General features: G+C 65.1%; 55 protein-coding genes (1 of these 55 only partly in view). 24 read left to right on the forward strand and 31 right to left on the reverse strand.

Going from position 1 to position 54,863, the window contains the following annotated elements; translation table 11 throughout:
- The 4 genes from ACN0V4_RS05470 to ACN0V4_RS05485 form a co-directional block, all read left to right on the forward strand.
- Positions 1–885, forward strand: the 3' portion of a protein-coding gene (locus ACN0V4_RS05470; RefSeq protein WP_417673799.1) for an acyl-CoA dehydrogenase family protein. It extends 279 nt beyond the left edge of the window; 885 of the gene's 1,164 nt are visible here — the last part of the coding sequence; the start codon falls outside the window, past its left edge; its stop codon occupies positions 883–885.
- A 109-nt stretch (positions 886–994) separates the two neighbouring features.
- Positions 995–2,614, forward strand: a complete 1,620-nt coding sequence (locus ACN0V4_RS05475; RefSeq protein WP_417673800.1) for an AMP-binding protein — start codon at positions 995–997, stop codon at positions 2,612–2,614.
- On the forward strand, positions 2,611–3,450 hold the full coding sequence (locus ACN0V4_RS05480; RefSeq protein ID WP_417673802.1) for a tryptophan 2,3-dioxygenase: 840 nt from the start codon (positions 2,611–2,613) through the stop codon (positions 3,448–3,450). Before ACN0V4_RS05475 ends, ACN0V4_RS05480 begins: the two co-directional genes overlap by 4 nt.
- Positions 3,451–3,522: 72 nt before the next feature.
- On the forward strand, positions 3,523–3,924 hold the full coding sequence (locus tag ACN0V4_RS05485; protein WP_417673804.1) for a RidA family protein: 402 nt from the start codon (positions 3,523–3,525) through the stop codon (positions 3,922–3,924).
- 139 nt (positions 3,925–4,063) lie between these two features.
- Here ACN0V4_RS05485 and ACN0V4_RS05490 read toward each other — a convergent pair whose 3' ends face one another.
- The 6 genes from ACN0V4_RS05490 to ilvD form a co-directional block, all read right to left on the reverse strand.
- Positions 4,064–5,074: a hypothetical protein gene (locus tag ACN0V4_RS05490; protein ID WP_417673806.1), complete on the reverse strand. Its 1,011-nt coding sequence runs from the start codon at positions 5,072–5,074 to the stop codon at positions 4,064–4,066.
- Between the two features lie 144 nt (positions 5,075–5,218).
- On the reverse strand, positions 5,219–5,806 hold the full coding sequence (locus tag ACN0V4_RS05495; protein WP_417673808.1) for a zeta toxin family protein: 588 nt from the start codon (positions 5,804–5,806) through the stop codon (positions 5,219–5,221).
- A gap of 3 nt (positions 5,807–5,809) precedes the next feature.
- Positions 5,810–6,157, reverse strand: coding sequence for a ParD-like family protein (locus ACN0V4_RS05500; RefSeq protein ID WP_417673810.1), 348 nt, complete (start codon positions 6,155–6,157; stop codon positions 5,810–5,812).
- A 137-nt stretch (positions 6,158–6,294) separates the two neighbouring features.
- The gene (locus tag ACN0V4_RS05505) at positions 6,295–6,996 is read right to left on the reverse strand and encodes an aspartate/glutamate racemase family protein (RefSeq protein WP_417673812.1); all 702 of its coding nucleotides are present in this window, start codon (positions 6,994–6,996) and stop codon (positions 6,295–6,297) included.
- Complete coding sequence (locus ACN0V4_RS05510) at positions 6,993–7,868, reverse strand: NAD(P)-dependent oxidoreductase (RefSeq protein WP_417673814.1); 876 nt, start codon at positions 7,866–7,868, stop codon at positions 6,993–6,995. The genes ACN0V4_RS05505 and ACN0V4_RS05510 overlap by 4 nt, the downstream gene beginning before the upstream one ends.
- The gene (ilvD, locus tag ACN0V4_RS05515) at positions 7,865–9,592 is read right to left on the reverse strand and encodes a dihydroxy-acid dehydratase (protein ID WP_417673816.1); all 1,728 of its coding nucleotides are present in this window, start codon (positions 9,590–9,592) and stop codon (positions 7,865–7,867) included. Before ilvD ends, ACN0V4_RS05510 begins: the two co-directional genes overlap by 4 nt.
- A 191-nt stretch (positions 9,593–9,783) precedes the next feature.
- Here ilvD and ACN0V4_RS05520 point away from each other — a divergent pair, with 191 nt between their 5' ends.
- Positions 9,784–10,563 carry a 2-keto-4-pentenoate hydratase gene (locus tag ACN0V4_RS05520; protein WP_417673818.1) on the forward strand — a complete coding sequence of 260 codons (780 nt, stop codon included), beginning with the start codon at positions 9,784–9,786 and terminating at the stop codon, positions 10,561–10,563.
- A gap of 36 nt (positions 10,564–10,599) precedes the next feature.
- Here ACN0V4_RS05520 and ACN0V4_RS05525 read toward each other — a convergent pair whose 3' ends face one another.
- The 7 genes from ACN0V4_RS05525 to ACN0V4_RS05555 all read right to left on the reverse strand — a co-directional run bounded on the left by ACN0V4_RS05525 (position 10,600) and on the right by ACN0V4_RS05555 (position 17,161).
- Positions 10,600–11,892, reverse strand: a complete 1,293-nt coding sequence (locus tag ACN0V4_RS05525; RefSeq protein ID WP_417673820.1) for a TRAP transporter large permease — start codon at positions 11,890–11,892, stop codon at positions 10,600–10,602.
- A gap of 1 nt (position 11,893) precedes the next feature.
- A complete protein-coding gene (locus tag ACN0V4_RS05530; protein WP_417673822.1) occupies positions 11,894–12,415 on the reverse strand; it encodes a TRAP transporter small permease in 522 nt (173 codons plus the stop codon).
- Positions 12,416–12,436: 21 nt separating this feature from the next.
- On the reverse strand, positions 12,437–13,471 hold the full coding sequence (locus ACN0V4_RS05535) for a TRAP transporter substrate-binding protein (RefSeq protein ID WP_417673824.1): 1,035 nt from the start codon (positions 13,469–13,471) through the stop codon (positions 12,437–12,439).
- Positions 13,472–13,581: 110 nt separating this feature from the next.
- Positions 13,582–14,307, reverse strand: a complete 726-nt coding sequence (locus ACN0V4_RS05540) for an SDR family NAD(P)-dependent oxidoreductase (RefSeq protein WP_417673826.1) — start codon at positions 14,305–14,307, stop codon at positions 13,582–13,584.
- A 66-nt stretch (positions 14,308–14,373) separates the two neighbouring features.
- Positions 14,374–14,856 (reverse strand): aromatic-ring-hydroxylating dioxygenase subunit beta, encoded by a 483-nt coding sequence (locus ACN0V4_RS05545; protein ID WP_417673828.1) that lies wholly within the window; start codon positions 14,854–14,856, stop codon positions 14,374–14,376.
- On the reverse strand, positions 14,853–16,205 hold the full coding sequence (locus ACN0V4_RS05550) for an aromatic ring-hydroxylating dioxygenase subunit alpha (RefSeq protein ID WP_417673830.1): 1,353 nt from the start codon (positions 16,203–16,205) through the stop codon (positions 14,853–14,855). The genes ACN0V4_RS05545 and ACN0V4_RS05550 overlap by 4 nt, the downstream gene beginning before the upstream one ends.
- A gap of 14 nt (positions 16,206–16,219) precedes the next feature.
- Positions 16,220–17,161, reverse strand: coding sequence for a PDR/VanB family oxidoreductase (locus ACN0V4_RS05555; protein ID WP_417673832.1), 942 nt, complete (start codon positions 17,159–17,161; stop codon positions 16,220–16,222).
- A gap of 116 nt (positions 17,162–17,277) precedes the next feature.
- Here ACN0V4_RS05555 and ACN0V4_RS05560 point away from each other — a divergent pair, with 116 nt between their 5' ends.
- Positions 17,278–17,796: a MarR family winged helix-turn-helix transcriptional regulator gene (locus tag ACN0V4_RS05560; protein WP_417673834.1), complete on the forward strand. Its 519-nt coding sequence runs from the start codon at positions 17,278–17,280 to the stop codon at positions 17,794–17,796.
- Here the strand turns inward: ACN0V4_RS05560 and ACN0V4_RS05565 are convergent.
- Genes ACN0V4_RS05565 through dctP form a run of 4 tightly spaced genes read right to left on the reverse strand, consistent with a single transcriptional unit; the run spans position 17,739 to position 21,534 of the window.
- Positions 17,739–18,704 carry a 2-hydroxyacid dehydrogenase gene (locus ACN0V4_RS05565; protein ID WP_417673836.1) on the reverse strand — a complete coding sequence of 322 codons (966 nt, stop codon included), beginning with the start codon at positions 18,702–18,704 and terminating at the stop codon, positions 17,739–17,741. The two genes, ACN0V4_RS05560 and ACN0V4_RS05565, sit on opposite strands and share 58 nt — an antisense overlap.
- Positions 18,705–18,720: 16 nt before the next feature.
- Complete coding sequence (locus ACN0V4_RS05570) at positions 18,721–20,040, reverse strand: TRAP transporter large permease (RefSeq protein WP_417673838.1); 1,320 nt, start codon at positions 20,038–20,040, stop codon at positions 18,721–18,723.
- Positions 20,041–20,043: 3 nt separating this feature from the next.
- Complete coding sequence (locus tag ACN0V4_RS05575) at positions 20,044–20,550, reverse strand: TRAP transporter small permease (RefSeq protein ID WP_417673840.1); 507 nt, start codon at positions 20,548–20,550, stop codon at positions 20,044–20,046.
- A 27-nt stretch (positions 20,551–20,577) separates the two neighbouring features.
- Positions 20,578–21,534: a TRAP transporter substrate-binding protein DctP gene (gene dctP, locus ACN0V4_RS05580; RefSeq protein ID WP_417673842.1), complete on the reverse strand. Its 957-nt coding sequence runs from the start codon at positions 21,532–21,534 to the stop codon at positions 20,578–20,580.
- A 373-nt stretch (positions 21,535–21,907) separates the two neighbouring features.
- On the opposite strand from dctP, the gene ACN0V4_RS05585 reads away from it, so the two are divergent.
- The gene (locus ACN0V4_RS05585; RefSeq protein ID WP_417673844.1) at positions 21,908–22,435 is read left to right on the forward strand and encodes a MarR family winged helix-turn-helix transcriptional regulator; all 528 of its coding nucleotides are present in this window, start codon (positions 21,908–21,910) and stop codon (positions 22,433–22,435) included.
- 9 nt (positions 22,436–22,444) lie between these two features.
- Here ACN0V4_RS05585 and ACN0V4_RS05590 read toward each other — a convergent pair whose 3' ends face one another.
- Both ACN0V4_RS05590 and ACN0V4_RS05595 read right to left on the reverse strand, forming a co-directional pair.
- Positions 22,445–23,314: a CobW family GTP-binding protein gene (locus tag ACN0V4_RS05590; protein ID WP_417673846.1), complete on the reverse strand. Its 870-nt coding sequence runs from the start codon at positions 23,312–23,314 to the stop codon at positions 22,445–22,447.
- Positions 23,311–24,939, reverse strand: coding sequence for an amidohydrolase (locus ACN0V4_RS05595; RefSeq protein ID WP_417673848.1), 1,629 nt, complete (start codon positions 24,937–24,939; stop codon positions 23,311–23,313). The genes ACN0V4_RS05590 and ACN0V4_RS05595 overlap by 4 nt, the downstream gene beginning before the upstream one ends.
- Before the next feature lie 108 nt (positions 24,940–25,047).
- Between ACN0V4_RS05595 and ACN0V4_RS05600 the strand changes: the two genes are divergently transcribed.
- From ACN0V4_RS05600 to ACN0V4_RS05630, 7 genes are all read left to right on the forward strand, one after another.
- Entirely contained in the window at positions 25,048–26,022 is a 975-nt protein-coding gene (locus tag ACN0V4_RS05600; RefSeq protein ID WP_417673850.1) for a LysR family transcriptional regulator, read from the forward strand.
- A gap of 63 nt (positions 26,023–26,085) precedes the next feature.
- Positions 26,086–27,639, forward strand: coding sequence for an ABC transporter substrate-binding protein (locus ACN0V4_RS05605; RefSeq protein ID WP_417673852.1), 1,554 nt, complete (start codon positions 26,086–26,088; stop codon positions 27,637–27,639).
- A gap of 110 nt (positions 27,640–27,749) precedes the next feature.
- The gene (locus ACN0V4_RS05610) at positions 27,750–28,727 is read left to right on the forward strand and encodes an ABC transporter permease (RefSeq protein WP_417673854.1); all 978 of its coding nucleotides are present in this window, start codon (positions 27,750–27,752) and stop codon (positions 28,725–28,727) included.
- A 113-nt stretch (positions 28,728–28,840) separates the two neighbouring features.
- Entirely contained in the window at positions 28,841–29,716 is an 876-nt protein-coding gene (locus ACN0V4_RS05615; RefSeq protein ID WP_417673856.1) for an ABC transporter permease, read from the forward strand.
- Positions 29,713–30,687, forward strand: a complete 975-nt coding sequence (locus tag ACN0V4_RS05620; RefSeq protein WP_417673858.1) for an ABC transporter ATP-binding protein — start codon at positions 29,713–29,715, stop codon at positions 30,685–30,687. Before ACN0V4_RS05615 ends, ACN0V4_RS05620 begins: the two co-directional genes overlap by 4 nt.
- Positions 30,684–31,676 (forward strand): ABC transporter ATP-binding protein, encoded by a 993-nt coding sequence (locus ACN0V4_RS05625; protein ID WP_417673860.1) that lies wholly within the window; start codon positions 30,684–30,686, stop codon positions 31,674–31,676. Before ACN0V4_RS05620 ends, ACN0V4_RS05625 begins: the two co-directional genes overlap by 4 nt.
- 725 nt (positions 31,677–32,401) lie before the next feature.
- The gene (locus tag ACN0V4_RS05630) at positions 32,402–34,843 is read left to right on the forward strand and encodes a Hint domain-containing protein (RefSeq protein WP_417673862.1); all 2,442 of its coding nucleotides are present in this window, start codon (positions 32,402–32,404) and stop codon (positions 34,841–34,843) included.
- Positions 34,844–34,968: 125 nt separating this feature from the next.
- On the opposite strand, the gene ACN0V4_RS05635 is transcribed toward ACN0V4_RS05630, so the two are convergent.
- On the reverse strand, positions 34,969–35,577 hold the full coding sequence (locus ACN0V4_RS05635; protein WP_417673864.1) for a nucleotidyltransferase family protein: 609 nt from the start codon (positions 35,575–35,577) through the stop codon (positions 34,969–34,971).
- Between the two features lie 5 nt (positions 35,578–35,582).
- On the reverse strand, positions 35,583–35,963 hold the full coding sequence (locus tag ACN0V4_RS05640) for a winged helix-turn-helix transcriptional regulator (RefSeq protein ID WP_417673866.1): 381 nt from the start codon (positions 35,961–35,963) through the stop codon (positions 35,583–35,585).
- Positions 35,964–36,148: 185 nt separating this feature from the next.
- On the opposite strand from ACN0V4_RS05640, the gene ACN0V4_RS05645 reads away from it, so the two are divergent.
- Positions 36,149–36,712, forward strand: coding sequence for an NADPH-dependent FMN reductase (locus ACN0V4_RS05645; protein ID WP_417673868.1), 564 nt, complete (start codon positions 36,149–36,151; stop codon positions 36,710–36,712).
- A gap of 111 nt (positions 36,713–36,823) precedes the next feature.
- Positions 36,824–38,104: a DUF2254 domain-containing protein gene (locus ACN0V4_RS05650; protein WP_417673870.1), complete on the forward strand. Its 1,281-nt coding sequence runs from the start codon at positions 36,824–36,826 to the stop codon at positions 38,102–38,104.
- Here ACN0V4_RS05650 and ACN0V4_RS05655 read toward each other — a convergent pair.
- The 5 genes from ACN0V4_RS05655 to ACN0V4_RS05675 all read right to left on the reverse strand — a co-directional run bounded on the left by ACN0V4_RS05655 (position 38,101) and on the right by ACN0V4_RS05675 (position 44,104).
- The gene (locus ACN0V4_RS05655; protein WP_417673872.1) at positions 38,101–39,735 is read right to left on the reverse strand and encodes a hypothetical protein; all 1,635 of its coding nucleotides are present in this window, start codon (positions 39,733–39,735) and stop codon (positions 38,101–38,103) included. The genes ACN0V4_RS05650 and ACN0V4_RS05655 overlap by 4 nt on opposite strands.
- Positions 39,732–41,039 (reverse strand): HlyC/CorC family transporter, encoded by a 1,308-nt coding sequence (locus tag ACN0V4_RS05660; protein WP_417673874.1) that lies wholly within the window; start codon positions 41,037–41,039, stop codon positions 39,732–39,734. The genes ACN0V4_RS05655 and ACN0V4_RS05660 overlap by 4 nt, the downstream gene beginning before the upstream one ends.
- A gap of 426 nt (positions 41,040–41,465) precedes the next feature.
- Complete coding sequence (locus ACN0V4_RS05665) at positions 41,466–42,413, reverse strand: site-specific tyrosine recombinase XerD (RefSeq protein WP_417673876.1); 948 nt, start codon at positions 42,411–42,413, stop codon at positions 41,466–41,468.
- Position 42,414: 1 nt separating this feature from the next.
- On the reverse strand, positions 42,415–43,965 hold the full coding sequence (locus ACN0V4_RS05670) for a hypothetical protein (RefSeq protein WP_417673878.1): 1,551 nt from the start codon (positions 43,963–43,965) through the stop codon (positions 42,415–42,417).
- On the reverse strand, positions 43,955–44,104 hold the full coding sequence (locus ACN0V4_RS05675) for a hypothetical protein (protein WP_417673880.1): 150 nt from the start codon (positions 44,102–44,104) through the stop codon (positions 43,955–43,957). The genes ACN0V4_RS05670 and ACN0V4_RS05675 overlap by 11 nt, the downstream gene beginning before the upstream one ends.
- Before the next feature lie 82 nt (positions 44,105–44,186).
- On the opposite strand from ACN0V4_RS05675, the gene ACN0V4_RS05680 reads away from it, so the two are divergent.
- Together ACN0V4_RS05680 and aroB are read left to right on the forward strand one after the other, a co-directional pair.
- Positions 44,187–44,795 carry a shikimate kinase gene (locus ACN0V4_RS05680; protein WP_417673882.1) on the forward strand — a complete coding sequence of 203 codons (609 nt, stop codon included), beginning with the start codon at positions 44,187–44,189 and terminating at the stop codon, positions 44,793–44,795.
- Positions 44,796–44,798: 3 nt separating this feature from the next.
- Positions 44,799–45,911 carry a 3-dehydroquinate synthase gene (gene aroB, locus ACN0V4_RS05685; RefSeq protein WP_417673884.1) on the forward strand — a complete coding sequence of 371 codons (1,113 nt, stop codon included), beginning with the start codon at positions 44,799–44,801 and terminating at the stop codon, positions 45,909–45,911.
- Positions 45,912–45,990: 79 nt separating this feature from the next.
- Here the strand turns inward: aroB and ACN0V4_RS05690 are convergent, their stop codons facing one another.
- Positions 45,991–47,061, reverse strand: a complete 1,071-nt coding sequence (locus tag ACN0V4_RS05690) for a site-2 protease family protein (RefSeq protein WP_417673886.1) — start codon at positions 47,059–47,061, stop codon at positions 45,991–45,993.
- Between the two features lie 72 nt (positions 47,062–47,133).
- Complete coding sequence (gene ssb, locus ACN0V4_RS05695) at positions 47,134–47,676, reverse strand: single-stranded DNA-binding protein (protein WP_417673888.1); 543 nt, start codon at positions 47,674–47,676, stop codon at positions 47,134–47,136.
- 239 nt (positions 47,677–47,915) lie between these two features.
- Between ssb and ACN0V4_RS05700 the strand changes: the two genes are divergently transcribed.
- Positions 47,916–48,506 (forward strand): lytic transglycosylase domain-containing protein, encoded by a 591-nt coding sequence (locus tag ACN0V4_RS05700; protein WP_417673890.1) that lies wholly within the window; start codon positions 47,916–47,918, stop codon positions 48,504–48,506.
- A 16-nt stretch (positions 48,507–48,522) separates the two neighbouring features.
- Here ACN0V4_RS05700 and ACN0V4_RS05705 read toward each other — a convergent pair whose 3' ends face one another.
- A complete protein-coding gene (locus ACN0V4_RS05705) occupies positions 48,523–49,071 on the reverse strand; it encodes a helix-turn-helix domain-containing protein (protein WP_417673892.1) in 549 nt (182 codons plus the stop codon).
- A gap of 95 nt (positions 49,072–49,166) precedes the next feature.
- Between ACN0V4_RS05705 and ACN0V4_RS05710 the strand changes: the two genes are divergently transcribed.
- The 3 genes from ACN0V4_RS05710 to ACN0V4_RS05720 all read left to right on the forward strand — a co-directional run bounded on the left by ACN0V4_RS05710 (position 49,167) and on the right by ACN0V4_RS05720 (position 51,410).
- Entirely contained in the window at positions 49,167–49,874 is a 708-nt protein-coding gene (locus tag ACN0V4_RS05710; protein ID WP_417673894.1) for an AzlC family ABC transporter permease, read from the forward strand.
- Positions 49,867–50,160 carry an AzlD family protein gene (locus ACN0V4_RS05715; RefSeq protein ID WP_417673896.1) on the forward strand — a complete coding sequence of 98 codons (294 nt, stop codon included), beginning with the start codon at positions 49,867–49,869 and terminating at the stop codon, positions 50,158–50,160. Before ACN0V4_RS05710 ends, ACN0V4_RS05715 begins: the two co-directional genes overlap by 8 nt.
- 104 nt (positions 50,161–50,264) lie before the next feature.
- Positions 50,265–51,410, forward strand: a complete 1,146-nt coding sequence (locus ACN0V4_RS05720; RefSeq protein ID WP_417673898.1) for a cytochrome-c peroxidase — start codon at positions 50,265–50,267, stop codon at positions 51,408–51,410.
- Between the two features lie 25 nt (positions 51,411–51,435).
- Here the strand turns inward: ACN0V4_RS05720 and ACN0V4_RS05725 are convergent, their stop codons facing one another.
- Positions 51,436–52,053: a trimeric intracellular cation channel family protein gene (locus tag ACN0V4_RS05725; RefSeq protein WP_417673900.1), complete on the reverse strand. Its 618-nt coding sequence runs from the start codon at positions 52,051–52,053 to the stop codon at positions 51,436–51,438.
- A gap of 336 nt (positions 52,054–52,389) precedes the next feature.
- On the opposite strand from ACN0V4_RS05725, the gene ACN0V4_RS05730 reads away from it, so the two are divergent.
- Both ACN0V4_RS05730 and map read left to right on the forward strand, forming a co-directional pair.
- Entirely contained in the window at positions 52,390–53,334 is a 945-nt protein-coding gene (locus tag ACN0V4_RS05730; RefSeq protein ID WP_417673902.1) for a bifunctional helix-turn-helix transcriptional regulator/GNAT family N-acetyltransferase, read from the forward strand.
- A 204-nt stretch (positions 53,335–53,538) separates the two neighbouring features.
- Positions 53,539–54,288 carry a type I methionyl aminopeptidase gene (gene map, locus ACN0V4_RS05735; protein ID WP_417673904.1) on the forward strand — a complete coding sequence of 250 codons (750 nt, stop codon included), beginning with the start codon at positions 53,539–53,541 and terminating at the stop codon, positions 54,286–54,288.
- A 204-nt stretch (positions 54,289–54,492) separates the two neighbouring features.
- Here the strand turns inward: map and ACN0V4_RS05740 are convergent.
- The coding region (locus ACN0V4_RS05740; RefSeq protein WP_417673906.1) for a hypothetical protein at positions 54,493–54,863 on the reverse strand (371 nt) is incomplete at its 5' end.

The raw sequence follows: 54,863 nt of genomic DNA on the forward strand, positions 1-54,863 counted from the left end.
ATGCAGGGTCTCGGCACCGGGGCGATTTCGCTGTTCGGCACGCCGGAGCAGCGCAAGGAATGGCTGACCAAAACGCGGGCGGGCGAGGCGATTTCCGCCTTCGCGCTGACCGAGCCCGCCTCGGGCTCGGATGTGGCGAATTCCACCATGACCGCCACCCGCGACGGCGATTTCTTCGTGCTGAACGGCGAGAAGACCTGGATTTCCAATGGCGGCATCGCCGATGTCTATTGCGTCTTCGCCCGCACCGGCGAGGCGCCCGGCGCCAAGGGGCTGTCGTGCTTCATCGTGCCGGCCGACACGCCGGGCTTCGAGATCGCCGAGCGGCTGGAGGTGATCGCGCCGCATCCGCTGGCGACGCTCCGCTTCACCGATTGCCGCATTCCGGCCTCGGCCCTGCTGGGGCAGCCGGGCGGCGGCTTCAAGATCGCCATGTCGGTGCTCGATGTCTTCCGCTCGACCGTGGCGGCTGCCGCTCTGGGCTTTGCCCGCCGCGCTCTGGACGAGGCGCTGCATCGGGTCACCACGCGGCAGGTGCAGGGCGCGCCGCTCTTTGATCTGCAGATGGTGCAGGGCCATATCGCCGATATGGCGCTGGATGTGGATGCCGCCGCGCTGCTGGTCTATCGCGCTGCCTGGACCAAGGACAGCGGCGCGCCGCGGGTCACCCGCGAGGCGGCGATGGCCAAGCTTTTCGCCACCGATCAGGCGCAGCAGGTGATCGACAAGGCGGTGCAACTGCATGGCGGCGACGGGGTGCGGTCTGGGGAGACGGTCGAGAAGCTCTATCGCGAAATTCGGGCGCTCCGGATCTACGAGGGTGCCTCGGACGTGCAGCGGGTGGTGATCGCGCGCCAGGCGCTCGGGGCTTTTCAGCAGGGCTGAGCCAGACGAGAATGGCGTTCCGGCCTCAGGGCCGGAGCATCATCCGATCCCGAGGGGGCATCCGCCAAAAAATAAGCCCCCCGGGTCCAACAGGGAGACTTCAGGAACCATGTTCAGACCATCTGCCCATGTGGATACATTCGCCCGCGACAACCTGCCTCCGCCGGAGAGTTGGCCCGATCTGCTGCTGGAGGGGTTCGATTATCCCGACCGGCTGAACGCGGCGGTCGAACTGACCGATGCGATGGTTGCCAAGGGGTTTGGCGATCACGTCGCGTTGATCGGGAACGGTCGGCGGCGCACCTATAAGGAACTGGCCGACTGGACCAACCGGCTGGCCAATGCGCTGGTCGAGGATCTGGGGCTGAAGCCCGGCAACCGGGTGCTGATCCGGTCGGCGAACAATCCGGCGATGGTGGCCTGCTGGCTGGCGGCGACCAAGGCCGGGGCGGTGGTGATCAACTCCATGCCGATGCTGCGCGCGGGCGAATTGCGCAAGTACATCGAGAAGGCCGAGATCAGCCATGCCTTGTGCGATACCCGGTTGATGGACGAGATGGCCGAGGCGGCGGTCGACAGCCCGTTCCTGCAGACGCTGGTGGGGTTCGACGGCACCTGGAACCATGATGCCGAGCTTGACCGGCTGGCCTTGCAGAAATCGGTCCGGTTCGACGCCGTCGAGACCGCGCAGGACGATGTCGCGCTGATCGGCTTCACCTCTGGCTCGACCGGAGAGCCGAAGGGCACGATGCATTTCCACCGCGATCTGCTGATCATCGCCGATGGCTATGCCAAAGAGGTTCTGAACGTGCGCCCGGACGACGTTTTCGTCGGCTCGCCGCCCTTGGCCTTCACCTTCGGGCTGGGCGGGCTCGCGATCTTTCCGCTGCGCTTCGGGGCCGCGGCGACCCTGCTTGAGAACGCCTCTCCGCAGCATATGATCGAGATCATCGAGACCTATGGGGCGACCGTCTGCTTCACCGCGCCGACCGCCTATCGCGCCATGCTGCGGGCGATGGAGCAGGGGGCCGATCTGTCTTCGTTGCGCGCCGCGGTCTCGGCGGGCGAGACGCTGCCGGCGCCGGTCTATGAGGAATGGATCGCCAAGACCGGCAAGCCGATGCTGGATGGTATCGGTGCGACCGAGATGCTGCATATCTTCATTACCAACCGCTTCGACGATCACCGACCGGCCTGCACCGGCAGGCCGGTGACCGGATATGAGGCGAAAGTGATCGGCCCCGACGGTGAAGAGGTGGCGCGCGGAGAGGTCGGGCGCCTGGCCGTGCGTGGGCCGATCGGTTGCCGCTATCTGCGGGGGGAACGGCAGGCGGAATATGTCCAGAACGGCTGGAACGTCACCGGGGACACCTTTGTTCAGGATGCCGACGGGTATTTCCATTTTGCCGCGCGCAATGACGACATCATCCTGTCGGCCGGCTATAACATCGCCGGCCCCGAGGTCGAGGCGGCGCTGCTGGCGCATGAGGCGGTGGTGGAATGCGCGGTGATCGGCATCCCCGACGAGGCGCGCGGCCAGATCGTTCAGGCGCATGTGGTTTTGTCGGCCGCTCAGGTTCCGGGCGATCTTATGGTTCGGATCCTTCAAGATCACGTCAAGGCAACCATCGCGCCCTACAAATACCCTCGCTCGGTTGTGTTCGTTCGGGAATTGCCGAAAACAGAATCCGGCAAGATTCAACGCTTCCGACTGAAGGATATCCAATGATCGACAAGGCCTATGACCCCGGCGCCGAAGGTGCCCGGATGAGTTTTGCGGACGCCATGTCCTATGGCGATTACCTCTGTCTCGACGGGCTGCTGACGCAGCAGAGGCCGCAGAGCAGCGCGCATGACGAGATGCTGTTCATCATCCAGCATCAGACCAGCGAGCTGTGGATGAAGCTGGCGATCCACGAGATGGCGGCGGCGCGCGAGGCGATGAACGCGGGGCAGATGACCCATGTGTTCAAGATGCTGGCGCGGGTCAGCCGGATCTTCGAACAGCTCAACAACGCCTGGGATGTGCTGCGCACGATGACGCCGGCGGATTATTCGCGCTTCCGCGAGGCGCTGGGGCCGTCCTCTGGGTTCCAGTCCTATCAGTACCGGATGATCGAATATATCCTGGGCAACCGGAACCCGAACATGTTGAAGCCGCATGAGCATGTGCCCGAGGTGCATGCCATGCTGCAGGCGGAGCTGGCGCGGCCCAGCTTCTATGACGACGTGATCCGACTGCTGTTCATCACCATCGACGGACCGGACGCGGTGATCCCGGCGCCGCAGCTCGATCAGCCGCACAAGCCGGTCGAGGCGGTGCAGGAGAAATGGACCGAGGTCTATCGGGACGTCGACCGCTGGTGGACGCTTTACGAACTGGGCGAGAAGCTGGTCGATCTCGAGGACTACTTCCGCCGTTGGCGGTTCAATCACGTGACCACGGTGGAGCGGGTGATCGGCTTCAAGCGCGGCACCGGGGGCACTTCGGGCGTGCAATATCTGCGCCGCATGCTCGAGGTCGAGCTTTTCCCCGAACTTTGGCATATGCGCGGCGGTCTGTGACGGGCGGCCGGGGCAAGCAACTTGAGGGCCCCGGCGGGGCCGAAACGGACGATAGCGAACGAAAGGCAAGACATGACGAATACGGTTATCCAACCCGAGGGCTGGGCGCCCGCCAAGGGCTATGCCAATGGTATCCTGGCCGGCGACGGCACGCTCTATGTCGGCGGCCAGATCGGCTGGACTGCGGAGCAGAAGTTCGAAGCGCATGATTTCATCGGCCAGATGGAACAGGCGCTGAAAAACATCCTGGCGGTGGTCGAGGCCGCCGGCGGCACCGCCGCCGATATCACCCGGCTGACCTGGTTCGTCAAATCCAAGGCGGAATACATGGCGCATCAGGCCGAGATCGGGCGCACTTATCGCGCCGTGCTGGGGCGCAATTTCCCGGCGATGTCGCTGCTGGTGGTGGCTGATCTGCTGGAGGACGAGGCGCTGTTGGAGATCGAGGCGACCGCCTTCATCGGCAAGAACTAACCGCCCCTCCCTCGCGCGTTCAGGGGCCGTCCCGATGGGGCGGCCCTTTTGCGTGTCGGAGGACGGAAGTTGGACTGTCGCGCACATCGGGGGCGTCGCCTTGCAGTGCCCCTCCGCTGCGATGTCCCGGCCTTGGGCCTCAGCCAGGCAGGCCCGGTTTGATATGCCAAACCAGTGCAACCGAATGCCCTATGGTTTCTAGAAACCTCTTTTTTGACGCCCAGCCGGCCGGGCAGATCACCAGGGTTGCAGTACGGCCGCGTTTTGCCAAGGCGGTTTCGGCGGCGGAGATCAGGCGCGACGCGGCGCCATAGTCGTGAGCGGGATCGGCGATATCCTTGAAATCGCGGTGATAGAAATCGTCGATGATCCCGATGCCGCCGATGTCATGCGCCGACGGGAAGTGCAAAGGCGTCGCCGGTTGCGAGATCGCATAGCCGTCGATCCGCCCCGAGGTCTCGGACACGAACATGTCGCGATCCGTCAGGGTCAGGCTGCGCCGCATCCATCGCTCAAACCTCTCGTCCGCCTCGGGGTGCGGTTTCCAAAAGACGCTCTTGATATCGCAAAGGGTTTGCCGATGCGCGGCGCTCAGCTCAACGATGGCCGACATATCATCGGCGGTCGCCTGGCGCACATCCTCGGGTCTTGCGGCTCCGGTCAGCCCGGTCTTGGCCAGATAGAGTGTCAGCGGATGGTATTCGCGCGCGGCGAGGGGCGCCTCCCATGATCCGCCGGGCACGGAAGAGGCCAGCAGGATCCTGGCGCCGGCGGCGATCAGATCGGCCTCGGCGGCCTGCAACAGCGCGGTCGCCGTGCCGGAGGGGGCGTTCGGGGCGAGGGTGCTGTCCTCCATGATCAGCCCCGGCGGGCCGAACTCTCCGGCATAGGTCGGCGGCACCGGCAGCAGCAGGCTGTGGGTCAGGCCGAGGAGAGCTCCATTTTCTTCCGCGACCAGCCAGCTTTGGCGCGGGGCGGCGGGGTCGGCTCCGAACGTTGATGCGAGGCTGGCGGCGATGGCGGCGCCGGCCTCGGGTTTCAACCGCCAGAGCGAGGGATTGATCTCCCGGCGCTGGTTCGCGTCCTGCAGCAGCAGCGCGGTCATGGCGTCGAGATCGGCGGGCGTGGCGGGGCGTATGGTGACGGCCATTTGGTCTCCTCCAGGTCAGCGCCGCTTGATCTTCAGATAGGCCGTTTCCGCAGGGCGCACAGGGCGAGCGATCTCCTTTGCAGGACGATCACGGTGAGCGGCTGCCCAGGTCTCTCCCGGGGTCGCTGGGCCGGGCGCAACCGCTCAGCGGATCAGGTCTTCGGCATAGATGTCCCTGACCCAGCCGGGCAGCAACGGCAGGGCCGAGGTCAGGCGGCCTTTGGCAAAGCCCAGGCAGTGCCGGGGCGGTGTGTTCAGGCCGGAGTTGTCGAAGACCATGCCACGATCGGCCATCAGCACCGCCTGGCGGATCAGCGCGCCATTGCGGGCGAAGCGGTCGCGGATTTTCTGATCGGGCACCGGATGGCCGCCCTCGGTGACGCGGGCCTGCACGCGGGCGACCGACAGATCGGGGGTCTCGACCCCCACATGCATCACGATGACGGTAAAGCCCCGGTCGCGCGCGGCCTCGATCAGCGCCAGTTTCGAGGGATGGGAAAACACCGTCTCGGTCACGAAATCCCGGCGCCGGGCCAGGAAATCGTCGCGCCGCAGGGCGGCCAGACGCGCGGCCTCGTAGGAGGCGGCGGGAGAGGGATCGCGCAGCTCGTCGCGCTGCAGGATGTCGGCGTTGATGAAGGGGCCGGCGAAATGCGGCGCCACCCGGGTTGCGTAAAGCGTCGACTTGCCGGCGCCGTTCGGCCCGGCCAGCAGGATCATGGTGGGCGTCATGCCTTAGTCGGCGTCGGCGTGGATCAGATTGCCGCCGGCATCCAGCCCGACCCCCAGGCCAAGCCGCTGGCGTTTGGCATAGAATGCCTTTTCCTCGGCCGAGGGTTGGCGCATCAGTTCGGTGAAACTGTCGAGCCAGACATCCTTTTCCTCGCCGCTCAGCGCGGTGGTCTCCAGCTCTCCGGCCAGGGCGGCCGAGATATGGGCGTGGTCGAAATTGCCGGATTTCTCGACCGCGCGGCCGATCTTGACCCAATGGGCGATCTGCCCGGCGACCGATCGGCTTTGCAGTTCGGATTCGCGGCGAATGACACCCATCAGGTCGTCATTGAGCTTTACGGATTGCGCCATGTCGGGGCCTCCTTTGGGTCTATAGGTGGCATTTTGCCACCTTTTTGTCAAGGCGACCGCCGGGCGGTGACCCGCGCTCATGGTGAAGCGCGGCTGCGATGAACCGCCCGGTCCGCGCAGGCGCCCGGGCGGATGTCTCAGACCTCGAACAACCGGCCATGGCCGGGCGCGCGGCCGGAATGGCCCGCCAGCCGGACCGCCCCCCAGGCGCCCGCCGTGGCGCTGGAGATCACCGGCAGCCCGTGACGCGCCTCCAACACCGGGATGACGCCCAGCGTGTGCAGCCCGCCGCAGGAGATGAACAGGCAATCGGCATCCGGTGCGGCGGCCAGCGCCCGTTCCCCCAGTGCGATCAGATCGTCGTCGGTGACGGCAAAGACCTGCTCCACCGTCTTCAGATGCATCGCCTCCAGCGCCGCGACCTCATAGCCGCTCTGGGTGAGATAACGGGTCAGCGCCTGATTGACCGGATCAGTATAGGCGGTGGCGACGGCGACCCGTTTCGCGCCCATCACCGCCAGCGCCTCAAGCACCGAATCCGTCATCGTGGTGACCGGCAGGCCGGAGCCGTCGTGCAGGGCCGCGAGGATCTCGGTGTTCCCCTCCGGTCCGCGATAGAAGCTGAGCGAGGTCCCCATGAGAGAGACCGCCTCGGCCCCCATCTCCTTCAGCTCCGCCGCGAGGGCGCCCAAGCGGTGGATCACCTGGTTGAACCCCTCCGGCGTCACCTCGGGGATGCCGAGGCCGACCGAGATGAAATCGAGATCGGGATAGAGCTGCAGCGGTTCCGGCGGCACGTCGCCGGCCGCCGGGGGGACGATCATGCCGATGCGGGTCATGACTGGCCTTTCAGGGTGAGGATGAGGGTGGAGATATCGTCCTCGGCATGGCCGAGATCGCAGGTGGCGCGCATCAGGGCGCGGGCGCTGTCGGTCATTGGCAGCGCGGCGCGCTCGCCGCCCACCGCCGCGATGGTGTCGAGATCCTTCAGCATCATCGCCACCGTGCCGAGCGGGTTTTCAAAGCTTTCGGTCGCCATCCGCGGCGCCAGAAGCTGGAAGGGTTTGGAATCCGCAAAGCCGCCCGCCAGCGCCTCGGTCAGCCGGGTGGCATCGACGCCCATGGTTTTGGCGAAATTCACCGCCTCGGCCACCACCGCCATGGTGCAGCCGGCGATGATCTGGTTGACCAGCTTGGTCATCTGCCCGGCGCCGAGATCGCCCATATGGGTGACCTTCTGCGCCAGGGGCGCCATCAGCGGTGCGGCGCGGGCGAAATCCGCCGCCCCGCCGCCGGCCATGATGGTCAGCGTTCCCGCCGTCGCCGCCGGAGTGCCGCCGGAGACCGGGGCATCGACCCAGCCCATGCCATTGGCCGCCCGCAGACGCGCGCCGAACTCTCGCGTGAGCCCCGGGTCCATCGAGGAGAAGTCGATGAACAACTCCGGCCTCGTCACCCCGGCCACGCCATGATCGCCGAAGAGCACCGCCTCGACGGCGGCGGCATTGGTCAGGCAGGCCATCACCACATCGCTCTGGCACGCCAGATCGGCGGGGCTTTCGGCGCGGCGGGCGCCGGCGGCCACCACCGCGTCGCATTTCGACGGTGTCCGGTTCCAGACGGTGACCTCATAGCCCGCCTTCAGCAGGTTCATCACCATCGGCTCGCCCATCAGCCCGGTGCCGAGGTATCCCAGACGCGGCAAGGTCATTCCTGCACCTCGTCGACCGGCCAGTCGACCGCGCCGGAATGGGTGATCGCGCCGTAATAGGCGCTTTTCACCTGGGCCGCGTATTTCTCATGCGCGCCGGCCAGACGGCGGGGCGGGCGGGCGGCCAGCGCCTTGCGACGCGCCGCCAGAACCTCTTCGTCCACCAAGAGGTCGATGGCGCGCGCCTCGCGGGTGTCGATGCGGATGATGTCGCCATTCTCGACCAGCCCCAGCGGGCCGCCGTTATAGGCCTCGGGCGAGAGATAGCCGATGCACATCCCCCGCGTCGCGCCGGAGAAGCGGCCATCGGTGACCAGCGCCACCTTTTCGCCCATGCCCTGGCCATAGATCACCGCGGTCGGCCCCAACATCTCGCGCATGCCGGGGCCGCCGGCGGGGCCCTCGTTGCGGATGATGATCACATCGCCCTCCTGGTAATCGCGCTTGCGGACGGCGGCCATGCAATCCTCCTCGCTCTCGAATACCCGCGCCGGGCCCTCGTGCACCCGGACCTTGAGGCCGGCGACCTTGATGAAGGCGCCCTCGGGGGCGAGGTTGCCCTTCAGCACGATCACCCCGCCCGAGGTGTCGCGCGGATTGTCGACCGAGCGGATCACCTCGCCATCCGGCGCGGGGGCATCGGCCACCGCCTCGGCCAGGGTCTGACCCGACAGCGTCAACGTGTCGCCATGCATGTGACCCGAGCGGATCAGTTCCTTGATAATCACCGGCACGCCGCCCAGACGGTGCACGTCCAGCGCGTAATATTGCCCGCCGGGGCGCAGGTTGCCGATCAGCGGCGTGCGTTCGAAGACGGCGCCGACATCGTCCATGGTGAAGAGGATGCCGGCCTCATGCGCGATGGCCGAGATATGCATGCCGGCGTTGGTCGACCCGCCGGTGGCGGCGACGATGGCGCAGGCGTTTTCCAGCGACTTGCGGGTGATCAGATCGCGCGGCAGCGGGCCGCCACGGTCGAGGATCTCCATCACCATCTGGCCGGCACGGCGCCCCAGCGCCACCCGTTCGGAATAGACCGCCGGCATGGTGGCGCTGCCGAGCGGAGCGATGCCCAGCACCTCGGAGACCATGCCCATGGTATTGGCGGTGAACTGGCCGGGGCAGGCGCCGATGGTGGGCATGGCGACCCGCTCCATCGCGTCCAGATCCGCCTGGCTCATCTCTCCGGTCATCACCGCGCCGGCGCCCTCGTAGGTATCGAGGATCGAGACGGTCTTGCCCTTGTAGGTCCCCGGCAGGGTGGAGCCGCCGAAGACGAAGACCGAGGGCACGTTCAGCCGCACCATCGCCATGATCAGCGCCGGCAGGTTCTTGTCGCAGCCGCCATAGCCGACCAGCCCGTCATAGGCATGGCCGCGCATCACCAGTTCGACCGAATCCGCGATCAGGTCGCGCGACATCAGTGAATTCTTCATCCCCTGGTGGTTCATCGAAAACCCGTCGGAGACCGAGATGGTGGTGAATTCGCGCGGCGTGCCGCCGGCCTCCTGCACGCCGCGATAGGCATAGCGCGCCTGATCGCCCAGATTGGCGTTGCAGGGCGAGGTTTCGCCGGCGGTCGAGACCACGCCGATCATCGGCCGCGCCATCGCGTTGTCGTCGAGGCCCTGACCACGATAGAAGGCGCGGTGCGGCACCCGGTCGAGCCCGTCGGTGGTAATGCGCGAGCGGAGCTTGCGGTTGCTCGCCTTGGGATCTGTCATCTTGGTGTTCCTTCTGTCTTCTGTGCCGCCCGCGCTGGCGGGCGCTGGCGGCTCACGTTGGGGCGATCTTAGCGGCAGGATCGGTGTTGTGGAGAGAAAACGGCGTGGTGCGGGGGCGGGCTCTGGTCATTGGCGGGGGCGCAGGCCAACATGCGCGGCGACACCTCAGGACCGGAACGGGAGAGTGAAACGTGATCCTTGATATCGAAACCGCCGCCACCGCCATGGCCGCAGCCCGACGCGATCTGGCGCCCTACGATCTGCCCCAGGGGCTGGGCGGCGCGCCCTTTGCTGATGCCTATGCCTTTCAGGACGCCTACGTGGCGGCGATCGGCGCGCCGGTTGCAGGCTTTAAGCTGGCGGTGAACGGCAAGCCGCAGCAGGCGCATTTCGGCGTCAGCGAACCGGCCTGGGCGCGGGTTCTGGCGCCGGAAGTGTACCCGAGCGGCGTGGCCCTGCCCAAGGCGGCCTTTGGCGAGCTTTGCATCGAGGCGGAGATCACCGCGATTCTGGGTCAGGGCGTGACGGCACTGAAAGGCGCTGTGACGCCCGGGCAGGCGAAGGGCGCGATCGAGAGCCTGCGCGCCTCGATCGAGCTGATCGACCAGCGCGGCATTTCCATTGCCGGGGTCGAACTGGGCCAGGCCATCGCCGCCAATGTCTTCAACGCCGGCTGCGTGCTGGGCGAGGGCGGCATCGCCCCGGAAGCGCTCGATCTGGAAAACCTTCATGTCACCCTGACACTCGACGGTGAATTGGCGGGCGAGGCCACCGGGGCGGCCCCGCAGGATCCCTTCGAGGCGGTGGCCTGGTTGCTCAGCGCGCTGAACGCGCGGGGCACCGAGATCGCGCCGGGGATGTTGATCATGTGCGGCACCCATCTGCCGCTGAAGGTGCTGGCGCCTTCGGTCAGCCGCGTCGAGGTCGGCATGGGGCCGCTCGGCAGCGTTGCCTTCTCGCGCACGGAGTGAGAGGCGTCGGGGCCGGCGTCAAACCGGCCCCGACCGTCAGGCCACGTAAGAGGCCAGCCAGGTCGACAGCACCGGCACCACCACGATCAGCGTCAGCCGGAAGATATCGGCCACCCAGAAGGGGGTCACCCCGCGGAAGATCGTGCCGGTGGTCACATCCGGCAGCACACCGCGCAGCACGAAGACGTTCATCCCCACCGGCGGGGTGATCAGGCTGATCTCGGTCACCACCACGACGACGATGCCGAACCAGATGGCGTCATAGCCGAGCTGCATCACCAGCGGATAGAAGATCGGCACCGTCAGCAGGATCATCGACATGCTCTCGAACACGCAGCCCAACAGCAGATAGATCACCAGGATCGCCAGGATCACCAGCCAGGGGGTATCGGCGAACTGCATCGCGAAGGTCACCAGCCCCTGCGGGAAATCGGTGATGTTGATGAAATTCGCGAACAGCAGCGCACCGATCAGCACGGTGAACAGCATGGCGGTGGTCTCGACGCTTTCGACCAGGATTTCCTTCAGCACCTTCCAGGTCAGCGCGCCGCGGAGCAGCGCGAAGAGGAAGGAGCCGAGCGCGCCGATGCCGGCGGCCTCGGTCGGGCTGAAGACGCCGCCATAGATGCCGCCCATCACCACGAGGAAGAGCACCAGCACCCCCCAGACGTTCCTGAGCGCGCGCAGCCGCTCGGGCCAGCTTTGACGTTCGGCGGCGGGGCCTTCCTCGGGGCGGCGCCAGGCGACCCAGCGCACGGCGAGCAGATAGAACAGCATGCCGATGGCGCCCGGGATGATCCCCGCGGCGAAGAGCTTGCCGATGCTCTGCTGGGTGAGGATGCCGTACATCACCAGCATGACCGAGGGCGGGATCAGGATGCCCAGCGTGCCGCCCGCCGCGATCGAGCCGGTGGCCAGCGAATCCGAATAGCCGAACCGCCGCATCGACGGCATGGCGACCTTGGACATGGTGGCGGCGGTGGCCAGAGACGATCCGCAGATGGCCGAGAACCCGCCGCAGGCGACCACGGTCGCCATCGCCAGCCCGCCTTTCCTGTGTCCCAGGAAAGCGTTCGAGGCGTTGTAAAGTTCGGCCGCGAGCCGGGCGCGGGCGACGAAGTTGCCCATCAGGACGAAAAGCGGCACCACCGAAAGCTCGTAATTGATGGCGGCGTCGAAGGCGGTCTGGCCGACGTTGTAGAGCGCGGCCGAGGGGTTCATCACCCAGGCCATGCCGGCGAAGCCCACCAGCGCCATGACAAAGGCGATGGGGATGCGCAGGAAGGCCAGAACGAGAAGGGCGGCAAGGCCGATGAGGGCTTCGGTCATGTCACTTGCTCCCCGGGATTTTGCGGCCCTTGAGGACCAGGACGACATTGCCCAGAGCCGCGAGCGTCGCCACCGCGCAGAGCACGGCCATCAGCGTGCTGAACGGCCACATCGGCAGGAACAGCTCGTCGGTGACCTCTTCGTATTCGTATTGGGTCATCGACTTGACGGCCAGCCGCCAGGCGATCAGCCCCAGCGACACGGTGCAGAAGAGATGCACGAAGACCGCCTGGATCTTGGCCATCGGCAACGGGATGATGTCATCCAGCAAGTCGACGGTGATGTGGTTTTCGTTCAGCACCGTCAGCGGCAGCGCACAGAAGATGATGGCGGGCATCATCAGCGACACGACCTCGTAAGTCGCGGGCAGGGGGGCGGAAAAGAGATACCGCCCCATCACATCGGCGAAGGTCAGGAACATCATCGCGAACAGCAGGATGCAGGCGATATAGGTCAAAAACCACGCCAATGGGGAGAAACCGCGGATATGATCCGCGGCCCCATGGGTTTTCTGAATATCCACTATCGGAGTCCTTTCGAGACCTTACTTGGCCTCAGCCTCGAGCTCTTTCACCTGCTCCTGGAAGTAGGCGTACATCGCCTTGCCATCGAGCCCTTCGGCCTCGGCGGTGGCATAATATTCGTCGAGGAACTGATCGCGCAGCTTGGTGATCGCTTCCATCAGCTCGGGCGTGGCATCGGCGATGGTATTGCCGTTGGCCTTCAGATCCGCGAGCCCCTTGGCGTTGACCACATCCCAGCCATGACCGGCGATCTTGGCGAAGGCTTCGCCGGAATATTGGTCGATGATCGCCTTCTCGTCCGCCGGCAGGCTGTCATAGGTCTTCTTGTTCATGAACAGGAAGTGGCTGGAGGAATACCAGCCGCCCGGCACGTTGGTCGAGAACTTGGTGACATCGGTCAGGTTGAAGCTGGTCACGCTCTCATAGGGGAACATGATGCCGTCGGCGATGCCGCTGGAGAGGATCTCATAGGATTTCGACGAGGGCTGGCTGATCGACACGCCACCCCAGGCCTCGGTGATCGCCTTGGGGATCGGGCCGCCGGTGCGCATCTTCTGGCCTTCCATGTCGGCCGGGCTTTCGATCAGCTTCTTGGTGTGGTGCACCTGACCCGGGCCATGCGACATCATGCCGACCAGATAGAGCCCCTTGTAGAGATCCTTGTCGGCGAGGAACTTGTCGTGGGTGCGCTGCAGCGCGATCGAGGTGATCTCGGCGCTGTCGCCCAGAAGCGGCAGTTCGGCGAAGAGATAGGCGGCGAACTGCTTGCGCGCATAGCCATGCACCGAGAAGGAGACATCGGCCTGACCGGTGCGCACCGCGTCGAGCGAGCCTTGCGGCGAGGCGACGGCCTTGGGCAGCCGCTTGAAGGTGATCTTGCCGTTCGAGGCTTTTTCGACCGCTTCGATCCAGGGGATATAGACGTTCACGTTGACCGGATGGGTCCAGGGGATCCAGGACGAATAGGTCAATTCGGTGGCGAGCGCCGCGCTGGCCGACAGGGCGGCCGCGGCGATGCCGGCCGAAACGGTGGCGATCAGGCGTTTCATCATCATTGTCGTACTCCTGTTGGTATCGGCCCGTTGGCGGGCCTGTTTGATGCCTGGGTCAGGCACTAGTTTCGTTGACTGGTAAACAAAGGCAAACCCCCAATCGGAGGATGAGATCACAATTGCAGCGTTCCGACGCTGGCGCCGCCGCAGACGTAAAGCGTTTGCCCGGTGACGAAGCTGTTTTCGGGCGCGCAGAAGAACAATAGCGCGTTCGAGATATCGCTTACCTCGCCGAGCCTGCCAACCGGGATTCGGGCGGCCAGGGCGGTTTCCTGATCGCTGTCCTTCTTGATGATATCCCAGAAGTTGTCGGTGCGGACCGGGCCGGGGGCCACGACGTTCACCGTGATGCCGTGACGGGCCAGCTCCAGCGCCCATGTGCGGGCCATGCCGATGATTCCGGCCTTGGTGGCGGAATAGGCGGTGCGCGTTGGCACCCCCAGCGCGGCGCGCGAACTGGTAAAGACCACGCGACCGAACTGCCGCGCCTTCATCGCCGGCAGCGCCGATTGCAGCAGCGTCAGCGCGGCGCCCAGATGCAGCTGGGTCAGCGCCAGCAGATCCTCGGGGCGCGCATCCTCGACCAGGTTGGGACGGATCATCCCGGCGTTGTGGATCAGATGGGTCACCTCGAACCGGCTGGCGATCTCGGCCGCGGTCTGCGCCGTGGCGGCCGGGTCCATCAGATCGGTCGGCAGGCTGACCAGATTGTCATGGGTGAACTCGGGATCGTCCAGCGCTACCGAGACCACGCGATAGCCGCGCTCCAGCAGCCGCCGGGCCAGATCGGCGCCGATCCCGTGGCTGCCCCCGGTGATGACGGCGGTATAATCGGTCATGTGGTGTTCCTTGTGGCGGTCGTCCGAACGAAAACGGACGCCCTGGCGGGGGCGTCCGGAGAAGGGTCAGGGCAGCAACTGGATATTGCCGAAGGCGGCATCGCAGTTCAGCAGATCAACACGCTTGTTCGCGATCCTGATCTGGCCCTCCACCACCGTCAGCTCATGCGTGGCGGTGATCGCCAGCAGGAACTGATCGTCCAGCCGGGTTTCCACGTAATGCATGTTGGTATTGGTGACATAGCGGTTCGCCTCGGCGTCGATCACATCGACGAAGGGGCGCTGGATCACATGGTGACAGCGGCTTTTCGGCTTTTGGCTGAAGGTGCGCGCGCCGTTCAGCCGTTCGACCCTGAGCCGCAGCATGAACTGATCCTCGTACAAGAGCGAGGTAACCAGGTCGGGGTCGGTCTGCTTGTAGTCGAGCGGCATCCAATAGATCCCCTCGGGCATCCAGAGATCGAGCCAGTCGTTGTAACGACCCTCGTCCAGCATGCGGGTCTCGTTATAGATGAAGTCGATCAGATCGTCGCGGGAAGGAAAGCTCATTCTGCGGCCTCCGCCTTGGCTGCCTGCGGCGCGGGATGCATGAACTTCACCCAGGCGTCGAACTGGTTGCGCATTTGCCGTTCGGTGGTGCCGTTCTCCACCGCCTCCTGGGTGAAATCCTCGTCCTCGTGATAGAGGCGCTGGATGTTGACCCATTCGATGCCATCGGCGGCCAGCCCTTCCTGGGCGCGTTCGTACATCTCGAGGTCGTCATGGCCCACCATCGAGGTCGGCGCGTTGATCAGCCTGTTGTACATCGCGGTGCGCGCCAGCAACTGGTCGGGGGCGCCGACCAGCCGGTAGATATAGCTTTCCACCAGCGTCTTGTCCGGGCCGAGGGGAATGAAGTTCCGCAGCTGCTGGATCGGCCCCTTGATCATGATATTGGGGAAATAGACGGTGTTGTGCCGGCTCTCGCCCAGGATCTGTTTCGCCTTTTCCTCGCCATAGGTCGCGACCATCTGGTCGAAATATCCCGGGATGGCTGAATAATCCGAATGGATCGAATGATGCACGCCGGTATGGCCATGGCCGTTGGGCCAGGTGCGGATGCCCATGTTCTCGAAGAACTCGTAAGGGCTCATGAAGGGCGCGATGATCTCCATCGCCATCGGCTTCGGCTTGTCCGCCGGCCAGTCCATGCTTTCGAAGATCTTCACCGCCGTGCCGGCGCTGGATTCATGCGCGACCATCGGGTGGCAGGTGTCGGTCTGGTTCTCGACCAGCATCTTCCAGTTGCACTTGTGCATGTAACGAAGCGGCGGCCCCGCCACCTCGAGCCGGCCCTCGGGCGAGCGGTCGACCATATTGTCGAGCGACGACAGGCTGTCGCCGAAGAACTCCTCGAACCCGATGCCTTCTTCGGCAAGACGGGCGAAGATGAAGCCGCGATAGTTCTTCACCGCGCCCACCGACTTCATGCCGTGGCCGCTGACGGTTTCTTCCAGGCCGGTGCCCTCGTATCCCTTCTTCAGCGGGATCGCCAATTGGCAGCCGTCGGTCTTGAACGACCAGGCGTGATAGGGGCAGCGGAAGAACTTGCCGGTATTGCCCTCGCGGTCGATGGCGATCTTGGTGCCCTTGTGCGGGCAGCGGTTATAGAGAACGTAGATCTCGTTATCGCTATGGCGGACCTGGATGACAGGCTGATCGCCGATCTGGGTGGTATAGTAATCCCCCTTGTTCGGCGTCTGGCTGTCGTGGCCGACGAAGACCCAGGTATTGGCGAAGAGATGCTTCATCTCCAGCCTATAGACATCTGGGTCGGTATAGACATCGCGATGAACCTGGAAGGGCTGCACCAGGTCGGTGACGGTGTCGATCGTATAGGCGGGCGTTTCGGCTGGCATGAGACGTTCCTTTCCTACAGGTCCAGGACGAGCCGGGGCGATTTCGCGCGGCTGACGCAGATTTGCATGAGTTTGCCTTCGGCCTTTTCGGCCTCAGACAGCACCACGTCGCGGTGATCGGGGATGCCAGAGATCACGGTGGTCTGGCAGATGCCGCAATCGCCGCGCTGGCAATCATAGATCAGGTCCATGCCGCCGGCTTCCAGCACCTCGACGATGGTCTTGTCGGGCGGGATCACGAAGACCTCTCCGGTCGAGGCGATCTCGACCTCGAAGGCGGTATCGCCCGCCTCGTGCTGGGCGGCGGTGAACAATTCGAAATGGATGTGCGCATCGGGCAGACCGGCGGTAGTGGCGGCGGCGCGGGCGGCCTCGATCATCGGCTTCGGGCCGCAGACATAAAGATGCGTGGCCGGATCGACATGGGCGAAGAGGTGGTCGAGGTTCAGCGGCGCCACGTCGTCATGGTGAAAGGTGACGGCGGCACCGAAGGCGGCGGCCAGCTCGACCTCATAGGCCATGACCCCGCGGCTGCGGGTGGCGTAATGCAGCGCGAAGGGGCGGTTGGCCGCGGTCAGCGCGGTGGCCATCGACAGGATCGGGGTGATGCCGATGCCCCCCGCCAGCAGCAGCGCCGGCCCGGCGTGATCCGCCAGCGGAAAATCGTTCTTCGGCCCGGTGACGGACAGCGTATCGCCGACCGTCAATTCGTGCATCCGCATGGACCCGCCGTCGCCCTCGGCTTCGCGCTGAACCGCGATGCGGCAGGTCTCGGGCGCGTCGCCGGCCCAGTCGACCAGTGAATAGGACCGGGTGCCGAGCGTCCCGAGATCGAAGGTCAGATGGGCGCCGGCGCTATGCGGCGGCAGCGGCGCGTCATCGGCGGTGCGCAGTGTGAATTCCCGAATGCGGTCGGTCAGATCGCGCAGGCTGTCTATGACCAGTTCTTGTGTCACGTTATTATTACTCCCTGTGCAAATAATATGAAATTTCATATATTACCGGTCAAGCTATTTCTTGACTTGGGGGCTGGTCGGGGCAGGGTGACCGCACAAGCAGTAGGCAGGAGCAGATGACGACAGAAAAACCGCAGGCGGATCAATCTTTTGTCCCGCACTATCTGCTCTATCTTCTGGCCAAAGTCAGCGATCTGGCGAGCGCCGAGTTCCACGCCCATGCGCGCAAGTCGGGGCTGCGGGTGCCGGAATGGCGGGTTCTGGCAAGCCTGACGGATGAGGATGGCGCCATGGTCACCCGGCTGGCGGCGCTGTCGATGATGGAGCAGTCGCGGCTGACCCGAATCATCGACCAGATGGTTGATCGCGGCCTGGTCACCCGCCGATCGGATCCCGAGGATGGCCGGCGGGTGCGGGTGTTCCTGACCGATCAGGGCCGCGATCTGGCGCTGTCACTGCGCGAGGATGCCCGGGTTCACGAGGCACGGATCCTGGCGATGCTGCCGGCAGAGGATACCGCGCGCCTCAAGCCCTTGCTGCTGAACATGCTGGAGCAGCTCGAGGCGCCCGATCGCGATCACAGCATGTCGCGGCATTCCGGCACCGGGGTCAGCGGTGCGCCGTCGTCGAAATAGGCGATCAGATTGTCGGCGGTCAGGTCGAACATCGCCTGCCGCGTCTGCACCGTGGCGCTGGCGGCATGCGGGCTGAGGATCACCCGGTCGCTGTCACAGAGCGCCTGGGGAATGTTCGGCTCGTCCTCGAAGACGTCGAGCGCGGCGCGCCCCAGCTGGCCGCTTTGCAGCGCCTGGATCAGCGCCGCCTCGTCCACCACCGAACCGCGGGCGACATTGACCAGAATGCCCTGGGGACCAAGCGCCGCCATCACCTCGGCATTGACGATATGGTCGGTGGCGGCGCCGCCGGGCAAGAGCAGGATCAGCGCGTCGCAGCGCCGGGCCATGTCGACCAGATCGGCACAGAATTCATAGGGCACGCCCGGTTGCGCGTGGCGCCCGTGATAGAGGATGCGCCCCCCGAAAACCTCGAGCTTCTTGGCCAGGTTGCGGCCGATGCGGCCCAGGCCCACGATCCCCAGCGTCGCGCCCTCAATCGTGGTGGTGAGCTGGGCGCGGCCTTCGCGCGCCCAGCGGCCGGAGCGGGCATAGGCATCCTGTCCCAGCAGATCGCGGCTGGCCGCCAGCAGCAGCAGCAGCGCGTAATTCGCCACATCGGCATTCAGCACATCGGGCGTATGGGTGACGAGGATGCCGCGCGCCTTGGCGGCGGCAACGTCGATCGTGTCATAGCCGACCCCGAGCGAGGAGATGATCCTGAGGTTGGGCAACCGATCCATCAGCTCGGCCTCGAGCGGGGTGAAGCTCGCATTCGCGAGGCCGGTGATGCGGGTGCCGAATTCCTCGAGCCAGGCCTCTGACGGCATCTGTCCGGGATCGCGGTGCAGGGTGAAATGGTCGGCCAGGCGATTGTCCAGGCGCGGCGGCAGCACGCCACGCCCATAGATTTCAATGTCTTTGCGCATGGGCATTCCTTGTCGTTCAGTGCCCGATCAGCGAGGGCAGCCAGGTTCCGAGCAGAGGCTGCCAGACGATCAGCCCCAGCACCAGCAGCTTGATGATCACGAAGGGGGTGATCGCCGCGTAAATCGTCGACATCCGGATCGACGGCGGCGCCACCCCGCGCATCACGAACAGGATCAGCCCGAAGGGCGGGGTCAGCAGCCCGATCTCCATCGTCAGCAGATAGACCAGCCCAAGCAGCAGCGGCTCCACCCCGGCGGCCTTGGCCAGCGGCACGAAGATCGGCACCGTCACCATCAGCATCGACACCTGGTCGATGAAACAGCCCATGATCAGCAGGATCACGATCATCCCGACCAACACCCCGGTGGGGTCGAGCCCGAAGCTCTGCACCGCGCGGATCACCCCGTTGGTCGCCCCGGAGAACGACAGCACCTGGGAAAAGGTCTGCGACACCAGCATGATGAAGAGGATCATCACCGAAAGCTTCACGGTCTCAAGCCCTGCACGCTTCAGCTTTTCCCAGCTGATGGCGCGATAGCAGGCGCCGAGCGCCAGCGCCGCGACCGACCCCAGCGCGGCGCTTTCGGTCGGGGTGGCGATGCCGCTCAGCAGGCTGCCGATCACCACGATGAAGACCAGCGACAGCGGCGCCACATAGATCAGGAAGGGCCGCCAACGCTCCTTCAGGCTCATATCGGCGTTGCCGGGGTCGGGCGGGGCCAGGTCGGGCCTGGTGGTGACGCGGAAGACGATCCAGGCGATGAACAGCGCCGAGAGCAGCAGCGCCGGCAACACCCCGGCGATCAGCAGCCCGGTGATCGAGATGCCGGCAAGGCTGCCCACCAGCACGGCGAGCGAGGAGGGCGGGATCAGCATGGCGATGGCGCCCGAGGCCATGATCGGCCCCATGGCGAGCGTGGGCGCATAGCCTTTCTTCAGCATGCCGGGCAGCAGGGTAGAGCCGAGCATGGCGGTATTGGCGATGGTCGATCCCGACAGCGCCGCGAACAGCGTGCCGCCGAAGACGCTGACCACCGACAGCCGGCCGGGGATGCGCGTCACTACCCGGTCAACCGCGTCGATGGCGCGATGCGCCACTCCGGTCTGAAACAGGATCTCTCCCATCAGGATGAACAGCGGCACCGGGGCCATCTGGAAATTGGCGATGGATTGCACCGAGTTGCGGGCAAGCTGCAGCAGTCCGCGCTCGCCGCCCAGCACCTCATAGGCGCCGATCACCGTGACGGTCAGGAAGGCGAAGGCCACCGGCAGCCCCATCAGCAGCAACAGCGCCAGCCCACCCAGCATGAGGGTCAGAACAAGGGTCCAGTCCATGGCTTACAATCCTGACAGCGCGTCTTCGGACCCTTCGGGCGGTCGCTGGCCCAGGGTCTGACGCAGGAATTCGAGGGCGAGCAGGGCAAAGCCCGCCGGTGCCACGCTCAGCACCCACCATTCGGGAATGGTGAAGGCGGTGCGGATCATCGAGCCGCGTGCGATCGAGATCTGCACTGCCTCGATGGCATAGCGCAGCACGATCAGGCAGGTGACCAACCCGATCAGCGCGGTGAACTGGCCCAGCCGATGGGCGATGGCATCGGGCAGGGCGCTGGTGATCAGGTCGACCATCACATGGCCGCGCTGCCACAGCACCCAGGGCGCGCCGGCGAAGGTCGCCACCAGGAGCCCGTATTCCACCGCGTCGAGCAGTCCGTAGACCGGGCTGCCGAGGTTTCTGAGGATCACATTGACGGTGATCGCGGCGGCGATCAGCGCGAACACGCTGGCCGACAGCGCGGCACAGAAGTTCAGCACGCCGTCGAACAGCGTGTTCAGCCTGGACATATGGTCGTCTCCCGCCCCTGTCCTGGCTTATTTCGAGGTCAGGCAGGGTTGCAGATCGGCGGCGGCCGGATCGGCGGTGATGGCGGCGGCCCAGCCGGTGCGCTGCGCGACCTCAAGCCACTTCGCCTCGTCCTCGGGCGAGAAGGTGATCGTCTTGATCCCGGCTTCGGCCATCTTCTTGGCCTCGTTCGCGTTCAGCGCGATATTCTCGACGTTCTTCGCCTCGATCCAGGCGGCGGAGTCTTCCAGAACCTTCTTGGCCTCGTCCGACAGACCGTTCCAGGTGTCGAGGTTGACCAGGAAGTTCTCGTCGGACTGATAGAAACCGGGGTCGACGCGATATTTCGTCTGCTCTTCCCAGCCGAGGTCCAGGATGCCCTGCGACGGCCAGCCATAGCCGTCGATCGAGCCGCGCTCGAGCGCGGTATAGACCTCGCCCGGGGCGGTGCGAACCAGGGTGGCGCCCAGTTCGGTGAACATGGCGCGATAGACCGGGGTGGTGCGGATCGTCAGCCCGGTCAGATCGGGGGTGGTGATCGGTTTCGACAGATAGAGGTGATAGGCGGTGTGATCGCCGACGCGGGCCAGGTATTTGACGTTCATCAGCTGCTGATGCATCGCGTCGATCTTGTCATAGCAGCCGTTGGCGCGCTGGTCCTGGATGGTATTGGTCGCCAGATGCAGCGCGTCGCCCGCCGGCACCAGGTTGGTGTAAAACGCGGTGGTGTCGTTGACGATATCGACCACGCCGCTCGACACCGCATTGCCCAGCTCGAACGGCGGAACCGCCTCGGGCCCGCCGACATAGTTGATCTGGACGACGCCCTTGCCGGTCTCGTTCACGTGGTCGATGAAGGTTTCGAAGAACTTCGAAAAGGTGGTGCCGGTGGCAAAGGCGCTGACCGCGCGCAGGGTGACCTCCTCGGCCAGGGCGGGGGCGGCCATCAGGCAGGAGAGCAGGGCGGCGGAGGCGAGTTTCTTCATGTGGTCGGTTCCCTTGTTGGTTCGGCCGTCATCGGGCGGCCGCGTGATGATCCGCTCCGGGCGGCCGCGCCCGAATTCGGAATTGCATGCAAACGGATGTTTCTTCGCGTCATCTGGTCGGGCATTCGCCCCCGGTCGTTCTTGGCGGGCATCGGGGGCGGTGGCCTGTCAGAGTGACCGTATCGTCGAGATGTTTTAGCGGTCAAGAAATTTCCGCGTCGGGTCTTGCTGCACCGTCGACACGATCAAGGAGAGGGCGCGATCGGGCGGGTTTTCGCGCTCTGCGGGCGAAAGGCTTGCAGAAAGTTGAAATATCATACAATTATTTAGTCTCAAGATTTTGGGCCCGAAGAGGGCGAGTGAGGGAAAGCGCATGGCAGGTGCCGCCGAGAGACAGCCGGTGAACAAGGACATTCCCGAGACCGAGAGCCGCGTTCCGGAAACCGCCCCCCGCGCTTGGCTGGGCGAGGTTGGACTGAACGGTTTCGCGCCGTATCTGATGAACCGGATCATGGGACGTTATAACGCCGATCTGCGGCGCGAGATGGCAGCGCTTGGCCTCAGCACCGCCAAGATGCGGGCACTGGCGGTTCTTTCGGTGGTCGATGGCATCCAACTGTCACAGCTCGGCGTCTATGCCGTGGTCGAACAATCGACCCTGTCGCGCGCGGTTGAATCGCTGGTCAACGACGGGCTGGTGCGGCGCGAAACCGATCCGGACGATCAGCGCGCCAGCCGGATTTACCTGACCCGTGCCGGGCGCACCGCCTTCGACCGGCTGTGGCCGCATATGGCCGCCAGTCACGACCGGATGTTCGAAGGCATCCCGGACGAGGAACGGCATGCCTTCCTGGGCACGCTGCACCGGATGCTGGGCAATATCCGCCAGCACGAATATTGATCGGGACGATCAGCCGGGCGCGTTGAACCAGGTCTCGATCTCCTCCGGTGTGATCCGACCGGAAAGGCCGAGACCCACCAGTGTGGTGCGCGTGGTCTCGGATGGGCGCAGCTCGACAGTGCGGCCGACCACCTGCAGCTCCATCGGCCCCTGATCGGTCAGCACGAAGCCTTTTATCCGATAAAGTCCCTCGGGTCGGGTGGCGAGCAGCCGCTCCAACCTGGTGCGCGGGATCACCTCATTGCTGTCATGCTGCCAGCGGACATAGGCGGGGTGACCTGTCGCCGGCGCCGATTGCGGGCGCGGCAGGATGTCGAACAGCAGCGGCGCCAAAGGGCCGGTCGCGGGCAGCGGCGCCGGGTTGCGCGCGCCGATGGCCTGCAACTGCGCGACCAGCGCCGGGGCGGGATCGGCGGCCTTGGTGATCAACAACTGGTCGGCCACCCGGATCTGCTGTTCGATCTGCGGCGCGATCTGTTGATCCGCCAGCAGCCGCGGGCCGTTTTCGGCATCGAACAGGGTAACGATCCCGGCATAGCTCAGCTCCGGTTCGGCCTTGGCCGTGTTGGCGATGGCGGCGGGATCGGCGATGCCGCTGGCCTCGATCACCAGATGGTCGGGGCGGGGGCGGCGATCCAGCGCCTGACCCAGTGCCATGTAGAACCCCGCCGCCATGGTGCAGCAGACACAGCCATTGGTCAGTTGCAGCGTATCGCCGCCCTCGGCCGCGATCAGCGCCGCGTCGATGTTGATGGCACCGAAATCGTTGACGAGGACCAGCAGGCGCAGCCCGTGGTCCTCGGCCAGAAGGCGGTTGATCATCGTCGTCTTGCCGGCGCCGAGATAGCCGCCGATCACGGTAAGCGGCAGCCGGGTCACAGAAGTTGAACCTGCCCGCCCAGCACCGTGCCCAGCACCGGTACGTCCTTGATCGCCATCGGATCGACGGCGGTGGGATCGGCGCCCAGCACGGTGAAATCGGCGCGCTTGCCGGTTTCGATCGAGCCCAGGTCGCGGTCGAGCCGCATCGAGAAGGCGGCGCCCAGGGTCACCGCATGCAGCGCCTCTTGCACGCTGACCCGCTGCGCCTCGCCCAGCACGCGACCCGTCATGGTGCGGCGGTTGACCGCCACCCAGACCGAGAAGAGCGGCGCCAGCGGCGTTACCGGGGCGTCGGAATGGATGGTGACATGCACGCCGGTGTCCAGCGCGCTGCGCAGCGCGTCCATCCGGCGGGCGCGATCCTCGCCGATGGTGAGCGCGACATGCTGGTCGCCGAAATACCAGATGTGGTTCGCGAAGATGTTGCAACAGACGCCCAGCTCGACACAGCGTTCGAACTGGTCTATGCCCATCATCTGGCAATGCTGCAGCACATGGCGCGCCTCGGCCCAGGGATGGGCGCGCTGCGCCTTCTCGATGGCGTTGAGCGCCGCTTCGCTGGCCTCGTCGCCATTGACGTGGATATCCAGATGGATGCCGGCCTGATGATAGGCCATGACCTGGGCGTCCAGCACCTCGGGCGGGGTGTTCCAGATGCCGTTCGACTGGCCGCCGATATAGCCCGGCCATTTCACCCGTGCGGTCCAGCCCTGGATCGAGCCGTCGGTCATCAGCTTGATGCGCCCGAACAGCAGCTTTTCGGTGGAGAGCTTCTCCAGCCGCTTGGCCTCGGCCGAAAGGACGGCCGGATCCTGACCGACGCCGCCCAGCACCGGCACCAGTCGGGCGGGAAAGCCGGGCTCGGACGTCACGCTCAGCAGCAGGTTTTCATGACCCGGCTGGAGCGAGGCAAAGAGATCGGTCATCGTGGTGACCCCGGCGCGTTGCGCCACCTCGCCGAAGGCGCGGATCGCCGCGGCATTGCCCGAGATGGAGTCGAAATCGAACTCCAGCCGCCGCAGCACCGGGAACATCGCGCCCATTTCCTGCAATTCGCCCGTGGGCTCGCCGGCGGCATCCTTGACCACGCCTTCGGCGTTGCTGTCGCGGGTGTAATTCACCATCTCCAGCGCCTTGGAGTTGGCGCAGAGCACATGGAAGCTTGAAAACATGATGGCGACGGGGCGGTCGGCGGCGACCTGATCCAGGTGACGGCGGTTCAGCCGCTCGCCGGTCAAAAAGATCGGGTCGAGCCCCCAGCCGATCACCGGCGCGCCCTCGGGCAGGGTGTCGGCATGAGCCTTCATCGCCGCGATCACCTCTTCGGCGGTGGTGACGCCCTGCCACAGCTTGCCCTTGGGGTCGATCCGGTCGTGATAGCCGGCATAGGCGTATTTCCAGATCCCCCCCGCCATCAGATGCGAATGGCCTTCGACGAAACCTGGTGTCAGCACCGCGTCAGCCAGGCTGTTGTCCTCGGTCACCTCGCCCCAGCCCCTGGCGCAATCGGCATCCCCCACCGCGAGAATTCGGCCATCCTTGACCGCGACATGGGTCGCCTCGGGCAGATTCGGGTCCATGGTGATGATTTTTTCGGCCCGAAACAGGGTGATGTCGGTCATTGCGGCCTCCGGTTGTGCAGTTGCGCCAAGAAACCAGTGACACAGGAATTTGGGTCGGCAAAATGGATTTACTGTCGGGGGAAACCCCATTTTATGGGGGATGAACCGATGCGCTTCACCATCAAACAGATGCGCTACTTTGATGCGGCGCTGCGCAACGGGTCGATCGCGCGCGCGGCGGAAGAGATGAACATCTCGCAAAGTTCGATCACCGCGGCGATTGATCTGATCGAACAGACCATCGGCGTGGAGCTGTTCCGACGGGTGCCGGCGAAGGGGATTCTGCCCACGCCCACCGGTGCCCAGGTGGGCCAGCGGGTGGCATCGTTTCTTGAGCAGGCGCGGCTTTTCGAATCCGATCTGATGTCGCTGACGGGGGATCCGACCGGCACATTGCGAATGGCCTGCTATGCGCCGACGGCCCCCTATGTGCTGCCGCCGATTCTCAAGCGCATCGCCCAAAGCTATCCCGACATTCGCATCGACCTGACCGAGGGCGACATGATCTCGATCGACGAACTGCTTAAATCTGGGGCGGTCGATGTCGCCTTGACCTATCGCTTCGCGCTGCCGCACGACCGGTTCTTCGCGCCGCTCTTCAAGGCGCAGCCCTGGGCGATTCTGCCGGAAAATTCACCCTTGGCGCAGGTCGAGACGGTGACGCTCGCCCAGTTGGCGCCCTTGCCGATGATCGTTCTCGATCTGCCGGGGGCGACGGAATATTTCCTCGGCCTTTTCGAGGCGCGCGGATTAAGCGCGAATGTTGTGCACCGCACCAAATCCAGTTCGGTTCTGCGGGGGCTGGTGTCGGCGCAGTTTGGCTACTCAATCCTAAACATTTGCGGCCCATCCGACCGTGATGGCAGCGCCGGTTATGTTGTGCGACCCCTGGTGGGAATGCTGGAATCTCCCGTTTTTGGTGTCGCCTATGCGGCACCTTTGCAGAATTCGGCGATTGTGCGCGCAGTCTTGCGCACGCGCGATGAGCTGGTCGCAGAGGGGGCGATGGATCACCTGCTGATGCCCACCGTTGAAGAAACCGCATTGAATGTGGGAATTGATACAGAAAACACTGTTTTCTGAGGGAAGAGCCGTCGCTAGCCTGCCCGGGACAACAAAAAACGACTGACCAACAAGGGAAACGTCATGAGCTATCTTTCACGCCTTCTGGGCGCGGTCTCGGTTGCTGCATTGAGCCTGACGGCGGTGCCGGCCATCGCCGAAGGCACTTTGGTGATCGCCTCGGCACAGGTGCCGCGCCATTTCAACTCGGCGGTTCAGTCGGGAATCGCCACCGGACTGCCGGCGGCGCAGATTTTCGCCTCGCCGCTGCGCTATGACGACGGCTGGACCCCTGAGCCCTATCTGGCGAAGAGCTGGGAAGAAAGCGACGATGGCCTCAGCCTGACCCTGCATCTGGTCGAGGACGCGACCTTCCAGGACGGCGTGCCGATCACCTCGGAAGACGTGGCCTTTTCGATCATGACGATCAAGGAAAACCATCCTTTCAAGACGATGTTCGCCCCGGTCGAGGCGGTCGAGACCCCGGACGCCCATACCGCCGTGATCAAGCTGAGCCAGCCGCATCCGGCGTTGCTCTTGGCGCTGTCGCCGGCGCTCTGCCCGATCATCCCCAAGCACATCTATGGCGACGGGCAGGACATCAAGAACCACCCGGCCAACCTGGCGCCGGTGGGGTCGGGCCCCTTCATGCTGGACAGCTATACGCCGGGCGAAACCATCGTGTTGAAGAAGAACCCGAACTTCTTCCTCAAGGATCGCCCCAAGCTGGACGAGATCATCGTCCGTATCATCCCCGATCCCTCGGCGCTGCTGATTGCGGTCGAGAATGGCGATGCCGACTTCTATCCCTTCATGGGCGGCAGTCAGGAGATCAAGCGGCTGGAAAAGGTCGACCGGCTGGCGATCGACGACGAGGGCGGCGCCGCCATCGGCCCGATCACCTGGCTGGCCTTCAACACCGCCTCGCCGAAACTGTCGGACAAGCGGGTGCGGCAGGCGATCGCCTATGCGGTGGACCGCGACTTTGTCCTGAAGGCGCTGCAGCGCGGCGTGTCGAAACCGCAGCGCGGCCCGATCATCGAACAGTCGCCCTTCTTCAACCCCGACCTCAACCCCTATGATGTCGATCTGGACAAGGCCAAGGCGCTGATGGCCGAGGCGGGCTATGCCGACGGCATGGAGCTGACGGTGGATTACATCCCCGGCTTCAAGGAACAGCAGCAGTCGGTGGCCGAATACCTGCGGTCGCAGCTCAAGAAGATCGGCATCGAGGTCACGGTGCGCGCGGCGCCGGATTTCCCGACCTGGGCGGGCCGTGTCGGCAACCAGGATTTCGAGATGACGATGGATTCGGTCTTCAACTGGGGCGATCCGGTGATCGGGGTGCATCGCACCTATCTCAGCTCGAACATCCGCAAGGGGGTGATCTGGTCGAATACCCAGAGCTATTCCAACCCCCGGGTCGACGAGCTGCTGACGCAGGCGGCGGTGGAACGCGACTTTGACAAGCGCAAGGCGCTTTACGGCGAGTTCCAGCAGATCGTGAATGACGACATGCCGATCTATTTCCTGAACCAGATGCCGCAAAAGACCGCCTACGACAAGAAGCTGGAGCATGTGCCCACCAGCATCTGGGGCGTTCTGGCGCCGATGGACCTGCTCGACTGGTCGAAGTGACCGGGCCGATCTGATCCTGCGCGCGCCTCGGCCCCTTGGCCGGGGCCGCGTCTTTCTTTCCATTCTTGCCAGGGGATCCCGGGGCTGCCCCGGGATCGGGTGACCAAGCGATGAGCTTTTCCTTCCTGATCCGGCGTCTGGCCTATGGGCTGATGCTGATGCTGGGCGTCGTCGTTCTGAACTTTCTGCTGATCCGTCTCGCCCCCGGCGACCCCGCGGTGGTGATCGCCGGGGAAATGGGCGGAGCCACCGAGGAGATGTTGCAGGCGATCCGCGCCGAATACGGGTTGGATCAGCCATTGCTGACGCAGCTCTGGATCTATGTCTCGACCGTGGTGAGCGGTGATCTGGGGCAGAGCTATTTCTTCAACAAGCCGGTGGTGGAGCTGATCGGCCAGCGGATCGGGCCGACCATTCTGCTGGTGCTGACGGCGCAGATCTGTTCGATCCTGATCGGGGTCTTCATGGGGGTGATCGCCGCGCGCAAGCCCAACGGGCCGCTGTCGGCCTTTGTCTCCGTCTTCTCGACGCTGGGTTATGCGGTGCCGGTGTTCTGGACCGGCATCATGCTGATCATCCTCTTCGCCTCGATGGTTCCGATCTTCCCGGTCGAGGGCATGGCCTCGGTCCGGCTGCGCGAGGCGGCCTGGTATGTGCGGGCGCTGGATGTGGCGCACCATATGGTGCTGCCGGCTTTTACCCTGGCGGTGATCTATCTGGCGCAATACGCGCGCCTGTCGCGCGCCTCGATGATGGAGGTGCTGGGATCGGATTACATCCGCACCGCGCGGGCCAAGGGCGCGAACGAGGGCTCGGTCCTGTTCCGCCATGCGCTGCGCAACGCGGCGCTGCCGATCCTGACGGTGGCGGGGCTGCAGTTCGGCAACCTGATCTCGGGCTCGCTGCTGGTCGAGACGGTGTTCAACTGGCCCGGCATGGGGCGGCTGGCCTTCGATTCCATCCTGCGGCGGGATTATCCGACCGTCATGGGGGTGCTGCTTTTCGCCTCTGCCATGGTGGTGGTGGCCAATATCCTGACCGATCTCAGCTATCGCCTGGCCGATCCGCGGCTGAGGGGGCGGGGATGAGCGGCGCGCAGGCGGCGGGCCGCGGCAGGGAGGGGGCCAGCCCCCTCTGCGCCCCGCGAGGGGGCGCATTCACCCCCGGGATATTTGCAGCTAGAAAAAGAGCGGGATGAGCGATGAGCGAACCGACACAAACCGAATATGTCGCCGAGAGCCCGGCGCGCGAGGCCTGGCGGATGTACCGGCGCAACCTGCCGGCGGTGGCGGGCGCGGTGATCCTGCTGGCGATCATCTGCATGACGCTTTACGGCAGCTTCTTCTTCACCGGCGATCCCTTCGAGATCGTCTGGGCGCCGCATGAGCTGCCGGGAGTGGAGCCCGACTTTCCACTTGGCACCGATTATCTTGGCCGCGACATCCTGGCGGGGCTGCTGACCGGCGGCGCACCGACGCTGACCGTGGGGCTTGCCGCGGCGGCGATCACCATGGTGATCGGCATCTCGCTGGGCGCGGCGGCGGGCTATTACGGCGGCTGGGTCGACAACCTGCTGATGCGGGTGACCGAGTTCTTCCAGGTGCTGCCGGCGCTGCTGTTCGCCATGGTGCTGGTCACGCTGTTCTCGCCCTCGCTGTTCACCGTGGCGATGGCGATCGGGGTGGTGAGCTGGCCGCAGACCGCCCGGCTGACCCGCGCCGAGTTCCTGAAGATCAAGGAGCTGGAATATGTCACCGCGGCGCGGGCGATCGGCGCGCGCAACAAGCGCATCATCTGGAAAGTGATCCTGCCCAATGCGCTGCCGCCGCTGATCGTCTCGGCGACGCTGACCGTGGGGGTGGCGATCCTGTTCGAGGCGGGGCTGTCGTTCCTGGGTCTGGGCGATCCTAACCAGATGAGCTGGGGGCTGATGATCGGCGCCAACCGGGAATACATCCTGGACGCCTGGTGGCCGGTGACCTTCCCGGGTCTGGCGATCTTTCTGACCGTCTTTGCCGTGTCGCTGGTGGGCGACGGGCTGAACGACGCTTTCAATCCGAAGTTGAGGGAACGATGAGCGCGCTTTTGGAAATCGAGGATCTGCGGGTCACCTTCCGCACCCGCTATGGCGAGGTGACGGCGCTGGATTCGGTGTCGATGCATGTGAATGCCGGCGAGACGCTGGGGGTCGTGGGCGAGAGCGGCTGTGGCAAGTCGATCACCGCGCTGAGCGTGATGGGGTTGATCCCCAGCCCGCCGGGCAAGATCGCCGGCGGTTCGATCCGGCTGAACGGCGAGGAGCTGGTCGGCATCGCGCCGGCGCGGATGCGGGCGCTGCGCGGCTCGGACGTGGCGATGATCTTTCAGGAGCCGATGACCAGCCTCAACCCGGTCTTCACCGTGGGCGACCAGATCGCCGAGGCGATCATGCTGCACCAGAAAGTCGGCGCCGATCAGGCGCGGAAGCAGGCGGTGGCGCTGCTGGAGCGGGTGGGCATTCCCAGCCCGGACCGGCGGGCGAAGGATTATCCGCACCAGCTTTCCGGCGGCATGCGCCAGCGGGTGATGATCGCCATGGCGGTCTCCTGCCGGCCCAAGGTGCTGATCGCGGACGAGCCGACCACCGCGCTCGATGTCACCGTGCAGGCGCAGATCTTCGATCTCTTGAACGAGATCCAGCGCGATTTCGGCGCCGCCATCATCCTGATCACCCATGACATGGGCGCGATCAGCGAAATGGCCGACCGGGTGGCGGTGATGTATGCCGGCCGGGTGATCGAACAGGCGTCGGCGGACGATGTGCTCGACCTGCCGCAGCACCCCTATGCCCGCGGGCTGATCGACTGCATCCCGGCGCTTGGCCGGGCCGATCACGCGCTGAAGGAGATCCCCGGGGTGGTGCCGCCGCTGCATCTGTTGGGCCGGGGCTGCGCCTTTGCCGATCGCTGCGCCTACAAATTCGACCGCTGCACGCGGGAAAAGCCGCTGCTGGCCAATCACGGGATTCATCCGGTGGCCTGCCACGCGGCCGAGGAGGGGGTGATATGACCACGCTTCTGGATGTCCGCGACCTGACGGTCCGCTTCGCATTGCCCAAGCCCTCGCTCTTCGGCGAGCGGCCCTATCTCGAGGCGGTGCGCCAGGTGTCGTTCAGGCTGGAGGCCGGCCGCGCGCTGGGGATCGTGGGGGAGTCCGGGTCAGGCAAGACCACCACCGCGATGGCGACGATCCGGCTGGCGCCGACCGCTGGCGGCCAGGTGCTGTTCGAGGGCGAGGATCTGCTGGCGCTGAGCGAGGAGGGAATGCGGCAGCGGCGGCGCGACGTGCAGCTGATCTTTCAGGATCCCTATTCCTCGCTCAATCCGCGCGCGCGGGTGGTCGATATCGTACGCGAGCCGATGGACCTGCTCGGCATCGGCACGCCGGCGGACCGGCTGGCGCGGGTGAAGGAGCTGTTCAGCCTGGTCGGGCTCAGACCTGATCAGCTCAATCTCTTTCCGCATCAGTTCTCGGGCGGGCAGCGGCAGCGGATTTCCATTGCCCGGGCATTGACCACGAATCCGAAACTTCTGGTTTGCGACGAGCCGGTTTCGGCGCTCGACGTGGCGATCCAGGCGCAGATCCTGAACCTGCTGGCCCGGCTCAAGGCCGAGCTGGGGCTGAGCTATCTGTTCATCAGCCACGACCTGGGGGTGGTGCGCCATGTCTGCGACGATGTGGCGGTGATGTATCTGGGCAAGATCGTCGAGATGGGGCCGCGCGATGCGCTGTTCGACGCGCCGCAGCACCCCTATACTCAGGCGCTGCTGGCGGCGGCGCCGTCGTTGGCGCGGCGCAAGTCCAAGGGCTATGTCCGGCCGCTCAAGGTGGCGGGCGACCCGCCCAGCCCGATCAACCCGCCGGCGGGCTGTGCCTTTGCCGAACGTTGCCCCTGGGCGCAACAGATCTGCCGGCAGATGCCGCCGGCGCTGGCGCTGCAGGGGACGCATCAGGTGGCCTGCCATTTTCCCGGGCCGCTGGCGCAGGACGCGGCGTGAGCTGATCTCTCGCCTGGAAGGCATCGAGATGACACGGCGACCATATCGCACGCGGCGGCCCCTTCGGGGGCCGCTTCGCATTTCGGGCGCAACGAATCGCAGGCGCGCGCCGACATTGTTGTCACATCCTGGCGTATTCCTGAGGGTTCGCTGTTATTGGTTCCGGATCTCTTAGCCCGGGCGGGCGAGCTCGGAAAAGTGGCGCAGCGGCTTGCAGGTCTGAGAAGAGGGCGCGGGCTGACGGTGACTGTGTGAATTCTGGAAACAGTCCCTTAGGGAAGTCACCTCCACCTGACTGTCACCGCCCTGGTTACCAGAAAATTAACGGAAAACCCACAATTTGACGGAAACAATGCCGCGGGTCTTCCTTGCCCCAAGGTCACCCGGAACAGAGTTTAGGGGGTTTTCAGAGAAACCGACGTTAATTTTGTTCGAATTTTCATTTTGCCGGATTTCGCGGTTCCGGTAATTTTACCCTGCCTACTGGGGGGCACTGTCTGAACGGTCACTGGGATGACCGCCCGATCGCATCGGTGAAGATGTCAGAAATGGGAACCCGTTCGGGAAGACGGGTCTTGCGCAGGGGTTTTGGGGGCCGCTGCGTCCAGTTTTCTGGCATCCGAATGCGGGGGGCGCGACCCGTTACCTTCGGAATGTCCTTGGGTCAGGCGGAACTGGGTCAGTCCGGCCCGCGATTAGGCGTGGGCCGAAAAGGAGAACTAGTCATGGCAGTTACCCCCGAGAGCACCAGCGGCATTGTCGATGGCGATGCTGGCGACAATCGTATCGACCTGGCCTATACCGGCGATCCCGAAGGCGATGTGATCGACGGTGGGGATGCTGCCGCACCTGGAACCGAAGACGATATCGTCAACGCCGGTCCCGGCGACGATTATGTCGCGGCGGGCGAGGGCGACGATACGGTCTATGCCGGCAGCGGGGATGATGAGGTCTATGGCCAGGCCGGCAATGACACCATCTATGGCGACAGCGATGCCCCGGGCACCGAATACAGCGGCGGTCGCGAGGTGTTCCAATGGGACGAGGCGCCCGATCCCGATGACGGCGGCCAGATCGACCCCTTCGATTCCCTCAAGGCGGGCTTCACCCAGAACACCGGCAGCGTCGATGTGACCTTCTCGGTCACCTCTTCGGATTATGGCACCAATACCGCGCTCTCGGCCGAGACCGAGAATGTGGACGGCATCGTCACCGACGGCACCGCCGCCTCGACCACCAGCGGGCTCGACTCGCTGACCAATGGCGAGGGCAATAGCGTTGATTACGAACTGTCCTTCTCGGACGAGGTGGAAAATGTCTCCTTCCGGATCAACGACGTCGATGGCGACGGCATCGTCAAGGTGCAGGCCTTCGACGCCAACGGCAATCCGGTCGAGGTGACGCTGACCGCCGGTTCGGGTGTGACGCTGCTCGACACCGATACGGTGACCGGCGCCGATACCGCGGATTCCAACGGTGGCTATGAAGAAAACGACAGCTCCACTTACTCGGTCCTCGTCACCATCGAGGGGCCGGTCTCCAGCCTGAGCATCAGTCACAGCCAAGACGGTCTCGATAACTCCGGCATCACCGTCACCGATGTCTATTTCGATGCTGGCGCCTCCGACGTTGATCTCGAACCGGGCGACGATTACCTCGATGGCGGCGACGGGGATGACACCATCTATGGCGAGGCCGGCAACGACACGCTGATCGGCGGCGCTGGCAATGATACGATTTTCGGCGGTGACGGCAGTGATACCGTCTATGGTGGCGACGGCGACGACGTGATCGACACCTCTTCGACCAGCGGCGTTCCGCTGCCGGATCGCGGCTTCCCGTCTTACATGGGCCTGCCCGAAGTGCCTGCCGACAGCGATCCCTATGACGATCGTGACACCGTCTATGGCGGCGCCGGCAATGACACCATCATCACGGGTGACGACAATGACGTCATCTATGGCGGTGACGGCAACGACACCATCGATGGCGGTCTCGACGACGACTATATCGAAGGCGGCGAGGGCGATGACTTCATCGTCGGCGGCGAAGGATCGGACGAGATCTATGGCGGCGGCGGTGACGATGTCATCTATGGCGGTCTGAACCCCTCCTATCCCGATTTCATGAACATCCCCGATGACGGCAGCGTCGGCGACCCCGATCCGGTGACCGACAATGGCAAGGATGTCATCTATGGCGGTAGCGGTAATGACATCATCTACGGTCAGGACGACGACGACATCCTCTATGGCGGCGAAGGCAATGACACGCTCGATGGCGGTATCGACAACGATTATCTCGACGGCGGCGAGGGCGATGACCGGCTGATCGGGGGCGAAGGCGCCGACACCATGCTGGGTGGCTCCGGTCGCGACAGCTTTATCGGGGTGACCGATGGCGATGTGATCGACGGCGGCACCACCGGCGACGATTACGACACGCTCTATATGGGCGGCCAACGCTATCGCATCATCTCTGAAACCGTCGATGCCGATGGTGACTCGACCTCCGGCACGATGGAACTGCTGGATGATCATGGCAACGTCACCGGCACCGTCCAGTTCAACGAGATCGAAAAGATCGTGCCTTGCTTCACCCCCGGCACCCGGATCGCCACGCCTCAGGGCGAGCGTCTGGTCGAGGATCTGCAGATCGGTGATCTGGTGATGACCCGCGACAACGGCATGCAGGAAATCCGCTGGATCGGCCGGCGCGAGCTGGCGGGCACCGAATTGGCCGAACATCTGCAGCCGGTGCTGATCCGCAAGGGCGCGCTGGGGAACGGCCTGCCGGAGCGTGACATGATGGTCAGCCCGCAGCACCGCCTGCTGATCGCCAGCGACCGCAACGCGCTCTATTTCGAGGAGCGCGAGGTTCTGGTCGCGGCCAAGCATCTGACCTGGATGAAGGGGATCGACCGGGTGGAGCGCGCCAGCGTCACCTATATCCACTTCATGTTCGACCAGCACGAGGTCGTGCTGTCGGATGGCGCCTGGACCGAAAGCTTCCAGCCCGGCGATCTGACGCTTGGCGGCATGGACAGCGCCCAGCGGATGGAGATCCTCGAGCTGTTCCCCGAGCTGAAGCGTCGCGACGGTGGCGTGGGCTATCCGGCGGCGCGGCGGTCGCTGAAGCGGCATGAGGCGATCTTGCTGATGCACTGACGCAAGGGGCGTCGGCAGGTCGCGGGGGCGCGACCTGCGCGATGGCCTTTCGGAATACTATTGCAGTTGCGAATGATCCGCCCACCGCGGGACGGATCGGAAAGGCAGGGCCCAGGCCCTGCCTTTCATGCGTCCGGATGGTCGGCGCGCCAGGCGGCCCAGGCCTCTGGCGTATCGAGATCGCAAAGCGCGTGGGTCTCAGGCAGTGGCACCAGCGTCATCCGCTCGGCATGGCGTCGCAGCACCGGCTGGGCGCCGGTGTCGCCCACCAGCGCCTGAAGCTCGGGGAACAGCGCGCGGGACAGGATGACCGGATGCCCGGGGATGCCGGCAGAAGCGCCGCGCCAGATCATGTTTTTGGATGTTGGATCAAAGGATTGTGCGACTATCCTCAGGTCGTTTGCGGTAAGGTCGGGCAGGTCGGCCAGCAGGATCATCACCGCCGGAGAGGCTAGCGGCAAGGCTTCGATCCCGCGCCGCAGGCTGGCCGAGAGCCCCTCGGCCGCCTCCGGAACGGCGATGGCACTCAGGTCCAGGCCAGTCAGCGCGGCATAGCGCGGATGCGGTGGCGGCGGCAGCGTCACCAGCAAGGGGCCGATGCCGGCGGCCAGCGCCCGCTCGGCCGTCCGGCGCAACAGGGGTTGGCCGGCGATGGGCTCCATCAGCTTGTCGCGGCCGCGCATCCGGCGCGACTGGCCGGCGGCGAGCAGCAGGATGGGCAGATCGCCGGCCATGTTTCTCAGCCCCGTTGCGCTTTCGCGTCGAAACGCGCCCGCGCACCGGCGACCTCGGCCTCGTTCTCCACCGCCCAGGTGGTCAGCGCGTGAAGCGGCGGCAGCAGCGTCTGCCCCAGCCCGGTCAGCATGTAATCGACGCGCGGCGGGATTTCCGGCGTCACGATGCGTTCGATCAGCCCGTCGCGTTCCAGTTCGCGCAGGGTGGCGGTCAGCGACTTCTGAGTGATCCCGCCGATGCCGCGTTTCAGTTCGGAAAACCGTTTCGGGCCGGTCTCCAGATGGGTGACGATCAGCGTCGACCATTTGCTGGAGATCTTGTGCAAGAGCGTGCGCATGGCGGTACAGCGGGGATGGTCATGGGCAGGAAGCGATTGTGGTTTCATCGGGTATACCAGGGTTTCCCAAAGGTTCCGTCTTGCGGCGATGCAGCAAAAGCTTATCGTTATTGTTGGTATCCTTCTGATACCAAAGATTCACTCCTACACCAAGTCTCTCTGCACGAGTTTTTCTGCGCGCATGAGGGGCAGTTTCGGCATGATCTGAAACATTAAGAAAGGGACGCAATATAATGTCTTTGAAGCTGAAAGTCATCATCGGGTCCACTCGTCCCGGTCGCGCCGCCCCGGTTGTGGGCGCCTGGGCCGCAAAGGCCGCCAAGGCGCATGGCGGCTTCGAGGTCGAGCTGGTCGATCTGGCCACCGTCGACCTGCCGCTGCTGGACGAGCCGAACCACCCGGCGATGAAGCAGTACGAGCATGAGCACACCAAGGCCTGGAGCGCGATCGTCGATGACGCCGACGCCTTCCTCTTCGTGACGCCGGAATATGACTATTTCCCCCCCGCGGCCCTGGTCAACGCGCTGCAATGCCTGTCGCAGGAATGGCGCTACAAGCCGGCGGCGACGGTCAGCTATGGCTTCGTCTCCGGCGGGCTGCGCGCTGCGCAGGAGCTGCGCATGCTGCTGGCGAACCTGCTGATGATGCCGCTGCCGCAGGTGGTGCCGCTGCCCTTCTTCCCGCAGTTCATCAAGGACGGCGTGCTGGAGCCCAACGAGCAGATGACTGACGGCATGAGCATGGCGCTGACCGAATTGGCCAAATGGGCCGAGGCGCTGAAGCCGATGCGCGGCTGAGCCACGGGCCAGTTGCAGATCCGAAGCCGGCGCAGATCTTGCGCCGGCTTTTTCGTCGCGGGCTTGTCCTCCTCGCCTGGCCCGGCCATCCTGTGACGCAGGAGGGCAGGTATGCTGACATCGCTTTTGCTGCGCTGGAATTTGATCCGGCGGACGCTCTGGTTCCGGGTGGTGGGGATTTCGGTTCTCAGCATCATCGCGGTGCTGACCGCCAAGCTGTTGGGTCCGATCCTGCCGCAGGGGCTGGATCGGCTGGTGGGGGCACAATCGGCAGATCAACTGCTGGACATTCTGTCCAGCTCGATGCTTGCCGTCACCACCTTCTCGCTGTCGGTGATGGTGACGGTCTATCGCTCGATCTCTTCGCAATGGACGCCGCGGGCGCATCGCATCCAGCTGCGCGACAATGCCACCCAGATGGTTCTGGCCACCTTCGTGGGCGCCTTCGTCTATGCGCTCTGCTCCATCGTGCTGCGCTCGACCCAGTTCTTTGGCGAACACGATCTGGTCGTGCTTTTCATCATGACCCTGGCGGTGATCGTGCTGGTGGTGGTGATGATCCTGCGCTGGATGGTGCGGTTGCAGACCATGGGCAGCCTGTCGGACATTGCCGGGCGGATCACCGATCTGACGCTGCAGGCGTTTCAGGGGCGGATGTCGGCGCCCTGTCTCGGCGCCCGGGCGCTGACGCCCGATCTGGTGCTGCCCGATGGGGTGCGTGATCTGCATGCGCCGCGGTCGGGCTATGTCGAGCGGATCTTTCCCGCCGCGATCGAGGCACACGCCAGGGGCTGCGGCGGTACCGTCTATCTGTTGAAGGGCGTCGGCGACTATGTCAGCCGGGGCGAGGTCTTTGCCCAGGTCACCGACCCCAGCCTGGAAAGCGCGGTGACAGGCAACGTCCAGATCGGCTCGATGCGGGATATCGAGCAGGATCCGGGCTTCGGGCTGCATGTCCTGGCCGAGATCGGATCGAAGGCGCTGTCACCCGGGGTCAACGATGGCGGCACCGCGATCGACATGATCGACCGGATCACCCGGGTGCTGGAAAGCTGGCTCGCCCCGCAGGAGCGGCCGGCAGTGCCGCCACGCTACCCGAGCCTCTATCTGCCGTCACTGCACCCGGCGCCGCTGGTGTCCGATCCCTTCGGGCTGATCGCCCGCGACGGGGCCGGCACGCTCGAGGTGCAGATGGTGTTGCAATCGCGGCTGTCCGGGCTGGAGCATCACCCCGATCCCGATCTGGCCGAGGCCGCCCGCCGCACCCGGCAGCAGGCGTTGACGCGGGCGATGGAAGCCTTGACCCATGAGGTGGACCGCGATGCCCTGAGCGAGCATGTCGAGCGGATGGGGCAGCGCTGCTGGGGGCAGGAGGCCGCGACCGAGGTCTAATCGGTGGTGTGCAGCCGCGAGCGCTGCACCAGCGCCGCGGCGATCAGAGGCACCACCAGCCCGATCACCGCGACGGTGATCAAGAGCAGGCCGAGCTGGCTGTAGTCGGCCGGTATCTGCACGCTGCCGTCGGGCGCCTTCACCTCGCGCGTGACCGTGAAAATCTGGTTGAGGTATTTGGTGCCGAGACTGCTGGCCGACAGCGCCAGATTGGTGAAGGAGGCCATCACCGCGAAGAAAGTGGCCTTGAGGCTGTCGGGGGCGTTGCGGGCGATCCAGGCCAGCATCGGGATCATTGCCACCTGACCCAGCGGGCTTTCCATGGCGGTGTCGAGAATGGCGATGAACCGGGCGTCGACGATGCCGCCGGTCAGCGGCGCGGTCCAGTTCTGGATGCCATAGAACAGGCCGATGTTGGGCAGCGACAGCAGGCCGGCGGCGAGGCTCAGCAGCACGACGATATAGACGATGCTGTGATTGGCCATCAGCGGACGCAGCACGAACATCCCGACCAGCGTCAGCACCGAGGTGATCAGCTCCAGCACCGCGATGAACTGCGGATCGAAGCCCAGTTCGTCGATGGTGAACCAGGTGGCCCCGGCGCCGGGCAGGGGCGTGGCGCGGAAGATGAAGATGACGATCGCGGTGCCGATCAACGCGCGGGCCTTGGCGGGCTCCAGCACTGCCAGGAGCTGGCGCATCAGGTAGAGCACGATCGCCAGCGAGCCGGCGAAGATCATCTCCTGCGCATAGGGAAGCTCCGACAGCCCCAGCGTGACCGAGATCGCCACGAAGATGCCGCCACCGATGAAATAGGACCAATTGGGTTTCACCGCGCCGCCCTCGGGGGCGAAATGCGCCTCGGCCTGCGTCCGGGAAAGGCCCTGGGCGATCATTGCCGCGATCTGGCGGTGCTGTTGCCATTTCGCCAGCAGCACCCCCGAGACCGAGATCACCGGGATCGCCAGCCCCATCAGATAGATCCGGCCAAAGACCGCGCCCTTGGCGGTCTCGGGCAGGGTTTCGATGCCGGCGAAAAGGCTGATGTTCAGCGCCGCCACCGCCGAAAGCGCGCCGATCAGCGCCACCCGGCCGAGTGTCTGCATGGTGGTATGGAGCGCCCGGATCGTGGTTTCTTCGAGCGGTTTCCCGCTCTCGTCGACTTTCGGCACCGCCTCGACCGAGAGCGCATCGGCCACCGCGTCCTGCAGCACATAGCCGGTCGGCGAAAGCAGCGAGGCCAGCACGAACCAGGCAGTCACCGGCATCACGCCAAGCATCCAGCCCACCCGGGTGGCAAGGCCGAACATGATCACGAAGCTCGCCGCGATCAGCCCGGCGCCGATGAAGACCAGCAGCCATTTCCAGCGCCACATCAGATCGACCAGATGGCCCATCGGCATCTTCAGCGCCCAGGGCAGCCCGACCCAGAAGCCAAGCCCGGCCAGGAAGACGGCCGAGACATCGAGGTAATCCTTGATGAAGAATGTCCCCACCACCGAGGTGATGCCCGAAGCGCCATAGGCGAAATAGACCATCAGCGGCGGCAGGAAGGACCAGCGCATCTGCCGGCCGAGATCGAGCACAACGGCGTCGAACCAGCCAGTGAGCGCGGCCCAGCTGCGCCTCATAGCGGGCGGATCTTGAGCTTTGTCACCCGGTTGCCCTCGCGTCCCGTCACCTCGAAGCGGAAGTTGTGGAACGAGAATACCTGCCCCACGGTGGGGATCATCTGCGCCTCGTGGATCACCAGCCCGGCGACGGTATTGGCCTCTTCATCGGGAAGCTGCCAGTCAGTGGCCCGGTTCAGGTCGCGGATCGTCATCGCACCGTCGACCAGGTAATGGCCATCCTCGGTCTTGCGCACCGGATGGTCGCCATCGACGTCGAATTCATCGGTGATCTCGCCGACGATCTCTTCGAGGATGTCCTCCAGCGTGATCAACCCCTGAAGCGAGCCGTATTCGTCGACCACCAGGGCGAAATGGGTGCGCCGGCGCAGGAACTGCCGCATCTGGTCGTCCAGCGTGGTGGTCTCGGGCACGAAATAGGGCGGCTTGATCACATCGGTGACCTGAAAGCCGCGGAAGGCCTCGACCATGTCATGCGACTGGTCGAGCCGGGCATAGATCGCACGCAGCAGATCCTTGGCATGGATCACGCCGATGATGTTCTCCTGCTCGTCCCGGAACACCGGCAGGCGGGTGTGCGGGCTGTTGACGCATTGGGCGAAGATATATTGCGGGTCGGCGGCGGCATCGAGCATCTCGATGCCGGAGCGGTGCAGCATGATCTCCTCGACGGTGCGATCGCCGAGATCGAGCGCGCCGAGGATGCGGTCGCGATCCTCCTTTTCGACCACGCCTTCGGAATGGCCCAGCTGCAGCGCGCCGGCGATCTCTTCGCGCACGGCGAGCATCTGGCTGTCCGGGTCGATGCGCACGCCGAACAGGCGCAGCACCCCGCGCACGGTGATCCGCACGGCGGAGACCACGGGCGAGAAGACCAGCACGATGATCCGGACCGCCGGAGCGACCGCGGCGGCGGCCTTTTCGGCATTGGTGATCGCATAGGTCTTGGGCAGAACTTCGGCGAAGATCAGCACCAGGAAGGTCATCACCAGCGTTGCCAGCGCCACACCGTTCTGGCCGAAGACCTTGGTGAAGAGCGAGGTGGCGAGTGAGGCGGCCAGGATGTTGACCAGGTTGTTGCCCAGCAGGACCGAGCCGATCAGCCTTTCGTTATCCTCGGTCACGTCGAGCGCCTGCTGCGCCCCGCGTGATCCTTTGTCGGCCTGGTTCCGCAGCTTGGCGCGGCTGGCGGCGGTCAATGCGGTTTCGGAACCGGAAAAGAAGCCCGACAGCACCAGCAGCAACACGATCGCCCCGGCGGTGAGCCAGAAGGCGCTATCGAGAAGGGTAGGGGAACTCTCCATCAGGGGAATATCTGCCGCATAATTTTGATCTCATTTGGTTATGGGGCCAGGCCGGGCCACGTTCAAGAGCACCGTGGCCCGGCCCTATGCCCGAGGGGCCGAGGTCTCAGGTCCAGAAGGTCGCGGTCCTGGGCTGCGCATGCACCCTCTGGACGAATTCGAGCAACGACACCAGCCCGATCCGGACGCAGATAAAGATCTCGGCGAAGAGGCGGCAGTCAGCCCCCGGCACAGCAGCACGAGCCGCGGGGACAGGGTGTTCAGCCACGCCGCGATGGTGCTCAGCAGGAAGACCGGTGCCGCCGAGAGGCGGATGTCGTGGGAGAGGTCACGGGGGGAGAGGCTCATGTCAATTTGCATGGTCGCAGAATGTGTGTCCTCGGTGGCCTTGACAAGATGGTCGCGCGCCTGCCGTCGTGGCGGTCGTCAGCGTTTCGCGGATGTCGCCAGTGGGTGGTGCTCCAGCACCAGTTCGGCCAGCCGTTCGTCGAGCACATGGGTATAGATCTCCGTGGTCGAGACATCGGCATGGCCCAGAAGCGTCTGGATCGAGCGCAGATCGGCGCCATTGGCCAAAAGGTGGGTGGCAAAGGCGTGGCGCAGGGTGTGCGGGGTGACGGTGTCGGGGTTGACCCCGCCGGCAACCGCAAGCTCCTTGATCAGCAGATAGAACCGGTTGCGGGTCAGATAGCCCGAGGCGCCGCGCGAGGGGAACAGGAAACGCGACGGCTGGGCGCCCTTCAGGCGGTGTTCCTCTTCGATCTCGTCGCGCAGGGCCAGCCACTCCGCCAGCGCGACGCGGGCCGGCGGCGACAGCGGCACCAGCCGTTCCTTGCCGCCCTTGCCCTTGACCAGCAGCATGCGCGGATCGCCCCGCGCCGCCGAGGCGGGCAGCGAGACCAGCTCGCTCACCCGCATGCCGGTGGCATAGAGCAGCTCCATCAGGCAGGTGTTGCGCAACCGGTCGGCGGGGGTGCGGCCCACCTCGCGCGCGGCGGCGAGCAGCCGGTCGACATCGGGCACGCTCAGGGTCTTGGGCAGCCGCTTGTCGCGGCCGGGGCCTCGGATCTGGATCGCCGGGCTGTCTTCGCGCCAGCCCTCCTCGAAGGCGAAGCGGTAAAGCTGCTTGATCGCCGACAGCCGTCGGGCGCGGGTGGCGCGTGACAGGCCCTGGGCGTCGCAATCGACCAGATAGCTTTCGATCATGTCGCGGTCGGCCGCGGCGAAATCGCTGCCGCGCCGACCCAGCCAATGGGCGAAATCCTTCAGATCGCGGCCATAGGCGAGCTGGGTGTTGGTCGCCGCCCCCAGTTCCGCCGCCTGCGCGTCGAGAAAGGTGGCGATCCAGCCCATCTGGTCGGCCGGTGCCACCATCTCAGACCGCCCCGATCAGCAGGAGCTGCAGCGCCGCGCGCCGGGCAGTGTCCTCCAGCCCCACCGCGCGCAGCGTCGCCAGAGAGTCGGTCAGCTCGGTCGGATTGCCGTGGGCACCGCGGTCGAACGACAGGATGCAGCGCAGGATGACTTCGCCCAGCCGGCCGCTGTCGATTGCCTCGGCCAGATCCTGCGGCGGCTTGGCTTCGGGGGAAAACCCGCGGGCGACCGCGCGGGACAGATCGTCGGGCGCATCGGCGCGGCCGGGATCGCCCTGCGCCAGGGCGGCGAGAAAGGTGTTGTCGCGGCTGTTGTCGGGGGGATGGTGCGAAAACGCCTCGTAATCGGGGCCAAGCAGCTCGATCTTCCAGGCGATGGTCTCCGCCTGGCCAGCAAGCTTGAGCGGCGCCAGGCGATCGGCGAAGAGATGCGCGAAAGGCACCTCAAGCCCGGCCATGCGCATCTGTTCCCAGACCTTGGGCAGGGTCTTGGTCACTGCCTCGGCGCTGCCGGTGGACAGGGCGATATCGAACCGCTGCACCGCCATCACCCGGTCCCAGACCCCGCCGGAGGCCGCCGGCCGGCGGTCGGTATAAAGGCCCAGAAGCTTGTTGGGATTGAGCGCGCCGGTGCGGGTGAGCCGCTCGGCCGCCTCGATCTGCGCCTTCCAGCCGGCCAGATCGCCCAGATCGGCATTGGCGAAGGCACGGGGCAGGGTGCTGCTGGGCAGCCGTTCGCCGATCGCCTCGTACAGGCGGAAGGTCAGCGGGTCGGGGGTTTCCGGGGCGGGCAGGGGCGGCGCGCCGTCGAAGAGATCGGCGTTCAGGAAACGATCGATCAGCTCGATCTTCGGCGCTGGCAGCAGATCGAGTGTGCGCACGGTTTCCAGCGTCAGCGCCGCGGTCTCCCAGTCGCCGCTGCGCGCGGTGCAAAAGATCAGTGCCGCGTAATCCGGCGAGAGATAGGGCGCCGCCAGGAGCGCGGCGCAGGGGCGATCCTCTTCACCGGACAGCAGGGCGGCGTCGAACCAGCGGCGGAAGAATTCCGCATCGCGGGTGGGGCCTGCCTGTTCGACCAGCGCCAGTGCCGGATCGACCGCGCCGAGCACGATCAGCCGGTCGATCTGCGCCAGCATCAGTCGGTTGGCCTCATCGGCGTTGGCGCCGGTGGGGGGCAGTTTCTCGGCCAGCAGCAGGGTATAGAGCAGGGCTTGCATCGCCGGGCTGTCCTGGACCGGCGCATCGGTGATCAGGCGGATCAATTGACGCGGGTCGCTGCCGCGCCACAGATCGACCGGCAAGCCGGTGACGGTGGTCGCCACCAGGCCGGTGGCGACGGGCGCGTCTTCCAGCGGGCTGACTTCGATCGAAGGACGCAGGGCCGCCTTGGCCACCGGCGGTTCAAGCAGCACCGAGCCGCCCGAGACCGGTGCCTTATAGCCCGAGGCTGGTGCCTTATAGGCGGAGCCCAGCCAGTCGATGACCGACAGGGGCTCTTGGGCCAGGGCCGCCGCAGGCCAGAAGACCGCGAACAGCGCTGGTTTAATCTGCATGCAAGGTGACCGGTTGCCGGATCTCGGCCAGGGGGGGCGAGAAATCCTCGCCGAACCAGGGCCCGAGATAAGCATAGCCAACCAGGCCGATCACGGCCAAAATAATTAGATAAAACAGGTACTTGAACAGTCGCCCCATGAGATGCCCCGCGGTCTCGCCTCTGTGCTTTTTCCCAACTTATATATGGCCTTTTGCGTAAGATCACGTCATTCACTGAAGAATGAGCGAAATTGAGCATAGCACCGCCACCAGAGCGGATGAAACCGCGGTTGCGACAGGCGGCCGGGTGAAGAAAACCATCGTCATGGTCGGCATGATGGGCGCCGGCAAGACCGCTGTGGGCCGGGCGCTCGCGGCGCGTCTGGGGGTGCCGTTTCTCGATAGCGATCACGAGATCGAGGAGGCCGCCAATATGACTATCCCCGAGATTTTCGCCCGCGATGGAGAGGCGTTTTTTCGTCAGAAGGAAAGTCAGGTGATCCAGCGGCTGTTGGAAGAGGCGCGCGGCGTCCTGTCCACCGGTGGCGGTGCCTTCCTGTCCGAGACCAATCGGCAAATGATTTCCGACAAGGGGGTCTCGATCTGGTTGAACGCCGATCTCGACGTGCTGTGGAATCGGGTCCGCAACCGCGACCACCGGCCCTTGCTGCGCACCGCTGATCCCCGCGCGACGCTGAAAGGCCTGTACGAGGCGCGTGTGCCGCTTTACGCCAAGGCCGATCTGGTGGTGCGCTCGGATGCGCAGACCGCGATCGAGGGGGTGGTTGACCGGGTGATCGAGGCGCTCGCGACCCGTCCCGATGTATTGGAACCGGTGGCGGGAGCCTGAAGAATGAAGAATACCGTTCACGTCGAGCTGGGCGAGCGGTCCTATGATGTGGAGATCGGCCCGGGGTTGATCGCCGAGGCGGGCGCGCGCATCGCGCCGCTGATCAAGCGCAAACGGGTCTGCGTGCTGACCGACGAGACGGTGGCGGCGCTGCATCTTGCCGAGCTGCGCGACGGTTTGGCCGCCGCCGGGATCGAGATGGAGGCGCTGGCGCTGCCGCCGGGGGAGTCCACCAAGGGCTGGCCGCAGTTCACCCGGGCGGTGGAATGGCTGCTGGAACAGAAGGTCGAACGCCGCGACGTGGTGGTGGCCTTCGGCGGCGGGGTGGTCGGCGATCTGGCGGGATTCGCGGCCTCGGTGCTGCGGCGCGGCGTGCGCTTCGTGCAGATCCCGACCTCGCTCCTGGCTCAGGTCGACAGTTCGGTCGGTGGCAAGACCGGCATAAACACCGCGCAGGGCAAGAACCTGGTGGGCGCCTTCCATCAACCCTCGCTGGTGCTGGCCGATACTGCCATCCTCGGCACGTTGACGCCGCGCGATTTCCTCGCCGGCTATGGCGAGGTGGTGAAATACGGGCTTCTGGGCGATGCCGCCTTCTTCGACTGGCTCGAGGCCGAAGGCCCGGCGCTGGCGGCGGGCGACATGGCGGCGCGGGTGCGGGCGGTGACCCGTTCGGTGCAGATGAAGGCCGATATCGTTGCCCGCGACGAGACCGAGCAGGGCGACCGCGCGCTGTTGAACCTCGGACATACCTTCTGCCATGCGCTTGAGGCCGCCACCGGCTATTCCGACCGTCTTCTGCATGGCGAAGGCGTGGCGATCGGCTGCGCCCTGGCGTTTGAGCTGTCGTCGCGGCTGGGGCTTTGTTCACAGGAAGATCCAAGCCGGGTGCGCGCCCATCTCAAGGCGATGGGGATGAAGACCGATCTGGACGATATCCCCGGGCCCTTGCCGGATGCCGAAGGGCTGATGACCCTGATGGCGCAGGACAAGAAGGTGCTCGACGGCCAGTTGCGCTTCATCCTGGCGCGCGGGATCGGCGCGGCCTTCGTGACCTCCGAGGTGCCGCGCGAGGCGGTGGTGAAATTGCTTCAGGACGCCTTGGCCGGGCGCTGAGACGCCGGGCCAGAGGCCGAAGGGCCGGGGCCCGCATCTGCGTGTGGGCGCGGCCTGAGGTCTGGGGGATGGCGGGGCGTCAGCGCCCCCGCAGCACCATCAGCTCGCCCACGTTCTCGTTGGTGATATAGCCCAGCATATGCCCCTTGGCATCGACCACCACCACCGCGGGCGCCCCCTGATGCAGGGCGTCGAACACCTTGTCGAGCCCGGCGCCGAGCGGCAGGCTGGGGATGTCCTTGGTCAGGATCTGGGCCACCGGCTGGGTCCGCGGATGCTCATGCGCCAGCGCCGCGAACAGCGCATCGCGGGTGAGAAAGCCGTGAAACGCCCCCTGTGGGTCGATCACCGGGAATTCGTGCTGCGTCGTGCGGATCAGCGCGCCGGCGGCGGCGTCCAGCGTATCCTCGGGCGTCAGGCTCTCATAGCTGGTGATCATCGCGTCCCGCGCCCTGAGCTTGCGGGCGATGCTGCGCATTTCCACGTCCTGGCTTTCAGCGCTTGCCGCCATGAAGATGAAGACCGCGATCAGCACCAGGATCGGGTTGCCGCCGCTCAGTCCCCAGAAGCCGAACAGAAAGGCCACGATCTGCCCGGCCATGGCGGCCGCCTGGGTCGCCTTGACCCGGTCCATGCCCAGCGACAACAGCGCCCGGAACACCCGGCCACCGTCCATCGGAAAGGCGGGGATCAGGTTGAACAGCGCCAGAAACAGGTTGAGCGCGGCCAGTCGGCCGAGGAACGACGCCTGGGTGCCTTCGAGATCCGCGGTGAGGTCGAGCGTGTTGCTGGCTCCCAGCGCCACCAGAACGCCCCAGATCACGATATTGACCGCCGGTCCCGCCAGTGCCACGGCGATCTCCTGCGCGGGCTTTTCGGGCATCTTCTCAAGCTGCGCCAGGCCGCCGATCGGCAGCAGCGTGATCGAGGGCGTGTGGATGCCGAACCGCCGGGCAACCAGCGCGTGTCCGAATTCATGCGCAACGACGCAGGCGAACAGCGCCACGACGAACAGCACGTTGTCCGTTGCCGCCGCCCAGCCGCCCTGCACATAGGCGGCATAGCCGATCCAGGCCAGCAGCAGGAAAAAAGTGACATGGATCCGCAGGTCCGATCCGAACAGCCTGCCGATGGAGAATGACCAGCTCATGCCTGATGCCTCGCCCTTGAAAGAAAACGGGGCGCCCTCGCAGGTGCCCCGTTCGATAGTTCGCCGTCCCGATCAGAACGGGATTTCGTCGTCGTCGATGCCGCCCGAGGGGCCGCCGCGCCCGCCGCCCGCCGGGGCGCCGCCATAGGGATCGCCGGCGGGGCCGCTGTCATAGCCGCCACCGTAGCCGCCGGCACCACCACCATAGCCACCGCCCTGGCCGCCGCCGCCATAGCTGCCGGCGCCGCCGCCGGTTCCGCCCTCGCGGCCGTCAAGGAAGGTCAACTCGCCCGAGAAGGGGCGCAGCACCACCTCGGTGGTATAGCGGTCCTGGCCGTTCTGATCCTGCCACTTGCGGGTTTCCAGCTTGCCCTCGACATAGACCTTCGAGCCCTTGCGCAGGTATTGTTCGGCCAGACGGGCGAGGTTTTCGTTGAAGATGGCGACCGAATGCCATTCGGTCTTTTCCCGCCGCTCGCCGGTGTTGCGGTCTTTCCAGGTGTCGGAGGTGGCGATCCGCAGGTTGCAGACCTTGCCGCCGTTGGGGAAACTGCGCACCTCGGGATCGCGGCCCAGATTGCCGATAAGAATGACTTTGTTCACTGAGCCGGCCATGGGACTCCCTCGTTTCTTGACATGTCGTAGGCGCCCGAATCTCCGGTCCGGGTCCGGGCGCGATGCGGGTCACCCTACAGAACCTCAGGGGGGGTTAAAACCGGGTTGTCGCAGGCTGCGAGGCAAGGCTTTGGCGGTTCGTCGCCAGAGCCGCGGGGGGCTGCGGCCGGGCAAGCTTCCCTTTGGGGTGGATTTCTGTATAGTCCCGCTGACGTGAAACGAGGCAGGACAGGGCCGGCATGCGCGGGTTCACCATTGGTGTAATGATTTCGCTTGGGGTTTCGGGCGGGTTCGCGACTGGGGCGCGGGCCGATATGTTTGCAACCCGCAGTCAGAAGAACCTCTTTCAATCCCAGCTCAGGGTGCTCGATAGCCGGGCGGCGCAGCAATACAGCAACTCGGCCCGGCTGCAGCCCAAATCCTCGAATGACGGCATCGCCGGGCCGTTGCCCTATAGCGGCAAGTATCGCGGCGAATATCTGACCATGGCGCGCGAGGCGGCGCGGCGGCACGCGGTGCCGGAGGAGCTGTTCCTGCGGTTGGTGCAGCAGGAATCCGGCTGGAATCCCAATGCGGTGTCGCACAAGGGCGCGCAGGGGCTGGCGCAGTTGATGCCCGAAACCGCGCGGGGGCTGCGGGTCGATGCCACCGATCCCTATGAAAACCTCGACGGCGGCGCCCGCTATCTGGCGCGGCAGTACCAGCAGTTCAAATCCTGGCGCCTGGCGCTCGCCGCCTATAACGCCGGGCCGGATGCGGTGAAGAAGCACGGCGGCGTGCCGCCTTATGAGGAAACCCGGAACTACGTGAAGAAGATCTGGGGCAGCTGAGGCGTCGGGCGGGCGTTCAGCGCAGGCTTTCCATCACCAGCAACAACAGCGCGGCGCCCTCCAGCGCCTCATAGCTATGCGCGACATCGGCGCAATAGCGGAAGTAATCGCCCGGGCCGATGTCCTCGGTCTGGCCCTCGGGGCCGAGCCGGACGCGGCCTGAGCACAGGAAGGCGTGTTCCACCGTGCCGCGCGGATGCGGGGCAGAGTGGCGCGGCGCCCCCGGCGCCAGCGTGACGCGATAGAGATCGCGGCGGCGATCGGGTGGCGATTTGTCCAGCAGCACCGTGGTGAAATTGGCCTCTCCTGCGGCGATCTCGACGCCTTCGCCGGCGCGGATCAGATGGCTGTGGGCCAGGGCGCTTTCGAACAGCGCGCTGAAGGGAATCTCCAGCGCGGTGGCGATCGCCCAGAGGGTTTCGATGTTCGGGTTGCCGCGCCCGGCCTCGAGCTGCGACAGGGTGGATTTCGCCAGCCCCGCCTTGGCGGCCAGCGCCGAGAGGCTGAGCTGTGCGAGATCCCTTTCACGGCGGATCGCTTCGGCGATGATGGAACTGGGGGTCATGTCGTTCTCTTTGTCGGTTTGTCGTTCGTCTTGACGAACGATCTTGATCCGTTCATTGTATCGAACGTTGTTCGATGATTCCAGGGAAATGCCCCATGCCCTCCGTTCCAGTTCCCGCCCGGGCCGAATTCCGCACCGGGCTGCGCGATATCACACCGCTGTCGCTGGGGGTGGCGCTCTATGGTCTGGCCTTCGGTCTGCTGGCGGCGCAGGTCGGCATCGGCGCTCCGCTCACCGCGTTGATGGGGGTGACGGTCTTCGCCGGCTCGTCGCAGATCGTGGCGGCGGACCGTCTGGCCTCCGGCGCCGGGATGACGGTGGCGATCCTGGCCGGGCTGGCGCTGAACCTGCGGATCCTGCTGATGACCGCCTCGCTGCGAGAGGAGCTTGCCGGCCGGCCGTTTTGGCAGATCGCGCTGGGGGTGCATCTGACCTCGGACGAGAATTGGGCGCTGATGCATGCGACAAGGGGCCGGGGCGGGCAGGCGGGCTATTGGTATCTGGTTGGCGGTGGCACCAGCCTGATCGCGGTCTGGGCGATCTCCACCACGCTTGGCGCGGGCTTTGCCGGGCTGCTGCCCGATCTCGCCGCCATCGGGCTGGATTTCGCCTTTACCGCCGCCTTCATCCTGCTGCTGCGCAACCTCTGGCGCGGGCGGGCCGATCTGGCGCCCTGGGCCCTGTCGATCCTGACGGCGCTGAGCGTGGCGCTGGTGCTGCCCGTTGATCCCTCCTGGGCGCTGATCGCCGGCGGGCTGGCGGGCGCCGCGCTGGCGGCGGTTCGGGGTGGGGCGCATGGCTGATCCGCTGTCGGTAACGCTCGGGCTCGCGGTCGGAACCTTCGCCATCCGGCTGGGCGGTTATCTGCTGGGCAGCGCCTTGCCCGCCTCCGGCCCCTGGGCGCGCGGGCTGAACGCCCTGCCGGGCTGCCTGATCGCGGCGCTGCTGGCGGTGTTGCTGGTGCAGGCGGGGCCGGCGGAATGGACGGCGGCGGCGCTCTGTGCCCTGGTGGCGATGCTCACCCGGTCGCTGCCCTTGACCATGTTGGTGGGGATCGCGGCGGTCTGCCTGGCCCGCACCCTGGTCTGAGCCGTTTTCACGACCTCGTGTTCCATGGCGTTTTGCGGATTTGCGCCAGATCAATTCCTGACTATATCAGTCTGTTAAAAGGCACCCAAAAGGGGACTCGGAACATGACGATTGCGAAACAGGCCCGGCGTGCGAGCTGCGCGGCGCTGCTGACGGTTTTGGCTTTGGCGCCTGTGGCGCAGGCGGGCGCGCCGCTCTATGGCTCGCTGGAAACGCTGGGGGAGGCGCTGTTCTTCGATGCCAACCTGTCGAAGAATCGCACCATGTCCTGTTCCACCTGCCATTCCCCCGATGCGGGTTTCGTCGACCCGCGCGAGGTCGATCCGGTCGGCCGTGCCGTGGCGCTTGGCGATGACGGCCACTCCCTGGGCACCCGCAACGTGCCGACCGCCGGCTATGCGGCGCTGACGCCGCCGTTTCACCTGACCAAGGATGGCAAATGGGAGGGGGGCCAGTTCCTTGACGGCCGCGCCTCGACGCTGGAGGATCAGGCCGGTGGCCCGCCGGTCAACCCGGTCGAGATGGGGATGCCCGATCACGCCTCGGTCGTCGACCGGCTGCGCGAGAACCCTGATTACGTCGCCGCGCTGAAGGCGCTGGTGGGGGAGGGTGTGTTCGACGATCCGGAGGCCGCCTATAGGGGCATGACCCAGGCCATCGCTGCCTATGAGCGCACGCCGGAGTTCGCGCCTTTCGACAGCAAATACGATCGCTACCTGCGCGGCGAATACCAGATGACGCCGGAAGAGGATCTGGGCCGGCTGCTGTTCTTTTCCCAGCAGTTCACCAATTGCAACCTTTGCCATCAGCTCAAGCGCAGCGCCGTGGATCCGGAAGAGACCTTCTCGAACTACCAATACCACAATATCGGCGTGCCGGCGAACCCGGCGGTCAAGGGCGGGCCCGATCAGGGGCTGCTGGACAATCCCGAGGTGACCGACCCGGCCGAGGCCGGCAAGTTCAAGGTGCCGACGCTGCGCAACGTGGCGGTGACCGGGCCCTATATGCACAATGGCGTGTTCAAGGATCTGCGCACGGTGGTGCTGTTCTATAACAAGTACAACTCGAAAGCCGCTGCCCGGCAGATCAACCCGGAAACTGGTCAGCCCTTCGCTGCGCCCGAGGTGGATGGCACCCTGTCGATGACCGAGCTGACGACCGGTCCCGCGCTCGACGACAAGCGGATCGACGCGCTGGTGGCCTTCCTGAAGACGCTGACCGACAAGCGGTACGAGGATTTGCTGGAATAGGGCGGCGATCTGGCTGGTGTGCCTCTCAGAACCAGGGCGCGCGCGGCAGGTGCCAGCCAAACCGCACACTGGCAAGGCGCAGGATCACCGCGAGTGTCACGCCGATCACGGCCGCGAGCGTGTCGGACAATCCAAGGGCAAGGCAGCCGACATAGGCGGCGGCCCCTGCCAGGGCTGCAAGCGCATAGACTTCCTCCCGCAGGACGCGCGGAACCTCTGACACCATCATGTCGCGCAGCATCCCGCCCCCGATCGCGGTGATGACGCCGAGCAGGATGGCGCCGGGCGGGGTTAGCCCCTGCGACAGCGCCTTTTCGCAGCCCGCGATCGCGAAAACGCCAAGCCCCAAGGCATCGAGGAACATCACCGGGCGTTGCATCCGGTCCAGCACGGCGCCGAAGAAGAAGGTGAAAAGGCCGGCGGCGCAGGCTATGCCGAGTGGCAGCGCGGTCCGGAAGACCGCCGGAGGCGTGTCGCCAAGCAAGAGGTCGCGGATCATCCCGCCCGCCACGCCGGTGGCCATGGCCAGCACGAGAATGCCGAAAAGATCCAGCCGCTTGCGGATTGCAACCACGGCGCCGCTCAGGCCGAACACGAATGTGCCAAGCGCATCGAGAGCACCAAAGAGCGTTACTGCGGCCATCGAGCCATGCCTCCTTAAAGTACCGCACTCTAGCAACTGCTGCCTCAAGGCCAAGGCGAAAGGCGGGATGGGCAGGGTCTGCCCGAATAGGGGCGCGAGGATCGGCAAAGACAGCGGGATCGACTGATTGCGATCCAAAGCTGCCATTCGCGTCGCCAGCGGTCGGCCGCATCGCACCGTTGCCGAACCGGTCATCTGTATATCGCGCAGCGATTTTTGCCATCGAATGGCGCCGATCTTGTCCTTGCCGCCCTCTGCGCGGCAGCCGCTGACCCGGTTGACAGGCCACCTGATCTCAATATGGTTGTATCATGCAACCAGTATGGTGCCGGTCTTATGCTTGAACAAGCTGCTCCAATTCCGATTGACTCTCTTCGCACGGCCTCCCGCCAACTGGTTCGCCAGCTCGGTTTCATGGGGGGTGCTTTCGCCGGCACCAATCTGTCCCCCTCGGCCGTCCATGCGCTGATAGAGATCGAGCTTGGCGGGCTCACGGCTCGTGACCTTGCGATGCGTCTCAATCTCGACAAGTCGAGCGTCAGTCGGATGCTTCGCAAGCTGATCGAAGCGGGGGATGTAATCGGGCAAACCGCCGATGATGGACGCGTGAAGGTTCTGTCCCTGACGGAGAGCGGCCAAGCGCGCGTCGCGGCGATACACGCCTTTGCTCGGACCCAGGTGTCAGAAGCGCTTGGCCAGCTCGAGCCGGCAGAGCAGAGGACGGTATTGGAGGGGCTAACCCTTTATGCAGGGGCACTGGTCGGGCAGAAAGACGCCGCGACATCGGCGCCGACCGTCGAGGTTCTCAGGGGGTATCAAACCGGCCTGATCGCCCGGATCATCGAAATGCATGCGCATTATTACGCACGTGCATCGGGGTTCGGGCGGCAATTCGAAGCCGTGGTTGCGGGGGGACTCGCCGAGTTTTGCGCGCGGCGGGATAGCCCCGGAAACGCAATTTGGGCGGCGATGCATGGGCACAAAGTTGTCGGCTCGATCGCCATCGACGGCGAGGATTTGGGCGAGGGCGTCGCGCATCTGCGCTGGTTCATCATGGACGATGGGCTCAGAGGCTCCGGCGCCGGTCGCAAGCTGCTGCGCGCCGCTCTCGACTTCGTCGATGCGCAGGGGTTTGCGGAAACGCATCTGTGGACATTCAGCGGCCTGAACGCCGCGCGGCACCTTTACGAGACCGAGGGATTTGTTCTGGAGGAAGAGCGTCCGGGCACTCAATGGGGCATGGAGGTGATGGAGCAGAGGTTCGTGCGGCGCCAAACCTGAGGGGGCATGTTGGGCTGGAAGCGCCCGCCCGGCTGCGCGGCAGGACTGATCTGGCCTCCAAACCCGCTGCAACGACAGGGGCGGCCCATCCCTGCCGCTCGGCCGATGCGGCAGCGAAATCCCCGCCCTCATTGAGGTGATGCAAACCTCGCGGGCGGCCGCTAGTGTGGTGTCGCTTATCCCCCCAGCGAAAGGGCCTTTGTCATGACGATCACCAAGGAAGATGAACTTGATGGCATGAAGGTCATCGGCCGGATCGTGGCGAACACGCTGAAGATTATGTCAAATGCGCTCGAACCTGGGATGACGACGCGCGAGCTTGACGAGATCGGACGCGAGGTTCTCGACCGCGAAGGCGCCCAATCGGCGCCAAAGCTCACCTATGACTTCCCCGGCACCACCTGCATCAGCGTGAATGAGGAGATCGCGCATGGGATCCCCGGTGACAGGGTCATCGCCCGGGGCGATCTGGTGAACATCGATGTTTCCGCGGCGAAGGACGGGTTTTTTGCCGATACGGGGGCGAGCTTTCGGGTGCCTCCGGTGCGCGCCTCTCTCGAACGCCTCTGCAAGGACGGCAAGCGGGCGATGCAGATCGGAATTGCTCAGGTCGGCCACGACAAGCCGCTGGCCGGGATCGGTCAGGCGATCGGGCGTTTCGCCTCTGCGCGCGGCTATAGCCTGATCCGCAATCTTGCCAGCCATGGTGTCGGTCGTTCGCTGCACGAGTATCCCGAAGAGATCGCAACCTGGCCCACGCGCGGTGACAGACGCCGGATGCACAACGGGATGGTGCTGACGGTTGAGCCCTTCCTGTCCCGAGGCGGCCTGATGGCGGCCGAGGGCGACGACGGCTGGACCCTCTACAGCGATCCCCGCGCGTTCGCGGTCCAATATGAACATACCGTCATCGCGACCCATGGCGCGCCTGTTATCGTGACCCTGCCAGGGTGAATGGCTGGCTTGGGCCGCGTCGCGGTCACGCGGGCCCTGTGCGGCGGGCGCTCTCGGCCTTTTGCCGCAGGTCGGATGCGTCCCGCCGCTGTAGCACGGCTTCCCCGAAGCGGACGACCGACGCCTGGTGCGGCGAAGTCCGGCGGCGAGTGTTGCTGATGCGGACGTTGCCGACTTTCGCCGCGTTCGCACCAATGTCCGTTCTTACGAGACTTCGTTCATCTCAATTAATCGCTCAAAACAGAACTCACAAAGTAGACTAATTTTGGCAAATCCTTCCGTCTCGTCATTCCACTCCTCACCATGACTCATAAGAAACTTGTCGCACTCATCACACCATCCGTTGTATTGTCCGTCTTCGTCTCGGACGAATATTAGCCCTCGGTTGCGACCGTCGCGCAATGAGGCGATGGAATGAGAACACGCGTAAGCCGGTTTTGTTGAGCCATGCTGACTAGGGTAATCCCCCCCGATGTTAAGGGGATGCGGAAGTAGAATTTTCTCGGCAGGATGAACGGGGAGATTGCGATGAAGAAGACACGATTTACCGAAGCCCAGATCATGGGCGTGCTGCG

Origin of the sequence: Pseudodonghicola sp., assembly GCF_048268305.1 — a bacterium.
In the GTDB taxonomy this organism is placed as follows: Bacteria; Pseudomonadota; Alphaproteobacteria; order Rhodobacterales; family Rhodobacteraceae; genus Pseudodonghicola.

Bases quoted from the DNA above. Each gene is read 5' to 3' on its own strand.
- ACN0V4_RS05660 (WP_417673874.1), bottom strand. From the start codon at position 41,039: ATGGAGAGTTCCCCTACCCTTCTCGATAGCGCCTTCTGGCTCACCGCC.
- ACN0V4_RS05495 (WP_417673808.1), bottom strand. From the start codon at position 5,806: ATGACGCCCACCATGATCCTGCTGGCCGGGCCGAACGGCGCCGGCAAG.
- ACN0V4_RS05550 (WP_417673830.1), bottom strand. From the start codon at position 16,205: ATGCCAGCCGAAACGCCCGCCTATACGATCGACACCGTCACCGACCTG.
- ACN0V4_RS05610 (WP_417673854.1), top strand. From the start codon at position 27,750: ATGAGCTTTTCCTTCCTGATCCGGCGTCTGGCCTATGGGCTGATGCTG.
- ACN0V4_RS05725 (WP_417673900.1), bottom strand. From the start codon at position 52,053: ATGGCCGCAGTAACGCTCTTTGGTGCTCTCGATGCGCTTGGCACATTC.
- ACN0V4_RS05730 (WP_417673902.1), top strand. From the start codon at position 52,390: ATGCTTGAACAAGCTGCTCCAATTCCGATTGACTCTCTTCGCACGGCC.
- ACN0V4_RS05690 (WP_417673886.1), bottom strand. From the start codon at position 47,061: ATGAGCTGGTCATTCTCCATCGGCAGGCTGTTCGGATCGGACCTGCGG.
- ACN0V4_RS05700 (WP_417673890.1), top strand. From the start codon at position 47,916: ATGCGCGGGTTCACCATTGGTGTAATGATTTCGCTTGGGGTTTCGGGC.
- ACN0V4_RS05640 (WP_417673866.1), bottom strand. From the start codon at position 35,963: ATGAAACCACAATCGCTTCCTGCCCATGACCATCCCCGCTGTACCGCC.
- map (WP_417673904.1), top strand. From the start codon at position 53,539: ATGACGATCACCAAGGAAGATGAACTTGATGGCATGAAGGTCATCGGC.
- ACN0V4_RS05535 (WP_417673824.1), bottom strand. From the start codon at position 13,471: ATGATGATGAAACGCCTGATCGCCACCGTTTCGGCCGGCATCGCCGCG.
- ACN0V4_RS05475 (WP_417673800.1), top strand. From the start codon at position 995: ATGTTCAGACCATCTGCCCATGTGGATACATTCGCCCGCGACAACCTG.
- ACN0V4_RS05665 (WP_417673876.1), bottom strand. From the start codon at position 42,413: ATGGTGGCACCGGCCGACCAGATGGGCTGGATCGCCACCTTTCTCGAC.
- ACN0V4_RS05605 (WP_417673852.1), top strand. From the start codon at position 26,086: ATGAGCTATCTTTCACGCCTTCTGGGCGCGGTCTCGGTTGCTGCATTG.
- ACN0V4_RS05545 (WP_417673828.1), bottom strand. From the start codon at position 14,856: ATGAGCTTTCCTTCCCGCGACGATCTGATCGACTTCATCTATAACGAG.
- ACN0V4_RS05505 (WP_417673812.1), bottom strand. From the start codon at position 6,996: ATGACCCGCATCGGCATGATCGTCCCCCCGGCGGCCGGCGACGTGCCG.
- ACN0V4_RS05500 (WP_417673810.1), bottom strand. From the start codon at position 6,157: ATGGCGCAATCCGTAAAGCTCAATGACGACCTGATGGGTGTCATTCGC.
- ACN0V4_RS05595 (WP_417673848.1), bottom strand. From the start codon at position 24,939: ATGACCGACATCACCCTGTTTCGGGCCGAAAAAATCATCACCATGGAC.
- ACN0V4_RS05655 (WP_417673872.1), bottom strand. From the start codon at position 39,735: ATGAGGCGCAGCTGGGCCGCGCTCACTGGCTGGTTCGACGCCGTTGTG.
- ACN0V4_RS05710 (WP_417673894.1), top strand. From the start codon at position 49,167: ATGCCCTCCGTTCCAGTTCCCGCCCGGGCCGAATTCCGCACCGGGCTG.
- ACN0V4_RS05525 (WP_417673820.1), bottom strand. From the start codon at position 11,892: ATGACCGAAGCCCTCATCGGCCTTGCCGCCCTTCTCGTTCTGGCCTTC.
- ACN0V4_RS05680 (WP_417673882.1), top strand. From the start codon at position 44,187: ATGAGCGAAATTGAGCATAGCACCGCCACCAGAGCGGATGAAACCGCG.
- ACN0V4_RS05585 (WP_417673844.1), top strand. From the start codon at position 21,908: ATGGCAGGTGCCGCCGAGAGACAGCCGGTGAACAAGGACATTCCCGAG.
- ACN0V4_RS05600 (WP_417673850.1), top strand. From the start codon at position 25,048: ATGCGCTTCACCATCAAACAGATGCGCTACTTTGATGCGGCGCTGCGC.
- ACN0V4_RS05575 (WP_417673840.1), bottom strand. From the start codon at position 20,550: ATGTCCAGGCTGAACACGCTGTTCGACGGCGTGCTGAACTTCTGTGCC.
- ACN0V4_RS05705 (WP_417673892.1), bottom strand. From the start codon at position 49,071: ATGACCCCCAGTTCCATCATCGCCGAAGCGATCCGCCGTGAAAGGGAT.
- ACN0V4_RS05490 (WP_417673806.1), bottom strand. From the start codon at position 5,074: ATGGCCGTCACCATACGCCCCGCCACGCCCGCCGATCTCGACGCCATG.
- ACN0V4_RS05625 (WP_417673860.1), top strand. From the start codon at position 30,684: ATGACCACGCTTCTGGATGTCCGCGACCTGACGGTCCGCTTCGCATTG.
- ACN0V4_RS05715 (WP_417673896.1), top strand. From the start codon at position 49,867: ATGGCTGATCCGCTGTCGGTAACGCTCGGGCTCGCGGTCGGAACCTTC.
- aroB (WP_417673884.1), top strand. From the start codon at position 44,799: ATGAAGAATACCGTTCACGTCGAGCTGGGCGAGCGGTCCTATGATGTG.
- ACN0V4_RS05560 (WP_417673834.1), top strand. From the start codon at position 17,278: ATGACGACAGAAAAACCGCAGGCGGATCAATCTTTTGTCCCGCACTAT.
- ACN0V4_RS05675 (WP_417673880.1), bottom strand. From the start codon at position 44,104: ATGGGGCGACTGTTCAAGTACCTGTTTTATCTAATTATTTTGGCCGTG.
- ilvD (WP_417673816.1), bottom strand. From the start codon at position 9,592: ATGACAGATCCCAAGGCGAGCAACCGCAAGCTCCGCTCGCGCATTACC.
- ACN0V4_RS05650 (WP_417673870.1), top strand. From the start codon at position 36,824: ATGCTGACATCGCTTTTGCTGCGCTGGAATTTGATCCGGCGGACGCTC.
- ACN0V4_RS05570 (WP_417673838.1), bottom strand. From the start codon at position 20,040: ATGGACTGGACCCTTGTTCTGACCCTCATGCTGGGTGGGCTGGCGCTG.
- ACN0V4_RS05620 (WP_417673858.1), top strand. From the start codon at position 29,713: ATGAGCGCGCTTTTGGAAATCGAGGATCTGCGGGTCACCTTCCGCACC.
- ACN0V4_RS05615 (WP_417673856.1), top strand. From the start codon at position 28,841: ATGAGCGAACCGACACAAACCGAATATGTCGCCGAGAGCCCGGCGCGC.
- ACN0V4_RS05510 (WP_417673814.1), bottom strand. From the start codon at position 7,868: ATGACCTTGCCGCGTCTGGGATACCTCGGCACCGGGCTGATGGGCGAG.
- ACN0V4_RS05635 (WP_417673864.1), bottom strand. From the start codon at position 35,577: ATGGCCGGCGATCTGCCCATCCTGCTGCTCGCCGCCGGCCAGTCGCGC.
- ACN0V4_RS05645 (WP_417673868.1), top strand. From the start codon at position 36,149: ATGTCTTTGAAGCTGAAAGTCATCATCGGGTCCACTCGTCCCGGTCGC.
- ACN0V4_RS05540 (WP_417673826.1), bottom strand. From the start codon at position 14,307: ATGACCGATTATACCGCCGTCATCACCGGGGGCAGCCACGGGATCGGC.
- ACN0V4_RS05720 (WP_417673898.1), top strand. From the start codon at position 50,265: ATGACGATTGCGAAACAGGCCCGGCGTGCGAGCTGCGCGGCGCTGCTG.
- ACN0V4_RS05565 (WP_417673836.1), bottom strand. From the start codon at position 18,704: ATGCGCAAAGACATTGAAATCTATGGGCGTGGCGTGCTGCCGCCGCGC.
- ACN0V4_RS05630 (WP_417673862.1), top strand. From the start codon at position 32,402: ATGGCAGTTACCCCCGAGAGCACCAGCGGCATTGTCGATGGCGATGCT.
- dctP (WP_417673842.1), bottom strand. From the start codon at position 21,534: ATGAAGAAACTCGCCTCCGCCGCCCTGCTCTCCTGCCTGATGGCCGCC.
- ACN0V4_RS05480 (WP_417673802.1), top strand. From the start codon at position 2,611: ATGATCGACAAGGCCTATGACCCCGGCGCCGAAGGTGCCCGGATGAGT.
- ssb (WP_417673888.1), bottom strand. From the start codon at position 47,676: ATGGCCGGCTCAGTGAACAAAGTCATTCTTATCGGCAATCTGGGCCGC.
- ACN0V4_RS05485 (WP_417673804.1), top strand. From the start codon at position 3,523: ATGACGAATACGGTTATCCAACCCGAGGGCTGGGCGCCCGCCAAGGGC.
- ACN0V4_RS05670 (WP_417673878.1), bottom strand. From the start codon at position 43,965: ATGCAGATTAAACCAGCGCTGTTCGCGGTCTTCTGGCCTGCGGCGGCC.